Origin of the sequence: Flavobacterium suncheonense GH29-5 = DSM 17707, from assembly GCF_000430025.1 — a bacterium.
In the GTDB taxonomy this organism is placed as follows: domain Bacteria; phylum Bacteroidota; class Bacteroidia; order Flavobacteriales; family Flavobacteriaceae; genus Flavobacterium; species Flavobacterium suncheonense.
Map to the genome: position 1 here is coordinate 115,344 of NZ_KE387020.1, position 49,087 is coordinate 164,430.

Consider the following 49,087-nt stretch of genomic DNA (forward strand, 5'->3'; position numbering starts at 1 on the left):
CGCCTGAATGATGAATTAACACAACGATTAGTTGCTGTGAGTACTGATGGTGCCAATGTTTTTACCGATGTTGTCGATCCGGGTATCGTGAATATTTACGAACCATATAAAATTCAGACGCCCGGAAAATTCACCGGAAGTTTGGCTTATATTTTTGGCAAAAACGGTTTAATCAGTTTTGATTATGCGATTAAGGATTACAGCAATACGCAGTTCCGACCAAAAAGAGAAAGTCTTTTCAGGGATTTAAATGCTGTAATGGCTGACGAACTTACCACCGCCAACGAATACCGCATTGGTGCGGAATACAAAATCAAACAAGCCAGCTTGCGCGCCGGTTACCGCTTTGAAGAAAGCCCATACAAAAACGGAAAAACCGTTGGCGATTTAACCGGTTATACAGCAGGTTTAGGCTACAACTTTAAAGGTTCCCGTTTGGATTTAGCTTATTCGTTCTCGAAACGCGACTCAGAATTGCCGTTTATGTCTTCCGGGATGACGGATGCCGCTAAAATAAGTTCTAAAAACAACAACATATTGCTATCGTACACGATTGATTTTTAATCTTAGCGTATGTTTCAAGACAAACCGTTCCGCAAGGAGCGGTTTTTTTTATGCCTGAACGTTTGCCTCTAGCCCCGACAGCAGTGGCATCCTTTTACTTTTTGACTAAAAAAAGGAAAAGATAAAACGGATGGCGGGACCAAACCCTTAAAAAATTCCCAAACGATGGTGCTCCTAATTATAAAAAGCGTAATTTTGCGCACTTTCTTAAAATAAGTTTCGTAAAGATATGAGAACCAAGTCGTTAAAGAAAAACAAAATTAATGTAATCACCCTGGGATGTTCCAAAAACACCTATGACAGTGAAGTATTGATGGGACAGCTGAAAGCCAATGGCAAAGAGGTAGTTCACGAGCAGGAAGGCAACATCGTGGTGATTAACACTTGTGGTTTTATCGACAACGCCAAAGAGGAATCGGTGAATACGATTTTGGAATATGCCGATAAAAAAGAACAGGGCTTAGTGGACAAAGTTTTCGTAACCGGCTGTTTGAGCGAGCGTTACCGTCCGGACTTAGAGAAAGAAATCCCGAACGTAGACCAATATTTCGGCACTACGGAATTGCCTTTATTATTAAAAGCTTTAGGCGCAGATTACAAACACGAGTTGATCGGTGAGCGTTTGACGACGACTCCGAAAAACTATGCCTATTTAAAAATATCGGAAGGTTGCGACCGTCCGTGCAGTTTTTGTGCGATTCCTTTGATGCGCGGGAAACACGTTTCGACACCGATTGAAAATCTGGTAATTGAAGCGGAAAAATTAGCGAAAAACGGCGTGAAAGAATTAATTCTTATCGCTCAGGATTTAACCTATTACGGTTTAGACTTATACAAAAAGAGAAATTTAGCCGAGCTTTTGGAAGCTTTGGTAAAAGTGGAAGGCATCGAGTGGATTCGATTGCATTATGCTTTCCCTACCGGTTTTCCGATGGAAGTATTGGAACTGATGAAGCGCGAGCCGAAAATCTGTAATTATATCGACATTCCGTTACAACATATTGCCGATAACGTATTGAAATCAATGCGTCGTGGCACAACATACGAGAAGACTACGAAGTTGTTGAAAGAATTCCGTGCTGCGGTTCCGGAAATGGCGATCCGTACGACTTTGATTGTGGGGTATCCAGGTGAAACGGAAGAAGATTTCCAGATCCTGAAAAACTGGGTGGAAGAAATGCGTTTCGAGCGTTTGGGCTGTTTTACCTATTCGCACGAAGAAAACACACACGCCTACAGTTTAGTGGATGATGTACCGGAGGAAGTGAAACAAGCACGTGCTGCTGAAATCATGGACATTCAGGCGCAGATTTCCTGGGATTTGAATCAGGAGAAAATCGGACAGACTTTTAAATGTATCATCGACCGCAAAGAAGGACAATATTTTATCGGAAGAACCGAATTTGACAGCCCGGATGTGGACAACGAAGTATTGATTGACGCTTCCAAATTCTACTTAAAAACCGGTGATTTTGTAAATGTTTCGATTATCGATGCCACCGAATTTGACTTGTACGGTGAGCCGGTTTAATACTTTTCGACAGTAATCAGAACAGAAATCCTTACTTTTCAGTGAGGATTTTTTTTATTTCCAACACCATTTAACCTCGTAACACTGCTTTTTTATTAGTAACTTTAAGTGTGAAATTTTAAAATTCAGTAGTATGATAACCAAGCATCCCATTTATCAGGACTTTCCTGAATATGCAGACAAAATTAAAGACTTGTATCACCACAATGATGAATTTCAGGTTTTATTGCATTCCTACACGGAGTTAGATGACAAAATTTATAAAATTGAAACCGATCAGGAACTTGCAATGGATGATGAGTTGTCGCAGCTGAGAAAGGACCGCGTGTTTTTGAAGGACATGATTTACAATTATCTGCAACAGAATTAAAAATAAAAACCGCCTTTTTAGGCGGTTTTTTTGTATTAAAATTATAAAGGAATATTTCCGTGTTTGCGTTTCGGCGTATCCACCACTTTGTTTTCCAGCATTTTGAACGCTTTGATCAGTTTTCGGCGCGTGTCCTGTGGGAAGATGACCTCATCGATAAAACCGCGTTGCGCCGCTCGGTACGGGTTGGCGAATTTCTCGGCGTATTCCGCTTCTTTTTCTAATAATTTGGCTGCAGGATCGGCTGCTTCGGCAATTTCTTTTTTGAAGATGATTTCAGAAGCACCTTTGGCTCCCATAACCGCGATTTCTGCTCCCGGCCACGCGAAGTTCATATCCGCTCCGATGTGTTTCGAGTTCATTACGTCGTATGCGCCACCGTAGGCTTTTCGGGTAATTACCGTTACTTTCGGAACAGTAGCCTCACTCAATGCGTACAATAATTTTGCACCGTGAACAATAATTCCGTTCCATTCCTGATCCGTTCCCGGTAAAAAGCCCGGTACGTCTACCAATACCAGTAACGGAATGTTGAACGCATCGCAAAAACGGGTAAAACGTGCCGCTTTAATCGAACTGTTCACGTCCAAACACCCGGCTAAGAACATTGGATTGTTTGCCACTACTCCTACGCTTTTTCCGCCGATTCTTGCAAAACCAACAATGATGTTTTCCGCATAATTTTTATGGATTTCGAAGAATGTTTCCTCATCAATAATGGCGTTAACCACCTCGTGCATGTCGTACGGTTTGTTTGGATTGTCCGGAACAATGTTGTTTAACTGCTCGCGTAGTTCCTCTCCCAATTCATAAGGCAAATCTTCAACGGTTTCGGTATTGTTTTGCGGAATGTAGCTCAGCAAACGTTTTACGTCTTCCAGACATTCCACATCGTTGGCAGAAGTCGTGTGTGCCACTCCTGATTTTGTAGAGTGTGTTGATGCTCCACCCAATTCTTCGGAAGTTACTTCTTCGTTGGTTACCGTTTTCACCACGTTCGGACCGGTTACGAACATATAAGACGTATTTTCCACCATCATCGTAAAATCGGTCATGGCCGGAGAATAAACCGCTCCACCGGCACAAGGTCCCATAATGGCTGAAATTTGGGGAATTACTCCGGAAGCCTGAACGTTTCGGAAGAAAATATCCGCATAACCTCCCAAAGAGCGAACCCCTTCCTGAATACGGGCACCACCGGAATCGTTCAAACCAATCATTGGAGCACCAACTTTCAGCGCCATATCCATTACTTTACAGATTTTTTCGGCGTGGGTTTCGGATAAAGCACCTCCAAAAACGGTAAAATCCTGAGCGAAAGCATACACCAATCGGCCGTTAACCGTTCCGTAACCGGTGATTACACCGTCGCCTAAATAATGTTCTTTATCCATGCCGAAATCTTTGGTTCGGTGGGTGACGAATGCACCGATTTCCTCGAACGAACCTTCGTCAAAGAAATATTCGATGCGCTCACGTGCCGTTAATTTCTTTTTGGCGTGCTGGGTGGCAATTCTTTTTTCACCGCCTCCTAACTTGGATTCGGCGATTTTATGATTTAATATGTCAAATTTATTTGATTCCATGATTTAATTTTTAGTATACAGTTTAATAGTAGGCCGTTTTCAGTATTCCGTTTGCAGTGTGTATCATCAATCTCACTTCTCACTTCTCACTTTTAGACTATAAATGTGTTGGTACGCGTAAGATTTTCTGATCGGTTAAATACTGTTTCAGAGCCACATAAGCCGCTACTTCTGCTTCTTTGTCCATTTGGGCTTTCAATACTTCACTGTCGTAATATTTTTTTACGAAATGTGTATCGAAATTTCCGGAACGGAAGGCTTCATGCTCCATGACAAACGTTCCGAACGGCAACGTGGTATGAACACCTTCAATCTTGTATGCTTTAATGGCTTCAATCATTTTCTGGATAGCTTCTTCTCGGGTTTTTCCGTAGGTAATCAGTTTGGAAAGCATCGGGTCGTAATAAATCGGCACTTCCATTCCCTCTTCAAAACCGTCGTCTACGCGGATGCCTTCGCCTTGCGGTACCTGGTAAACGTCCAATTTTCCGACATTCGGAAGGAAATCGTTCAGCGGATCTTCGCAGTACACACGCAATTCCATCGCATGACCGTTGATGTGCAAATCTTCCTGCCTGATGTTTAACGCTTCGCCACGAGCCACACGGATTTGCATTTCCACCAAGTCCATACCGGTAATCATTTCGGTTACAGGGTGTTCTACCTGCAAACGCGTATTCATCTCCAAAAAGTAGAAGTTTTTGTTTTCATCCAAAAGGAATTCCACGGTTCCGGCGCCTAAATAATCGCACGATTGGGCAACTTTCACAGCGGCTTCTCCCATCGCTTTACGGATTTCCGGTGTTAAAACTGCAGATGGTGCTTCTTCCACCACTTTTTGGTGACGACGCTGAATCGAACATTCTCTTTCAAACAAATACAGAATATTGCCGTGGCTGTCTGCCATGACCTGTATTTCGATGTGACGCGGTGAGGCCACATATTTTTCGATAAAAACAGAACCGTCTCCGAAAGCGGAAACTGCTTCACTGATGGCACGGTTCATTTGCGATTCGAATTCGGCTTCGTTTTCTACCACGCGCATTCCTTTTCCGCCACCGCCGGCAGAAGCTTTAATCAGGATAGGAAAACCGATTTGTTTCGCTACTTGTTTCGCTTCTTCAATATCGGTAATGGCTTTGTCTACACCGGGAACCATTGGAATATCATAGGCTTTTACCGCATCTTTGGCCGCTAATTTGCTTCCCATGATGTGGATGGCTTTGGATTTTGGTCCGATGAAGGTGATGTTATTTTTCTCGGCTAATTCGGCGAAATCAGCATTTTCACTCAGGAAACCGTAACCCGGATGGATGCCGTCTACGTTTAAGGATTTTGCTACTTCGATAATTTTATCGCCTAACAAATACGACTGATTGGATGGGGCTTCCCCGATACAAACCGCTTCGTCGGCAAATTTAACATGCGGTGCATTTCTGTCGGCAACGGAATATACGGCTACGGTTTTGATTCCCATCTTGCGGGCCGTTTTCATGACGCGTAGGGCAATTTCCCCACGGTTAGCTACTAATATTTTCTTCATGATTATTCGAATTCGATTAACAATTGACCTTTGTCTACGGCCTGGTCTTTAGAAACTGCAATAGACTTGATAACACCGTCTCTTGGAGAAAGGAAACTGTTTTCCATTTTCATCGCGCCTAAAATCAGAATCGGGTCGTTTTCTTTGACTTCTTGCCCTACTTCCACATTGATTTCCAGGATTAAGCCCGGCATTGGCGCTTTGATGGAATTGACTTGTTTGGTCGCTCCCACCGCAAAACCCATTTCCTTGATAAGCTGGTCTAACGGATTGGCAATATCTACTGCATAATCGGTATTGTTGATTCGCACCGTGTATTTTTTGGCGTTGAAATCTGCTTCTACAATTTCGGCATGATACGGGAGGTTGTCTTTTAAGATGTGGTACTTCGCATTTCCTAAAGCCAAAGCATCAAAGGAGTTTGCATCATTTTCTGATGCTTCCACGGTAAGGGTTTTGTTTACCGTGATTTTATAAGTTGCACTCATTTAGGTTACATTTTAGTGGCTGTAAATTTAAACAATTAATTGAAACTTCTTTTTAACATTTATTGCGGATTTTCCGCAACCCTTCTTCATTTTCAGTACTTAATATTGCTTTATCAAATCAGAAAGCTATGATACCAGAAAGTTTATCCATTATTGAACGTCAGATTCTGACCAATCAATACCGTATCCTTTCCAAATTGGAGAGCGACAATCCGGACCATGAGACAAAAATCGAAATTTTGGAAAATGGTTTTACCGAGCAATATTATGAAGTATTTGATGTAAGTACTGAAGAAATTTCACTTGAGATTTGCGAAGAAACCACACAGATACTCAATATGTACCGACGCATAAACAACTGCCTGAAGTCGCTTTCCAAGACCGAAAAAGAATCGCTCAACCTCAACGCCTTAGCTTTTGAAGGTTTTGGAGCCAACGGCCACTTTCACAGCCAATATATGACCTTCATGATGGAGAAAATGGATTTATGGCGCGAGTACCGTACTTTGAATCTGGAAGAGAAAAGCAAAAATGCCTTATTCAAATATCGCAAGATGCTAAATTACCAGAATTATCTCCTTGAAAATGACCAGTACCACCTGACCCGAACCGATTTAATTAAACTCCTTTCGATTCTGGAAAAGGAATCGGTATCTGCCTAAAATATATACACGCCATCCAGTTTTTAATAGTAATTTGAATTTGGGAAAAAATCCGGTTAAGCCGGATTTTTTTTATGCTATGCTTCCTCAAAATATTTTTTAATGAGAAAGAGTATTTTCGACTTATCCAAAGGCTTTGACATATAATCGTTAAAACCAATTTCCTTAATCTTTTCAATCTCTTCGGAAAAGGAATACGAGGTTTGGGCAATTATCGGAATCCCGGCATTGAATTCCCGGATGCGCTGAAAGGCTTCGTAACCGTTTAAATTCGGCATTTTTATATCCATGAACACCAAATCCACTTCATCGTTTTCTTTGCAGATTTGTACGGCTTCCCATCCGTCTTTTGCCCGAAGAACCGTGAAACCGTGCATTTTCAGGAGTTTTTCCAACAAAATGAAGTTGATATTATCGTCTTCGGCCACCAGTATGATTTTCTCGTTTCCGACATTTACCGGAACCGTAACTTTTGCGGCGGGTTTGTCTGTGTTTTCAGTTTCATCGTATTGCAACGGTATATAAACTGTAAAAGTCGTCCCTACTCCGCTCTGCGATTCGAAACGGATTTTTCCGCCAAGCATTTCCACATAAGCTTTTGAAATGGCCAGTCCTAATCCCAAACCTTCATTGGCTGAAATTCCTTTGGCATTGATTTTACTAAACCGTTTAAAAACGCTCTTCTGAAATTCGTCGGGAATTCCTATACCGGAATCTTTTACCCTGAAAACAATCCGCTTATCGGGTTCGTCGATGTTGTATTCCAAAAGAACGTATCCTTCTTCCGTAAACTTAAAGGCATTGTTTAACAGGTTGGTGATGATTTCCTGCAGTTTTGTTCCGTCGGTTAAAATATTCTTTGAGGGTTTATTGTCTGGTGCTATTACCTTAAATTCAACCTTATTATTCTTATGAATAATGCTGTAAGAAGTGTGGATGGTTTTAACCAATTCCTCCAAATCAACAGGATAGATGTTCGGTTTTACGATATTGGAATCAATTTTGGACATTTCCACCAAATCGTCGATGATGTCGATCAGGTTCCGTCCGCTTTGTTTGATAATACTAATGAATTCTTTTTTCTCTTCTTCGCTTATATCCGGATTGGAAAGCAAATCGGTAAAACCAAGAATGGCATTCATCGGGGTTCGGATTTCATGCGATAAGTTCATCAGGAAGGCAGATTTTAACTTGTCGCTCTCTTCCGCCCTGCTTTTAGCGATGGCCAATTGTTTGGTTTTCTCCTGATTTTCTTCAAACAGTTTCCCGATATACCGGAATTCTCCTTTAATTTTTTTTAAGGACGCAATGGCTGTCGGATCTCCGTTTACCAATATTTTCTTGATAAAACTGATGGGCAACCTCGACCACTGATTGGCGTAATAATAGTAGATAAGCCACGACAGGATAAGCGCTAAAGCCGTAATCAGCAGGATTCTTTTGGTAATGGAAAAATCGATATCGTAAGCGCGTTTGAAATACAAATTTGAAACAACGGTTCCGTTATGGTCTTTCAGGGGAATAATGGTAAAAACCGTTTTTTTAGCCGTTTCTTTTCCCGTGTAGAATTTAATTTTTGAGCTGGAAATTTCTTCCATGGCTGTAAAATATTCCGAATCTAAAAGGCGGGCCATAAAGAAATAACCGGAAGGTTTGGTTTTGTTTTTAAACGGATCGTCGGAGGGATGTATGGTTGCGCCGTACACTTCCACTACTCCTTCGGGAATTTTCAGGTAGAATTTAACCATTTTTTTTTCGTCTAACTTTTGAAAAATACTTTTGGGGATAAATTCCTTTGTCTGAATTTTTAAGGTGGAAACTTTCGTAATAAACTCGCCGTCAACAGTGTACGCGCAAAGGTATTCAACTTTATAGGTATCAATAATGTTGGCGACAGAAGTATTGAACCATTTAACATCTCTGGTTTTGGTAAAATCCACGAATTCATCCCAATAGGTCACATCGGCCAGAACGGAAGCATAAGGCTCTGAATTCAGTTTCAGCAACGAATTTATTTCATTCGTATACAACGCTTTGCTGGATTTGAAAATTTCCTTCTCCTGAATTCGGGTATAAAAATAAAGTGACAACACTAATAGCAGCAGGCCAAACGTTACAAGTGAAAGCAGGGCAATCACTTTAGAAAAGGTGGAAATTCTGTAACGAGTAAAGATAGATTTCACTGTTTTGCCTTTCATACGCCAATGTTAACCGGCATGATTTCCTATAAATTTAACAACTTATTCGTAAAACAAACAATAAATCTATACTTATTTTAAAAAAAAATCTGTTTTTAACTGTTTTTTTTAGAACAAAAGCAATCCGTTTTGCCTTAATTTTTCAATGGGTTTGGAAAACCAGAACAGTTCAAAATCTTCCAGATTGGAATTTTCGTAATCGGTTTTTATATCTTGAAAGGTAAGTTTCCTGTCGTTCTGAACCGCTATTTTGGACAAAAGCTGCAACAGCCAGAAACCTCTTTCTTTATCGGTTACGATTTCAAAAGCCTCCTGTTTTCCGTGAAACGTGAACTGCATCATTTCCCACGAATTTCCTTTTTTGCTTTTGGTAAACGTTTCCACATAAGGAAGTGAGCCAATCCAGACGATTTTCGCATTCGGTTTCGTCGCAAAAGAATTCGTTTCCTGTAAACAGTTGTAAATGAAATCCCGCGCCACTTTTGTTCTTGGGATTTTAAAGTCGAACCAGTCCTGCAACGGATAATCAAAACAGATGCCGTGCATATAGTTCAAGAGCGATTTCTTCAGCCCGAAACTGAATTTATCGTGATTGATGCCGGTTTTGTCTTTAAACTGCACATCGTTATTGGCAAAAGTGATGTCGTTCCGTTCGGGAATTACGCCAAACTCTTCCGGGAACATTCCTACCGGACTGTGTGCTGTCATCGCAAACTGATGCCAAAATCCGGACTGCAAAATCCCTAATTCAAACATCTGACGCACCATTTCCAGACTGTCTACGGTTTCCTGAATGGTTTGTGTCGGATAACCGTACATTAAATAAGCGTGCACCATGATGCCGGCTTCGGTGAAATTTCGGGTTACTTTGGCAACTTGTTCTACGGTTACACCTTTTTTAATTAAATTCAGTAATCGGTCAGAAGCAACTTCCAAACCTCCGGAAACCGCGATACAACCAGACGCTTTGAGCAAAACGCACAAATCAGCCGTAAAACTCTTCTCAAAACGGATGTTCGTCCACCAGGTAACCGTTAAATTCCGTCGCAGAATTTCCAAAGCGACTTCCCGCATTAACGCAGGCGGTGCAGCTTCGTCCACAAAATGGAAACCATTGTGACCGGTTTGCGCAATGAGTTCTTCCATCCGATCGACCAATGTCTTGGCGGCAATCGGCTCGTAAATTTTGATGTAATCCAGTGAAATATCACAGAACGTACATTTGCCCCAATAACAGCCATGTGCCATCGTTAGTTTGTTCCAACGCCCGTCGCTCCACAAACTGTGCATCGGGTTGGCAATTTCGATTACGGAGATATAATTTTCTAGTGGTAAATCGGTGTAATCCGGCGTTCCTACTTCGCTTTGCTTGTAATCGTGACGCAGTGTATTGTTTTTGTAAACCACTTTTTCATCTTCAAGAAGAAAGGTCCGCTTAAATTCGTGATGCTCCGGATGATTTACATGGTTGTGCAACAGTTCGACCGGTAATTCGCCGTCGTCTAACGTGATAAAATCGAAAAACTCAAAAACTCTTTGGTCTTTTACTTCGCGCAATTCCGTATTCGGAAAACCGCCTCCCATCGAGACTTTTAGATTTGGATAATGGGCTCTGATAAATTGCGCACAGCGAAAGGCGCTGTAAAGATTCCCAGGAAACGGAACGGAAAAGCAGACTAATTTCGGTTGAACCTCCTTCAGTTTTCGCTCCAATATTTTCAGTGTGATAGCATCAATATAAGTAGGCTCCGATTGCAGATAATCGTACAATTCATCAAACGAATTGGCGCTTCTGCCCAAGCGTTCGGCGTATCGGCTGAATCCGAAATTTTCGTCGATACATTCTACGATAAAATCGGATAAATCTTCTAAATACAAAGTCGCTAAATGCTTCGCTTTGTCCTGCAAACCCATTGAACCGAACGCCCAGTCCAATTCTTCGAGTTGTGCGAAACGGGACGCTTCGGGTAAAAAACCGTCCAGACAAATCTGTCTTGCCAACGTTGGATTTTTACCTTGCAGAAACGCAATAACCGAATCAATGGTTTTGACATATTCGTTCTCAAGGGCAAAAATGCGTTGGGCATTCTCCGAAAAATCGCTTTTACAAGTTTCTGATTGCCTGAAGATCTGCATTAAACCTTCTTTGGAAAACAATTCCAGAATCACTTCGATACCCAAATCCATCTGAAAGGATGAAATGTTTTTGGTATTCAGAAACCCTTTCAAATAGGCGGTTGCCGGATACGGAGTATTCAGTTGGGTGAACGGTGGCGTGATTAGAAGAATGTCTTGCAAAACTTTATGATTTAACTGCAAAAGTAAGCCGAAAAATTAAAATTCATAACCCTTTGTTAAACCGATTTTCGCTACCTTTATTTTTGTTAATTTAGCAGAAACAAAGAATAATTATGCCATCAGACTGTATCAGCTACCAGAATTCCGGATATTTTTCAAAGCTTATTGTTGATTATTTGAATCAGGAGCCTAAAGTACAGTCGTTTTACCATCGGTTTCCCACTTTGGAGAATTTTAAGCTGCAGATGAACGAAAAGGCGGCTAATTTTCGAGCGGAAAACAGAACAGTCTTGGTTGCTGCATTAAAAAAGCAATACAAAGGTTTCCAGATTTCCGAAGCAACACAACAGAACCTTTCGCTTTTGGAAAACGCAAAAACGTTTACGATTACCACCGGACATCAGCTGAATCTGTTCACCGGGCCACTGTATTTTCTGTATAAGATTGTATCGGCCATCAATCTGGCGAAACAGTTGAAAACCGCATACCCGGACTGTAATTTCGTGCCTATCTATTGGATGGCCACTGAAGATCACGATTTTGAAGAAATTAACTATTTCTATTTCAGAAACAAAAAAATTCATTGGAACCGCGAGAGTTTCGGGCCGGTGGGACGGCTTTCCACAGAAGGTTTAGAAGACGTTTTCGCCGTATTTTCCAAAGAACTGGGTGCCGGAACTAATGCGGAAACCCTGCGCCATTTGTTCCGAAAAGCGTATCTGGAGCATTCTAATTTAGCCGATGCCACGCGGTTTATCGCCAACGAATTGTTCCAAAAAGAAGGTTTGGTGATTGTGGATGGTGATGATTCGGATCTGAAACAACTTTTTGTTCCTTATGTAAAAGAGGAATTGTCACAGCAAACTTCCTATCAAAAGGTTTCCGAAACCATTAAGCAGTTGAACGATTATACGATTCAGGTGAAACCTCGGGAAATTAATCTGTTCTATATTGAAAATAACCTCCGGGAGCGCATCATTTTCGAAAACAACACCTATAAAATCAACAATACCGCTCGTGTGTTTTCTCAAGCTGAAATAATAGCCGAAGTTGAAAATCATCCGGAGAAATTCAGTCCGAACGTAATTTTACGCCCTTTGTATCAGGAAATCATTTTGCCTAATTTGTGCTATATCGGCGGCGGCGGTGAAATTGCTTATTGGCTGGAGCTGAAATCGAATTTTGAAGCTTTCAATGTTACTTTCCCTGTACTTCTGGTTCGGAATTCGGTATTGCTGGCCTATCAGAAACAGGCGGATAAAGCAGATGCGCTGTCCTTGACGTGGTCGGATTTGTTTTCAAAACAAGCGAACCTGATCAATAAAAAAACAAAGGAATTATCCGAATTCAACCTTGATTTTTCCGAACAGAAACAATTTTTACGCGAACAGTTTGAAAAGCTGAACGCCATTGCTGCCCAAACGGACGCTTCTTTTTCGGGCGCAGTAAAAGCTCAGGAAGCCAAACAGCTCAAAGGATTGGAAAATCTTGAAAAGCGCTTGCTGAAAGCCGAGAAAAAAATGCATCAGGAACGTTTGGAACGAATGGTAAAACTTCAAAACGAATTGTTCCCGAACCAGTCACTTCAGGAGCGAAAAAACAATTTTTCGGAATTTTATCTTACTGAAGGTGAGGGTTTAACCACAAAATTGTTTGAAAAATTAAATCCATTATCTTCAGAGTTTAGTATAATTTACTTACAATAACGTATTTATAATTTCTTTTTTCTGCATTTCGTCGATATTTTTATGCATTTCGTCTAACATTTTTCTTTTGAAATTAAGTTGACACCAAAAAAATGTTATTTTCGCAACAGAAATTCAATAAAAAGTTATAATTATCAATATGAAGAAAAATTACGCAATGCTTGGTTTAGGTGCTTTGGCACTTTTTTTATGCTCTTTTTATCAGCTTTCCAACACAAAACCTAAGATGGTTATGGTAGAAGGCGGTACTGTAAAAATGACTCCTCGTGAAAATGCTATTGATCCCAAAACAAAAAAGAAAATCGTATACGATGTAACAGTATCTTCCTTTGAAATGGCTCAATATGAGGTTACGGTAGCAGATTGGAAAGCCTATACAAGTGCTAATAAAATTGAAATGCCCAACAGACCGGTTTGGGGATGGAAAGATGAATTTCCAATCACTAACATTACATGGGTACAGGCTGTTGACTACTGCAACTGGCTTAGCAAAGTAAACAACCTGAAACCGGCTTACAGCAAAAAAGGAGACAAATATGTTTGCGATTTTACAGCAGACGGTTATCGTTTACCAACCGATGCAGAATGGGAATATGCAGCCAAAGGCGGACAGAAATCTAAAAACTTTACGTATTCCGGCGGTAACGATTTAGAACTGATTGCCTGGTATGCGACAAACAGTGAAAAAGCGCCAAAAGAAATCGGTACAAAATTAGCCAATGAATTAGGCTTGTACGATATGAGCGGAAACGTTTGGGAATGGTGTTGGGATTACTACAGCCCTATTTATCATAAAGTAGAAAAGAGAGAGAATCCAACTGGCCCGGACAGAGGTGAAAAACGTTGTGTTAGAGGCGGTTCTTGGGACAGCAGCAAACTGGACTACTTAAACCCTGCGAAAAACCAATTGAACTGGAACCCTAAATCTACAAATGAGTTTTTTGGTTTCCGCGTAGTTCGCACTGTAAAATAATTTTCTGTTAAGTAAGTTGTTTTTCAGTAAGAAAGCAGTACTTTTGCGCCAAATTTAAAAATACAGAAATGGCAACTAACAGAACATTTACAATGATTAAGCCCGATGCGGTTGAAAAAGGACACATCGGAGGAATTTTAAATATGATTACTGAAGCCGGTTTCAGAATCGTTTCTATGAAATTGACGCAATTAACTGTTGCAGATGCTCAGAAATTTTACGCGGTACACAGTGAAAGACCGTTCTTCGGAGAATTGGTGGAATTCATGACCAGAGGTCCGATTGTGGCGGCTATCCTTGAAAAAGAAAATGCAGTGGAAGATTTCAGAACTTTAATCGGGGCAACCAATCCTGCTGAAGCGGCTGAAGGAACTATCCGTAAAAAATATGCAACTTCTATCGGTGAGAACGCTGTTCACGGTTCTGATTCTGATGAGAATGCTGCTATCGAAAGTGCTTTCCACTTTGCAGGAAGAGAGCAGTTCTAATTCGAAAAAAACGTTTGTGATTTTACAAACCTGAAAATAAAAAATCCCGATTCGTCTGAATCGGGATTTTTATTTAAACTAAACCTACCTTATTTAATTAATCAGGCCAATAAAAACAGGAAGACTAATGGGAAAATAATTCCGGCCAATGCCAGTTTCCAACCTCTTCTTTTAAAAGTGTGTTTACCAGCCTTAATCATCATGGCCCCGGTAACGGCTATTGTGATTAAAGACAATCCAAAAATATCCGAATAATAAATCCACCAATTGGAATTGTTTTTGTGCAGTTTCATCGTCTGACTGATAAAAGGCGTTTTCTTAAACGACACGATTTCGCCTTTTCCCGTTTTCAGGTCTATTTCAACATCGGTGTTTTCGTAAGAGATCCGCAAGTCTCCTTTTTTAATGCCGTGACGACGAAATTTGTCTTTCACACCTAATTCCTTTCCTAAGTTTTCAGCAAATTTTTCGTTAATCGCGTCTTCCGAAGGCAATTGAACGGTTACCGATTTCGTTTCGACAGTGTATTTTTCCGGATGCCAGCTTTCTCTGTGGTTCATCAGAATCCCTGAAAAAGCGAAAGAAATAATTAAACCTAAATAGAAATACCCAAAATCACGGTGGATGGATCGAATGTTTTTGTCTCTTTTCTTCATTTTAATTAAAATTTATACTTCAAGGTTGTCATAAACTGACGGGGTGCAATCGGGTTGATACTGTAGTTTTCGTGAACCGTATAGTTTAACTCGTTGGTGATGTTTGACAATCGGCACAAGACAGAAAATTGTTTCCATTCGTAACCTGCAGAAACATCGATTGTAGCATACCCCTTAACCGGGATTTCACGATCGCGGAATTCCACCATATTAGTCGTAGTGTTGTAGAAATAATCATTATTCCATCCGCCAATTCGGTCTCCGATATAGTTAGCAATACTTCCGAAAGAAAGTCCTTTTAATCTTCCGTTTGGAACGGTATAGAAGAAACTTGCATTCGCTGTATGTTGCGGCGTTCTGGCTACGCGATCTCCTTTAACAAAACTTCCCGGTATCCCTTCTCCCAAAACTTTTGTAAAACGCATGTCATTATAACTGTATCCCACTAAAACACTTAATCCCTCAATAGGTTTTACTGTAACATCCAATTCAACTCCTTTACTGGTTGTCTCTCCGGAAAGTATTTTTTTGGTGGTGTCGGTATTGTTCGGCGTTCCGTCTGCTAAGAATGGCGCCATCTGGGCAAAATTACTATTAATAATCTGATACAAGGTAACATTGGTTGTTAAAACTCCATTCCAGAAATCTTTCTTCACCCCTACTTCATACTGATCTATAATTGAAGCTTCTAATGTACTGCCGTAAATATCCGTTCCTGTATTAGGCGTAAAAGAGTTCGCATAACTTGCGAATAACGACATATTTTTAAACGGCTGGTAAACAATTCCTACTTTAGGAGAAAAAGCACGGTCTAGACGTTTTGGGTCTTTTTGCACATCCGGATCGTTTTCCGGACCAAAAGCAGCATCTTCATAAGTAGATGCCTGAGCTTCCTGCCAAGACCAACGAATACCGGCTAAAACCTTAATTTTATCTGTAAACGAAATCAAATCCTGTGCATAAGCTCCGAATCGGTTGGTTTCAGTTTTTACAATTTTTGTATTTCTGGATCCCGGAATATCGTATTCCATTTCATAGGTTGACGGATCAAAAATATTTACGGTATTTCCCGGAGTCAAATCATAGTTTGCTCTGTCAAAAGCATACGTATAGGCTTGGGTAAAACTGTAATCCCAATCCACCCCGGTTGATAACTGATGTTTAATACCACCTGTTTTGAAGATTCCCTGGAAATTAAACTGCTGTCCGGCAATTAAATCTGTGTTTTTATTTTTTCCCAATGGTCTTTTGAAATTACCAAGTGCATCGGGCTGGATGCGTTCCGTACCTTCCGATTTTCGGGTGTAGTCCTGAAAGGAACTGTTTGAACTAAATCTCCAGTTTTTACTGATTTTATGATTTACCTGAGCGTTAACCGTTGCCTGAGTAGTCAAACCGTTAGACCATTTTGCTCCTAAATAGGTGTCTCTTGGGATATCAACAATCTTTTTTCCGATAACACCTGTTCCGAAATCCGGTGTCCAGTTATCTTTTAAATAATCTCCTTGCAACACGATATCGGTTCTTGTTCCAACCTTGAAAAGTAATGACGGATTTACATAAATACGCTCTCTTTCAACCACATCTCTAAAACTTTGTGCTTTTTCATAAGATCCTACAAAACGGTATGCAATGGATTTATTCAGAGGACCGTAGAAATCTACAATCGGTTTGTAATAATCATAACTCCCTGTCTGGAAGGAGATACTTCCCCCTTTGGTAAAAGAAGGCGTTTTCGTTACCATATTGATGATACCTCCCGGAGCCACATTGCCAAATAACAAAGCAGAACTGCCTTTCAAGGCTTCAACCTGCTGTAAAGAAGCTACTTCCGGCATGGATCCTGAGTTAATACGGAAACCGTTTTTAAACATATTGTTGGCACTCATATCGTAACCGCGGGACCAGAAAGATTCCTGAGCACCGCCACGGGCTGAGCCTACATACACACCATTAACATTTTTAACGACATCACTTAAGCGTATCGTTTGCTGTTGTTCTAAAATTTTACTGTTGATCACCTGAATACTCTGTGGTAAATCTATGGGCTTGATTCCCCCTTTTCCGGTAGCTAATGATTTGGTGATTACGCTGCCCGATATAATCACTTCGGATATTTCATTGGCAATTTCATTAAGGTAAACTTTTGGCATTACCGTTACACCTTGCGGCTTCACATTGACAACAACGGAAGAAGAAGTATAACCTACATGGGATAACACTAAAGTAAGTTTTCCGGGTTTCACATTTGAGACTGTGAATTCTCCCTTAACATTTGTAGTAACGTTAAAACCGCCTTCTGAGGATGTAATTGATACGTTTTCGATTGGGGTTTCATTAGTGGTAACAACGGTTCCTTTAATTGTTCCAGTGTTTTGGGCATTTACTTTTATTGCAAAAAAAAGAACAGCAAATAAAAAAAAGATTGGGCTTTTCATTTCGAATTAAGCTTATTTAGATTAATTTTAATTTGACACAAAACTAATCAAGTCGAAAACAAAAAACAAGCTTATTTAGAATAAATAAAAATAAAATTTGTAATCATTTAAGAACCAATTCTTTAACTACATCTTTTCGCAATTCCTCATTAATCATTTTAATGATTTTTTCTTTTCCGTAGCTCAATTCTTCCCGCAAGACCGCTGAAGAAAGAGCCACATAAAGCGTATTTCCCTTTAAAAGCACTTCTGTAGTATAATTATTGACGCCAGGGCCCATGAGATTTTTCCATGCTTCGGCCACATTAATTTTATCCATGCCGCCTTCGAGCTTATTCTCCTGAATAAACTGTTGCAACAAACTGCCGATTGGTTTTTCCTCACTGAATCTTTTCGCCATTATTTCAAGCTGAATTGGATTGCTCTTTTGTAATAATACGTGATATCCTGTTCGTTTTTCACGACCAGTTTATCGTCTGAAAGTTCCAGAATTTCTTCCTTCCATTGGGCATACGGCGTATTATAATGCACCAATACTTCTCCGTCTTTCTGTTCCAGTTGAATATTTTCAGCCAAATCATTCATCAGGTATTTTCCGTCGAGTTGCGGCATTACTTTTTTCCGGAATCCTTTTTTGTTGTCAACCTTAAAAAAATCTATGGTGGTATTAACGGTGTACTCTTTTTTGGATCCATCCGGCATTTCAGCTTTTTCAATTTCCCAGTAGCCGTTTAATTTTGACAGTTCCTGCTCACTGATTTCCTTTTTACAGGCAAGGCTGATGATTCCCAACAAAAAAACTACTGCTATTTTTTTCATATTTACGATCCGGTTTAGTTTCACAAAGGTACTCTGAAAATCCAAGTCTAAAAAATAAACCAGTAAAACTGTTTCGTTTTTTTAATGTCGATCCAAAAACATCTCATTTTGAAAAGTTTGACGAGGAACATAGACAAAAAAAGGCACTATTGAATAGCACCTTTTTGTTTAAAATTATATAAACTCCTATTTGAAGAACGAATCCACAAATTCGTATTTGTTGAACACCTGCAAATCTTCAATCCCTTCGCCTACTCCGATGTATTTTACCGGAATCTGGAACTGATCGGAAATTCCGATGACTACGCCGCCTTTTGCGGTTCCGTCGAGTTTTGTAACGGCTAAACACGAAACTTCGGTAGCTGCGGTAAACTGTTTGGCCTGCTCGAAGGCATTCTGACCAGTTGAACCGTCTAATACCAGTAACACATCGTGCGGTGCGTCTTCCACCACTTTCTGCATGACGCGTTTTACTTTGGTAAGTTCGTTCATTAAACCGACTTTATTATGCAAACGTCCTGCTGTATCGATAATCACCACATCGGCATTTTGTGCTACTGCGGATTGCAACGTATCGAAAGCAACCGAAGCCGGATCGCTGCCCATCTGCTGACGAACGATTGGCACGCCTACTCGGTCAGCCCAGATTTGCAACTGGTCGATGGCTGCAGCACGGAAGGTATCCGCAGCACCAAGCACTACATTTTTACCTGATTTTTTGAATTGGTACGCCAATTTTCCAATCGTAGTGGTTTTCCCGACACCGTTAACCCCAACCACCATAATTACATACGGTTTTTTGTTGGCCGGTATTTCGAATTCGGTGGCTTCTCCGGAATTGGTTTCCGATAAAAGACCGGCGATTTCCTCGCGTAGAATTTTGTTCAGTTCGTCGGTTCCTAAGTATTTGTCCCGGGAAACGCGTTCTTCGATGCGCTCGATAATTTTTAAGGTCGTATTTACCCCAACATCGGATGATACTAAAACTTCTTCCAGATTATCCAGTACATCGTCGTCTACTCTTGACTTTCCGGCAACCGCTTTGGTTAGTTTTGACAAAAATGAGGAACTTGATTTTTCAAGTCCTTTGTCTAAGGTTTCTTTCTTTTCAGAAGAAAATATTTTTTTAAAAAAGCTCATTCTTTAAAGTATGACTTATGGTTTAGACGTTAAAAAGAAGCCTAAAGTTTTTTTTTAGCCCTGATGGGAGCGGCATCCTTTTTTTGGTGGCTGAGGCTTTCGAAGTCACCAAAAAAAGATACAGCGGACAGCAGGAATTACGTATAAAAAACGCCTGCAGTTTGGCTTCAAATCACAGCAAACCGAAACAAGATTCAGATTGCATCTCAAAAATATAAATTTTTTATGAGGTGCTGCCCTCCCTTAGGCTAAATATTAGCACAAAAAAAAATATATAAAAAATAAAAAAGCTACTTCCGAATGAAAGTAGCTTTCCTATATCTTGTATAACGGAATTATTTCTTGCTTAAGAATGCATCCACTTCTTCCGGTGCCATAACTGCCTCAACAAAAGTATAAGCTCCTGTTTTTGGAGATTTTACCATCTTGATTGCTTTGGTTAACCTTTTTGAAGCTGTCTGTAAAGTTGCTACGGTTTTCTTTGCCATGACTCTTTATGTTTTATCCGAAATTTTTATTGCTAAAAACTCCTAATTATTTAATCTCTTTATGAACAGTTACTCGCTTCAAAATCGGATTAAATTTTTTAATCTCTAATCTGTCTGGAGTATTTTTTTTATTTTTCGTAGTAATGTAACGAGATGTTCCCGGAACACCAGAAGCTTTGTGCTCAGTACATTCTAAAATAACCTGGATTCTATTACCTTTCTTTGCCATCTTTGATATATATTATTAGGTGACGAATTATTTTACCAATCCGTTAGCTTTAGCTTCTTTCAAAACCGCAGCAATACCGTTTTTATTAATAGTTTTCAATGCAGATGTAGAAATTCTTAAAGTTACCCATCTGTCTTCTTCAGGAATGTAGAAACGTTTCTTAACTAAGTTTACACTAAATTTTCTTTTAGTTTTGTTCATAGCGTGAGAAACATTGTTTCCAACCATTGCTCTCTTACCTGTAAGTTCACAAACTCTTGACATTATACTTATCTTTATATTCGTTATTCAAAATCAGGGTGCAAAGTAACAAAAAAGAAACCTAATACACAAACTATTCTGATTAGTTTTTTAAAATTTCTTTGTAAATTTTTTCCAGTGCCTTTGTTACCGCCCTGTCGATGACTTTTTCACGGGGTTGCCCAAAGTTAAATTCCTCTGTGTAAACACCGTTTGGAGTCGCCAATGCAATCACTACGGTTCCCACTTCCGCATCGGCATCGCCTTTATTTGGACCTGCGTTTCCGGTAGTTGCCAGAGCATAATCGGTTTGCATTAGTTTCTGAACACCTAAAGCCATTGCTTCGGCTACCTCAACGCTTACAACAGAATGCCTATCAATCAGTTCTTGAGCAACACCTAAGATATTTACTTTTGTTTCCGAGGCATAACTCACCACGCTCCCTTTAAAGTAGTTGGACGAACCCGACACCGATGTTATGGTCGCTGCTATCTTTCCGCCCGTACAACTTTCTGCGGTGGACAAAGTCAGGCCTTTTTCCTTAAGCAATTTTCCTAAAACGACTTCAAGAGTTTCCCCGTCATCAAAACCCACTATGGCTTCTCCGATGATTTGATGCAGCTTTTCAACTTGTTTATCCAATTCTATTTGAAGCTGCTTTTCATCGTTCCCGCGTGCCGATAATCGCAAACGCACTTGTCCCGGACTGGGCAGATAGGCTAATTTTACAAAATCAGGTAAATTGTCTTCCCAGCTTTCGATTTGTTCTGCCAGCAGACTTTCACCAATGCCATAAGTACGAATGGTTTTGTGAAGAATATAAGGACGATTGAATTTGGCAATCAGTCGCGGAATGACTTCGTTTTCCACAAGATATTTCATCTCATACGGAACACCAGGAAGGGAAATAAAAACCGTATTTTCTTTTTCCATCCACATACCCGGCGCGGTTCCTACTTTATTAAAAAGCACTTGGGCTTTCGACGGAACTAAAGCCTGATCTTTGTTGATTTGCGTAATCGGACGTTTGAAAAAACCTTCTATCAATTGGGTAACATGCGCTAAAACGGCTTCATCATAAACCAATTCATCACCCAAATATTCACACAAGGTTTTTTTGGTAATATCGTCTTTTGTCGGCCCGAGTCCGCCGGTTATAATAACAACATCAAAGGTATTTTGAAGTGAAGAAAGCGTTTTTAAAATATGCTGCTTATCGTCTGAAATGGACAGCATCTCAAAAACTCCAATCCCTATTTTATCGAAAGATTTTGCTATAAAGGAGGAATTGGTGTCGACTATTTGCCCGATAAGGATTTCGTCGCCAATGGTAACAATGGCTGCTTTCATGAGGTTTTCGGTAATATTAACTAATTATCAAGGGTTTACAAAAGCTCCAACAACTTTTAAAACCATAGTCAATATTATGAAAAGAAGCGCAAATTTCAAATAAAGATTAACCATTTTTCGCTCTTCGGAAAAACCATTGGCTGCTATAACTTCGGAGTCTAAAACATATTGCCTATCTGCCAGAATCCGGTACACCGAGGCACTGTCTTTATCTAAGATATAAAAGAGGACATTTTCATCAAAAAGAAGTCCTTTTCTTTTGTCGGCATAATAAGCTATCCCATTTTGAGACAACTCATTTTCGAACGACATAACATCTCTGACAGGAACATGCAATTTAAAATGTCTGTCAAATTTAACTCTGATGGTATTAGGCATACGGTAAAGTTTACAAGTTGTAATCTTTCTTCACCTCTTTTAAAGCATTGTCCACATGCTCCTTAAGGCTCTTAAAGATCTCTTTTATTTCTTTTTTCTTTCCTTGCGATTTAGTCCATTCCATAATCTGAAGATTTTCTTCATAGGCTAAATCCATTCCCAATAGATCTAAAGTAGGTTTAATTTTATGTGAGGAGGCGTAGGTTTTGGAATAGTCTTTCTCTGCTATTCCTTCTTTTATGGATTTCATTTCCAAAGGAACTTCTTCCACAAAAAGAGTAATAACTTGTTGTGCAAATTCCGTATCGTTATCCGATATCTCGTAGACTTTTGATAAGTTGTAATGTAATGCCATTTACTTTACCTGAATTCTAAAAAGTTGTTGTCCTTCAATATAACCTTCCAAAACGTCATTCGGTTGCACTTTTGCCACTCCGGCAGGTGTTCCGGTAAAAATAATATCACCAGTTCTTAGGGTAAAAAATTGAGAAACATACGCTATAATTTCATCAATTTTCCACAACATCTGACTCGTATTTCCACGCTGAACAACCTTTCCGTTGTTGGTCAATTCAAAGTTAATATTTTCAAGGGAACTGAAATTTTTTTTCGATAAAAAGTCACTTATTATCGCTGAACCGTCAAATGCTTTTGCTTTTTCCCAAGGCAAGCCTTTGCTTTTTAATTCAGACTGCAGATCTCTCGCGGTAAAATCAATCCCCAATCCGATTTCGTCATAATATTTGTGCGCGAACTTCGAATTGATATATTTTCCCACTTTGTTGATCTTTACCAGAATTTCCACTTCATGATGCACGTCATTGGTAAATTCCGGAATCACAAACGGAAATTGTTTCGGTAAAATCGCCGTGTCCGGTTTCATAAAGATTACCGGTTCGGAAGGGCGTTCGTTGTTGAGTTCTGAAATATGGTCGGCATAATTGCGGCCGATACAGATGATTTTCATTTTTCTTAGCTTTTAGCTATTAGCTTTCAGCAAGTATAACCTTCACCTTGAAACACTATCAATGGCTAATGGCTAACAGCTAATAGCTAATTACTGTTTTGTATTTAACTTTCTCAATTTGATTGCCGTTAAGACTTTTTTGGTGTACAACGGAAAGTCGGCATTTTGAATCCAGCCGAAATACCCCGGTTCTTTCTCCAAAACCTCATCCACCAAGGCGCCTTTGTGTTTCCCGAAGGTGAAAATTTCCTGTCCTTCATTGTTTAAGGCAATAAATCCGGCAAAATCCACCGATTTTTTTCGGGTTGTAAATTCCGAAAGCACTTTCATATCGTTCTCCAGTTCAGGATAACGTTCTAATTGCGCTTTTAGTATTTCGTAGGTTGCCATGGTATCGGCTTCGGCGCTGTGGGCATTGTCTAACGATTGTCCGCAGTAGAATTTATAGGCGGCACTTAAGGTTCGTTCTTCCATTTTGTGGAAAATTGTCTGCACGTCTACGGAAACGCGGTTTTTCATGTCGAAATCCACTCCGGCACGCAACAATTCTTCTGCCAGGAGCGGAATATCAAAGCGGTCGGAATTGAAACCCGCCAAATCAGAATCCTTAATCATGTTGTGAATCTGCGGAGCCAACTCTTTAAAAGTAGGTTCGTTCGCCACTTTTTCGTTAGTGATTCCGTGAACCGCCGTTGCCTGAGCCGGAATGGGAATGGTTGGGTTTACCAGCCACGTTTTACTTTCTTTGTTTCCGTTGGGATATACTTTAACTATTGCGATTTCCACGATTCTGTCTTTGCCGATATCGATTCCGGTGGTTTCCAGATCGAAAAAACAGATGGGACGGTTGAGTTTTAATTCCATTCTTATTTAATATGTTCTACAAATATAATAGAACACACATCATTTTAAAAGAAAAGCATAGAGATTAACACCCCTTATTAAAATGAAATTTACTTAATCAGTTTAATATTTGTTACGGTTCTCCCTGAAGTTATTTTTAAAACATACAACCCGTCTGACAATGTTGGCGGCAACTGCAAATGTTCGGAATGCAAACCTGCAAGGCAACTTTTCTGATGCAACAGGTTTGAAACCAGCCTTCCATTACCATCATACAAATCCACAGACAGTACTTCAGACTGATTCAAATTAAAGTAAAGATGCAGTCTTTCCCTTATCGGATTAGGATAAACCATAAAACCATTGTTTTTTACTTCGAATTCACTACCTGACAACGCAGAAGCAGCATTAAAACGAAACAACGCCGATTGCGGATGAGTAGACATCACATCAGGGCCATAAGTAAGCCCAACCATTATTTTTCCGTTTGGCAATTTGCGTGCCTGAACATCGCCCGCAGCCATTAACATTGAATTGGTAATTATGCCATTTTGCCCGAAACCAATATCTATACTGCCGTTAGGGAGCAATTGCGTAATTCCTAATTCATGAGTAGTTCGCGGTACGGGATCTGTAACCTGTATCGGATTGCGAAACCCAATTAGTATTTTCCCATCGGATTGCAATTCCAAGGAACTTTCCGGAAATGGACGAATTATTACGCCTGCTGTTCCAAAACTTGCATCGAAATTTCCGTTTCGGTCAACTCGTATTATTTTATAAACATTATGAGGATAATAATTTTCGTCATAATATCCTGAATCTACAGAGCACAAAATCTTACCATCCTGATAGATATTAATACTTTTTACGATATTTTTTATATCATAATTAAAGTTGAGAATACCATCTGTATTGAAACTCGAGTCCAGCGTGCCATTCTGATTAAATCTCGCAATAAAACCTTGCGTAGGGCTTACAAAAGTCGAATTATCTCCTAAACTACCCGACAACAGCAGTCTGCCTTCATTATCCAATTCCAAGTCTGTTACAGTTATTGTACCTAACAAAGCTGTCAAATCTAAAAAACCATTGTTCGCGAATGTTAAGTCAAGTGTGCCATTGCTATTATAACAAAGAAGTTTTCTTTCATTGGTAACTCCATTGATAACTTGCTGAACTACAAAAAATTTACCGGCGCTCTTCACCAGAAATTCATTTGCAGAATCCGGAAGAATAACGACTCCCTGATTACCAAATGACAAATCTAAACTACCATCCGAATTATATTGCACCAAAAAAGATTGCGAAAATCCTGATCCTGAAGAATAGATAATACCACAACCTAAAATTTTAGCATCTTCAAGAATGCGCACGCATCTAAAATCGGGTTTGCCCGGAAATTCATTGATGATTCTTCCGTTTGTTCCAAAAGCAGTGTCATAGGCACCGTTGGCCATAAAACGATCTATGTAGTATTTCCAGAATCCACCATGATTAAAATAAGAACCTGCTACAATTGTTTTCCCATCCGGTTGAAGCAAAAGTGCATTTATCTGAGACTCATAGCCATTAAAATCTAAGAGCACTTTACCATCCTCACCAAATTGAGAATCCAGGTACTCATTTTGAGCCATTGTCGAATTGTTATACAAAAACAAGGCAGTAAGGAAAAAAAAAGTAACTCTATTCATACCCTATCTATTTGACAACCACTAATTTACAAATAAATACATTGCATAATTCACATTTAACAGCATAAAAAAAAGACCTCATTTTGAGGTCTTTTTAAATATATTATGCATTGTATTAAATATCTCTGTTGATATCCCAAGCTTCCAGATAATCCGCCACGCGTTTTACGAAGCTTCCTCCTAAAGCACCGTCTACCACTCTGTGGTCGTACGAGTGCGATAAGAACATTTTCTGACGGATACCGATGAAATCACCTTCCGGGGTTTCGATAACCGCAGGCACTTTGCGGATAGCTCCTAACGCTAAGATTCCCACTTGCGGCTGGTTGATAATCGGTGTTCCGAAAACTGAACCGAAAGTACCCACGTTGGTAACCGTATAAGTTCCACCTTGCGTATCGTCTGGTTTTAACTTACCTGCTTTTGCTCTGTTTCCTAAATCGTTAACCGCCTTGGCCATACCCACCAAGTTCAACTGGTCTGCATTTTTGATTACCGGTACGATTAGGTTCCCGTTTGGTAAAGCTGCTGCCATACCTAAGTTGATATTTTTGCGTTTGATGATATACTCACCATCCACGGAAATGTTCATTCCAGGGAAATCTTTCAGGGCTTTGGCTACCGCTTCCATGAAGATTGGTGTGAAGGTTAACTTCTCTCCTTCTCTCTTTTCGAATGCGTTTTTCACTTTGTCTCTCCATTTCACGATGTTGGTTACATCCACTTCGATAAACGACTGTACGTGTGCCGAAGTCTGTACCGATTCCACCATGTATTTGGAAATCAGCTTGCGCATTCTGTCCATTTCCACGATTTCATCGCCACCGTTTACAGATACCGGAGCCGGAGCTGTTGCCGGAGCAGCCGCAACGGGCTGGTTTCCTCTGTTTTTGATATAGTTAAGAATGTCTTCTTTGTTCACACGGCCGTCTTTTCCGGAACCCTGAATGGATTCTAATTCCGCAAGAGAAATACCTTCTTCTTTAGCAATGTTTTTCACCAATGGCGAGAAGAATTTTTCTGATGCTGAAAAATCTGCCGGAGCGGCCACTGCTTTCGCTGCTTCAACAGTTTTGACCACTTCTGCAACCGGAGCCGCTACTGCTTCTGCCTTTGGTGCTTCTGCTGCTACGGCACCGCCTTCGGTTTCGATAATGGCAATGGTTTGCCCGACCTGTACCACATCATCGGTATTGAAAAGAATTTCCACAAGGGTTCCTGCCACTTCAGAAGGCACTTCACTGTCTACTTTGTCGGTAGCAATTTCCAGTACTGCTTCGTCCATTTCAATTCGGTCTCCAACTTTTTTCAACCAGTTGGTTACAGTTGCTTCTGCAACGCTTTCTCCCATTTTGGGCAATTTCAATTCAAACTTTGCCATATCTTTAAACTAAAGTTGTTTTTTCGTGTTTGGTTTGCAAAATTACTAATTATTTCGATTTATAATTTCACAATATGTATTTTTTTACGCGATTTCAATGATTTCACCTCTGTCGTTACTATTGTTGCTTCCTATGAAGAAGAAACTGCTTTCCGGAATGATTTTAAAGGTAAAACCCTTGTTTTTAAACCGTTCCAGAAAAGCGATTATTGCTTTAAATGTAACATTATTGTTATCCAGCAGGATTTCCAAATGTTTTTCGGGTGATTTTGCCTGCGAAAATAACAGATTTTCATCAATATCAGCAAGGCGGGTAATCTTTTTTTGCAGTTGGTTTTCCAATTTGTTTTTCAGCGTTTCATCCGAAGAAATCAAAACATATTCCGAAACATCATAAACCACTTGTTTTTGTTGGTTTTTCTTCAGTAACGCAAAGGCAAAAGCACCCATTCGCATCAATACATCAAAAACAAACGAACCGCCAAAATGTTTTTTGTAGAAAAACTGCATGGCTTCCCGAAATCGCTTCATATAAGTTCCGTCACGCACCGTACTTTCTCCTTTATAATGTATCACGGAAGTTTCATGGAAATAATAGTTCGATTTTCCCGATTTTAAAACCAGATAACTCAGATCAATATCGTCGGAATACATGAAACAGTTTTCGTCGAAACCGCCCACTTGAAGGTACAAATCGCGCTTCATTATCATAAAAGCCCCGACAAGGATGTCGACTTTACCTGTTTCGTTTTCAGATAAATGCTGAGCGTAATATTTATTGAAAAGTGAAGACTTCGGAAAGAGTTTATACAACCCGAAGATTTTGGTAAACGCCACCCAAGGTGTCGGAACACCACGTTTGCATTCCGGAAGGAAGTTACCGGTTCCGTCCATCAGTTTGCAACCGACAATCCCTAAATCCGTTTTGGATTCGGCAAACCGTAGTATTTTTTCAAAAGTATCTTCGGCTACAACCGTGTCCGGATTTAAAATACAGAGATATTTCCCTTTCGCTTCGGCTACTCCTATATTATTGCCTTTCGGAAAACCCAGATTGGCTTTGTTTTCGATGAGTTTTACGTTGGGAAAACGTTGTTTCATCATCGCGCAACTGCCATCTGTTGAAAAATTATCCACGACAATAATTTCGCTGTCGATGTTTTCCAATGCCTTTTGAACACTTAGAACACATTGCTCCAGAAAATAACGGACGTTGTAGTTGAGGATGATTACCGAGAGTTGCATTTTTCAAAGATATAGGTTACGCTGCAAAGTTGCAACGGTTCAAAGTAACAAAGTTTATAACCTTATTAATGCTGCCAATCCGGTCACTTAAAAAAGTGTTTCTATTTCCACACTGCCCTTGTGACTTTTATTTGAAACTATTTTTTTAGTCACAAAAACTGTGACTTTTTTCTAAAAACAAAAAATTAGTCACAAAAAGCGTGACTTATTTGTAAAAATATTTTTTTAGTCACAAAACCAAAAAGATCCAGCCTGTTCACCCAACAGCATAAAAAGATTGTTTCGTTACCTGCAATGCCCTACTTTTGCAAAGTTCTGTTGTACACCAACTCATACCTTAAACCTCATAATTCAACAAAGTGAATTACTTATCAGTCGAAAATATATCCAAGTCCTACGGCGAACGCGTGTTGTTTGAAAACCTTTCGTTTGGCATCAACAAAGACCAGAAGATTGCTTTCGTAGCCAAAAACGGGACCGGAAAAACTTCCATTTTACGTATCATCACCGGGGAGGATACGCCGGACAACGGTCAGATTGTAATGCGCAAAGACATCAAAATGGCGTTTTTGTCGCAGGAACCGAATCTTCAGAGTGAGCTAACCATCGAGGAAAGTATTTTCGCTTCCGACAACGACATTTTAAAAGTGATCGAACAATACGAAAAAGCGCTGGAAAACCCGGCGGATGAAGAAGCGTATCAGAAAGCGTTCGACAACATGGACCGTCACAACGCCTGGGATTTTGAAACCCAGTACAAGCAAATTCTCTTCAAATTAAAACTGGAAGACTTAAAACTGAAGGTTAAAAATTTATCCGGAGGACAGAAAAAACGTCTGGCTTTGGCCATCATCCTGATTAACAAACCCGATTTACTGATTCTGGACGAGCCTACCAACCACCTGGATCTGGAAATGATCGAATGGCTGGAAAATTATTTTGCCAAAGAAAACATTACGTTGTTCATGGTAACGCACGACCGTTTCTTTCTGGAGCGCGTCTGCAATGAAATCATCGAATTAGACAACGGAAAATTATACCAATACAAAGGCAATTACTCCTATTATTTAGCGAAGAAAGAAGAACGGATTGCTTCGGAAAACGCCAGTATCGACAAGGCTCAAAACCTTTTCGTGAAAGAGCTGGAATGGATGCGCCGTCAGCCGAAAGCCCGAACCACCAAATCCAAATCGCGTCAGGATGATTTTTACGTCATTAAGGAAAAAGCGATGAGCCGCCGCAAAGAAAATGTGGTGGAACTGGAGATCAATATGGAACGCATGGGAAGTAAAATTATCGAACTTCACAAGGTTTCCAAAAAATTCAGCGACCGCGTAATCCTGAACGGGTTTGACTATACGTTCAACAAAGGCGAGCGCATCGGAATTATCGGCAAAAACGGTACGGGAAAATCTACGTTTCTTAACATTTTAACGCAAACCATCCAACCGGACAACGGAAAAGTGGTGATCGGGGAAACCATAAAAGTAGGCTACTACACCCAGGCCGGAATTAATCCGAAACCGGAGCAGAAAGTAATCGACATCATTAAAGAATACGGCGAATACATTCCGCTTACCAAAGGACGCACCATTTCGGCAGGCGCTTTACTGGAACGCTTTCTTTTTGACCGCAAAAAACAACACGATTATGTGGAAAAACTAAGCGGTGGCGAATTAAAACGCCTGTATTTGTGTACGGTTTTGATTCAGAATCCGAATTTTTTAATTCTGGACGAACCTACGAATGACCTTGATATCGTTACGCTCAATGTGTTGGAAAGTTTTCTTTTGGATTATCCCGGTTGTCTTTTGGTGGTGAGCCACGACCGTTATTTCATGGACAAGATTGTAGACCATTTGTTTGTATTCCGCGGCAACGGTGTGATTGAGGATTTCCCGGGGAATTATTCCGATTGGCGTACGTATGAAGATTCTGCCGAACCCGAAAAAGACGAAACGCCGAAAGAAAAATCGAACTGGAAAGAAAAACAGGTCAAGCAAGGCTTAACGTTTCAGGAGCAGAAAGAATTCCAGAAAATCGAACGCGAAATAAAGGATCTGGAAGCCGAAAAAGCTAAAATAGAAACTTTATTCTCAGAAGGAAAAGTAGCCGATAACGACATCGAAAGCAAAGCCAACGAATTGCAGAAAGTAATTGAAACATTAGAGCAAAAAGAAGAACGCTGGTTTGAATTATCGGCTAAAATGGAAGAATAATTTAGTGGTCGTAAAACCGATTTACAATTTCAAAATAAATTACAGCCGCGAATTTCACAAATTAGCACAAATTAATTCGTGGAAATTCGTGTAATTAGTGGCAAAATGATACATATTATCACCTCATACTTCAAATTCCTCTGGCACTCCAAAAACCAACACGGAGTGCATTCGCCGTTTGTGTATTCTTTGGTGACGAAATGCTTTTACGATAAAAAAACAAAACCGCAATACAAACTTCTTAAAGCTTACCGGAACGAACTTCTGAAAAACAAAAACACGATTGAAGTAACCGATTTCGGAGCCGGTTCTCGGGTTTTCAAATCCAACACCAGACCAATTGCAAAAATTGCAGCCACGGCAGGAATTACTCCGAAACGAGCGGAATTATTGTACCGAATTGTGAATTATTTTCAGCCGGAAACTGTTTTGGAAATCGGAACTTCGTTAGGATTGGCCACCTCTGCCCTTTCCCTTGGTAATCCGAAAGCTAAAATCACCACATTGGAAGGTTGTCCGGAAACATCCGGCGTGGCTCAAAAACAATTTCAACAATTCAATTTCAACAATATTGAAGCTGTAGTAACGGAATTTAAAGACTATTTCTCAAAAACTGCGACTGGAAACTGCGACTGGAAACTAATCTACTTCGATGGCAACCACTCCAAAGAAGCTACGCTTGAATATTTTGAGTTGCTCTTACCCACCATCACTAACGACACCGTTTGGATTTTCGACGACATTCACTGGTCGGAAGGCATGGACGAAGCTTGGGAAATCATTAAAAATCATCCGAAAGTAACCGTAACCATCGACACCTTTCAATGGGGCTTGGTTTTCTTCCGTTACGAGCAGGAAAAAGAGCATTTTGTCATCCGTATTTAGGTTTTTAGTACCTTTGCTGTGTTAAAACAACGCAAATGGACGTCGATAAAATCTTCGAGAACAATCGCAACTGGATTGCACAAAAACTTCAGGTGGACGAACACTATTTCACCAATTTATCCAAAGGACAAACTCCGGAATTTTTATACATTGGTTGTTCCGACAGCCGTGTCAGCGCAGAAGAGCTCATGGGTGTAGCGCCCGGTCAGGTTTTCGTGCACCGCAACATCGCCAATATGGTTCCGAATACGGATCTGAATTCGATGTCGGTCATCAATTACGCGGTGGAACATTTAAAAGTGAATCACATCGTGGTTTGTGGTCATTACGGCTGCGGCGGCGTGAAAGCGGCGATGCAGCAATCGGATTTGGGTATTTTGAACCCGTGGCTGCGCAACATCCGTGACGTTTACCGCCTTCACAAAAAAGAACTGAATGCCATTACAGATGAAGAACAACGCTACCGCAGATTAGCGGAACTAAACGTTCAGGAACAATGCATCAACATCATCAAAACGGCTGAAGTTCAAAAAGCCAATACAGAACGGAATCTGAAAGTTTACGGTTGGATTTTCGATATTCACAGCGGAAAACTAATCGATCTGAACATTGATTTCAATGAAATTATCAACGGAATCCGGGAAATCTACAAGATAACGTCTTAAGCCGGTAAAAGCCTGAATTTTAACAAACATATAACACCATTTAAAAATCATAACCAATTAAAAATCAATAACTTTACAATGAGTTACGGCCCATCGGCAGATGAGCAATAGCTCATCGCACATCATACTTTTTTTTAAGATTCCCCGCTTTAAATGAGTGGGGAGTTTTATTTTCGGGTGTAACGAACCGTAAAAAATTTCTACTTATTGTCATATCAAAATACGTTTTTGTATTTTTAAATCCGAAAAACAAACCGTAATGTCACAACCCATAATCAACATTAAAGGAATTACCCGTGATTTCCCTCTTGGAAATGAAATCGTTTACGTTTTAAAAGGAATCGATTTACAAATCAACAAAGGCGAATATGTAGCCCTAATGGGGCCATCCGGTTCGGGAAAATCAACTTTGATGAACATTTTGGGCTGCTTGGACACGCCTACTTCCGGTTCCTACATCCTTAATGGTAAAGACGTTAGCAAAATGGAAGACGACGAACTGGCCGAAATCCGCAACAAAGAAATCGGGTTTGTGTTCCAGACCTTCAACCTGATGCCGAGAACCACCGCTTTAGACAATGTAGCTTTACCGATGATTTACGCCGGACACAACAAAGAAAGCCGCGACAAACGCGCCACCACAGTACTTACACAAGTTGGATTGGCCGACCGTATGGACCACAAACCCAACCAGCTTTCGGGAGGTCAGCGTCAGCGTGTGGCCGTTGCCAGAGCTTTGGTAAACCATCCGTCCATTATCCTTGCCGATGAGCCAACCGGAAACCTGGACAGTAAAACCTCTGTGGAAATCATGAACCTTTTCGACGAAATTCACGCCAACGGCAACACCGTAATTCTGGTAACCCACGAGGAAGACATTGCCCGACACGCACACCGCATCATCCGTTTGAAAGACGGCATGATCGAGAGTGACAATCCGAACCGATAGCAGATTGCAGTGTTCAGTATTCAGTGCGCAGTTTGCAACAAAAAAAACACAAGTTTCAACGCCCAAATATTCACAATCAAGATCCTGTTTACTGATTACTGCCAACTTTAAAAGGGAGCGAATGGTTCCGGCTTATCAGTAAACCCTGTTCCCGCCATCCGCTGTATCCGCCAAAGGCGGGATGCCACTACTGTCGGGGCTAAGAAGGAATTGTATGGAATATTTGCAAACTTCTCAAAAACCTCTGTACCTTAGCCAGATATTTTTTTATTCTGATTTCTGATTTCTGATTTCTGATTTCTAAATTCTAAATTTCAAATGAAAGTCTATACCAAAACCGGCGATAAAGGAACCACGGCCCTGTTTGGCGGCACCCGCGTTCCGAAACACCATATCCGCATCGAAAGTTACGGCACTGTTGACGAATTGAACTCGTACATCGGGTTAATCCGCGATCAGGACATTAATCCGTTATACAAAAACGTTTTAATTGAAGTACAGGACCGTCTTTTTACCGTTGGCGCCATTTTAGCCACACCACCGGAGAAAGAAATCCTTAAAAACGGTCAGCAACGCTTAAACATCAACCGCATTTCTCCGGAAGATGTTACCTTTCTGGAAAACGAAATCGACACTATGGACAGTGCTTTACCGCCCATGACGCACTTTGTTTTGCCAGGCGGTCATACTACCGTGTCATATTGTCATATTGCACGCTGTGTATGCCGTCGTGCCGAGCGTTTAGCCACACACCTGAACGAAATTGAGGTCATAGACGAGCTGGTTTTAACCTATCTGAACCGACTTTCTGACTACCTTTTCGTCTTGGCACGGAAGTTGTCGTTGGACCTGCACGCCGATGAAGTGAAATGGATTCCGCGTAAACAGTAAACAGTGTTCAGTAAGCAGTGTTCAGAAGTTTGCAACAATCAGTTTTCTGATTACTAAATACCGGCCACTGACTACTAAAAAAACGACGTTCTTAACTTTTTTTAAAATAAAACGAATTTTACTTGATTTTTTCAGTATAAAATTTATTTTTGCATAAAACTATAAAATCGATATCAAGATGTATTGGACATTAGAATTAGCATCTTATTTAAGCGATGCTCCGTGGCCAGCCACAAAGGACGAGCTTATCGACTATGCGATTAGAACCGGAGCTCCTTTAGAAGTTGTGGAAAACCTGCAGTCTATTGAAGACGAAGGAGAAATCTACGAATCAATGGAAGAGATTTGGCCGGACTATCCAACCGACGAAGATTATCTTTGGAACGAGGATGAGTATTAAAAAAATAAAACCACAACGAAAAAGTCTCAAACGAGGCTTTTTTTTTGTGTAAATTTGCAAACATTTACAGTATATAAACCAACAGAATTATGAGTTTCATAAACAGCATATTAAAAGCCTTTGTGGGAGACAAATCCCAAAAAGACGTAAAAGCAATTCAACCGATTATTACAAAGATAAAATCTTTTGAAGGTGCTTTAGCTGCTCTTTCCAACGATGAACTAAGAGCCAAAACAACTTTCTTCAAAGAACAGATTAAAAATGCAAGAGCCGAGAAAGACGCAAAAATCGAAGCGTTAAAACAGGAAGTTGAAACCACCGACAACATCGACAAAAGAGAAGATTTGTATGCGGCCATCGATGCTTTGGAAAAAGAAGCCTATGAAATCTCAGAAAAAGTCTTAAACGACATTTTACCGGAAGCTTTTGCCGTGGTAAAAGAAACCGCCCGTCGTTTTAAAGAAAACAGCCAGATTACGGTTACGGCTACCCCTAAAGATCGCGAATTATCCGCTACTAAATCCTATATCACCATCGACGGAGACAACGCGGTTTGGGCCAACTCCTGGGATGCTGCCGGAAAAGCCATCACTTGGGACATGATTCACTACGACGTTCAGTTAATTGGTGGTATTGTGCTTCATCAGGGAAAAATTGCTGAGATGCAAACCGGGGAAGGTAAAACCTTAGTAGCCACTTTACCTCTATACTTAAACGCATTAACCGGAAACGGAGTACACCTGGTAACCGTGAACGATTACCTTGCCAAGCGTGACAGTACCTGGAAAGCGCCTTTATTCGAATTCCACGGATTAACCGTAGACTGTATCGACAACCACCAGCCGAATACTTTAGCCCGTCGCAAAGCTTACGAAGCAGACATCACTTATGGAACCAACAACGAATTCGGTTTCGACTACCTGCGCGATAACATGGCACACACGCCAGGCGAATTGGTGCAAAGAAAACACAACTACGCCATCGTCGACGAGGTGGATTCCGTATTGATTGACGATGCCCGTACGCCGTTAATCATCTCCGGACCGGTTCCTCAGGGCGACCGTCACGAATTCACCGAATTAAAACCGAAAATCGAAAACTTATACAATCTTCAGCGTCAGTTGGCCAACGGTTTCTTAACCGAGGCGAAACGTTTAATCCGCGAAGGCAACACCAAAGACGGAGGTTTCCAATTGCTTAGAGCTTACCGTGCTTTACCAAAAAACAAAGCATTGATTAAATTCCTGTCTGAAGAAGGCGTGAAACAAATCCTTCAGAAAACAGAAAACGAATACATGCAGGATAACAACCGCAAAATGCCGCAGGTTGACGAAGCCTTGTATTTCGTAATCGAAGAGAAAAACAATCAGGTGGAATTAACCGATAACGGTATCAAGTTCTTATCTCAGGATACTTCCGATGATTTCTTCATCTTACCGGATATCGGAACGGAAATCGCCAACATCGAAAAACAAAACCTTTCCAAAGAACAGGAAGCCGAAGCCAAAGAAGCTTTATTCCAGGATTTCGGGGTGAAAAGCGAACGTATCCACACTTTAACACAGCTTTTGAAAGCGTATACCCTATTCGAAAAAGATACGGAATACGTAATCATGGACAACAAAATTTTAATCGTAGACGAGCAAACCGGACGTATCATGGACGGACGCCGTTATTCCGACGGATTACACCAGGCGATTGAGGCAAAAGAAAACGTAAAAATCGAAGCAGCTACGCAAACTTTTGCTACGATTACTCTTCAGAACTACTTCCGTATGTACAACAAATTAGGAGGTATGACGGGTACCGCAGTTACGGAAGCCGGCGAGTTCTGGGAAATCTACAAATTGGATGTAGTGGAAATTCCGACCAACCGAGGCATTGCCCGTAAAGATAAAGAAGATTTAATCTACCGTACCGTTCGTGAGAAATTCAACGCGGTGGCGGATGATGTGCAGCAATTGGTAGCAGAAGGCCGTCCGGTGTTAATCGGTACAACTTCGGTTGAAATTTCCGAATTGTTGAGCCGTATGCTTAAAATGAAAGGCATCCAGCACAACGTATTGAACGCGAAATTACACAAACAGGAAGCGCAAATCGTTGCGGAAGCCGGTAAACCGGGCGTGGTAACCATCGCTACGAACATGGCCGGTCGTGGTACCGACATCAAATTGACGGATGAAGTAAAAGCTGCCGGCGGTTTAGCCATCATCGGTACGGAGCGTCACGATTCGCGTCGTGTAGACCGTCAGTTGCGTGGTCGTGCAGGTCGTCAGGGAGATCCGGGAAGTTCACAGTTTTATGTGTCTTTGGAAGACAACCTGATGCGTTTGTTCGGTTCGGAAAGAGTAGCCAAAATCATGGATCGTATGGGAATCAAAGAAGGTGAAGTAATTCAGCACTCGATGATGACCAAATCTATCGAAAGAGCACAGAAAAAAGTAGAAGAAAACAACTTCGGGGTTCGTAAACGTTTGCTGGAATATGATGACGTAATGAACGCACAACGTGAAGTGGTTTACAAACGCCGTCGTCATGCCTTACACGGAGAACGTCTGAAAGTAGACATCGCCAACATGATGTACGATTTGGCCGAACTGATTGCCGAAAACAACAAAGTCGCTAAAGATTTCAAAAACTTTGAGTTTGAGTTAATCCGTAATTTTGCTATCGAATCACCGATTTCCGAAAGCGATTTTAACAAACTTTCCGAAGTGGAAATTGCCGGCAAAGTGTACAAAGCTGCGATGGACACTTACAACGCGAAACAGGAGCGCAATGCTAAAGAGGCTTATGCGGTAATCAAAAACGTATACGAAAACAACAACGGACAGTACGAGCGTATCGTAGTGCCTTTTACAGATGGCATTAAAACGCTGAATGTCGTTACAGATCTTGAAAAAGCGTATACTTCCGAAGGAAAATCGTTATTGGCGGATTTTGAAAAGAACATCACTTTGGCCATTGTAGACGAAGCGTGGAAAAAACACTTACGCAAAATGGACGAGTTAAAACAATCCGTTCAGTTGGCTGTTCACGAGCAAAAAGATCCGTTGCTGATTTATAAATTTGAAGCGTTCCACTTGTTTAAAAACATGCTGGACGGCATCAACAAAGAAGTGATTTCGTTCCTGTTCAAAGGTGATTTACCTTCTCAGAACCCTAACAACATTCAGGAAGCTGAAGAAGTTCCGGTACAGGAAGATTATACGACTTCCAAAGAAGAAGTTTTGAATACCGACGAAATGGCGGCCAGAAACCGTGAAGCGGGACAAATGCAACAGCAACAACAACACCATGTAACGGAAACTGTGGTTCGCGATGCGCCAAAAATCAACCGTAATGACAATGTTACCATTAAACACGTAATGAGCGGAAAATCGGAAACCATGAAGTATAAAAAAGCAGAATCGCTACTAGCTTCAGGTGAATGGATTATCGTAAACGAATAAACTTATCTTGTACTCAAAATAAAATCCCCAACTGACAACCAATTGGGGATTTTTGTATTTTTAACGAAAATCTTTTTTATGAAACTAAAGTCAGTTCTATTTTTTCTGTTCCTGTTTTCAATTAGTAAGGCACAAACCCTTGATGAGTTAAAAGTGGAAACCAAAAAAGTTTATGATGCCAGCTACAACATAGATTTTGATGAAATATTAAATTACTCCTATCCCAAATTATTTGAACTAGTCGATAGAACTCAAATGACACAAGTATTGGAAAGTAATTTTCAAAATCCTGAATTCAGTGTCAGTTTTGTGTATCCTAATCCGGTATTTACGTATTCGGAACTGAAAAAAATTAACCAACAGACTTTTTGTATTGTCCGCTACAACGGTGCCATCCGAATGAAATATGAAAAACCGCTAACCGATCAGCTTGCCAATGGAATGCTTACCACATTCAAGCAACACATGACGGGCAAAAAGGTTACTTTCGAAAAAGAGCGCAACAGTTTTCTGATTGAAGGAGAAAGTGTTATGATTGCCATTTCCGATAACGTAACGCAAAACAAATGGCGTTTTATAAATTATGATGCGGGTCAGCTTGACTTCATCGACAAAATGCTCACCGAAACCGTCCGAAAACAACTTGGACTATAACAACCGTTTCTTTTCGAAGCTTCCAAAGCAACAGATTATAACACAATGACGAACACTATCGTATTTTCTTCTTTTTTTAACGCCGTACACTCCAGTATTGCCGATGGTACTTTTGCTAAACTGACCTTTACCAAAACTATCGGAAAACCGGAATTGCTGAACATTTACGTAAAAACCGCTGTGGAAAACGGCACTTTAAAACTGTCGGTCATTCATAAAATTTACAACGAAGGATTGCAGGAGATTGAGAAAATTATCGAACTGGACGATCTGGAATCCGAATTGACGCCTTACATCAACAATCCGTTTATGTGGGTTTTATTGTTTACTACGGAAGCCGATATCACAATGAAGCTAAATAAAAAACGCATTGCTAACATTAGCGAACAACCGCCTACGTTTAAAAATCCGGATGCTGCTTTAACTGTGTTTAAGAACAAATAAAAAAGGATGTGAGTACTTCACATCCTTTTTTATTGACTTTATAGTGCATCCGGAAAAATCTTGCCCGGATTTAAAATATTGTTCGGATCGAAGACCTTTTTGATGCTCTTCATCAGCTGCAATTGACTGTTGTTGAAGGCGATGTCCATGAAATTTTTCTGCACATACCCTATTCCGTGTTCCCCGGATAAGGTTCCTTTTAGGGAAACGGTCAGTTCGAAGATTTCGCGGATGCCTTTAGGAACTTGCGTTTTCCAGTTATCGTCGGTCATATCGGCTTTGATGATGTTTACGTGCAGGTTGCCGTCTCCCGCGTGCCCGTAACACACGGATTTGAAACCGTATTTGTCACCAATCGTCTTAATCCCTTTTAATAAGGTTGGCAATTCATAACGCGGTACCACAGTATCTTCTTCTTTATACACAGAATTCGATTTTACGGCTTCCGCCACACCGCGACGCATGCGCCATAAGGCATTTTTCTGGTCTTCGGTATCGGCAAAAAGGATTTCATCAATTTCGAACTGTTCGACTACTCCCATTATTTTTTCGGCTTCGAGCATTAAAACATCGGGGTAATTACCGTCTACTTCAATTAATAAATGGGCCTTAATTTCGTCTTTAATAGCTATGTTAACGCCTTCAATGTATTTGATGGCCCAGTCGATGGCATCGCGTTCCATGAATTCCAGAGCGCTTGGGACTACACCTGCCCTGAAGATGGCGGAAACGGCTTCGCAGGCCTGTTCGGCTTTGTAAAACGGCACCAGCATTAAGACATTGTGCGCATTTTTCGGCAAGAGTTTTAAAACGATTTTGGTGATGATGCCCAAAGTCCCTTCACTGCCTACCATTAACTGTGTCAGGTTGTACCCTGTTGAGTTTTTCAAGGTGTTGGCACCGGTCCAGATGATTTCTCCGGTTGGCAATACTACTTCCAGATTCAGGACGTAATCTTTGGTCACGCCATATTTTACAGCTCTTGCTCCACCGGCATTTTCAGCAACATTACCACCGATGAAACAACTGCCGCGACTGCTTGGATCTACCGGGTAAAACAGGCCTTTCTCTAAAAGGGTTTCCTGTAAAACCTGTGTGATTACAGCCGGTTCGGTTACTACCTGAAGATTTCTTTCGTCAATTTCAAGGATGCTATTCAGACGGTCTGTTGACAAACCAATGCCCTGATAAATGCTCAACGCACCGCCGCTTAAACCGGTTCTTCCGCCAATGGGTACAACAGGAATTTTGTATTCGTTCGCCAGTTTCACAATCTGCGAAATCTCTTGTGCAGATGCCGGTTTCACAACAACACTTGGCGGAAACACATAATCTTCTGTTTCGTCGTGACCGTAGTGGTTGCGGGTTTCTTCGTCTGTAAACACGAACGATGCGCCTACGATGGTTTCCAGTTTTTGCAGTATTTCGGGTGTTAGTGGCATGACATGCTATTTTTAAACAAATTTAATAAACTAAACGGGATGACGGAATCAAATGTTTATAAAGATGCTGTTTTCTAGGGCTGAGGAAAGTATTAATGGTATTGAGCATGGTGTATTTGTATAACTGAAATTTTGCAGGCTTGAACATTAAGTTTTATACGACATATACACGACATATACACGACATATACACGACATATATACGACATATATACGACATATATACGACATATATACGACATATATACGACATATATACGCTATATATGGATTAAGTATGAATTGGAAAGGATTAACTGTGTTTTTGTGCTTTGGTTTAGATAATGTTTTAAGGCAGTTTTATTAGATTTGTTTTGACGTTGAATGCACACACAGATTAGACCGGTGCTTTAACCGAACTGGGTGTACTGCTTATCTACGGTGAAACCTCTGAAATTATGAAAGGGAATATTTCCAGAATTATTATTGAACAAAAAAATTACAAAAAAGCTATTAACCTATTTGCCGTCTGAAACTAAAATGAAGCTGACTGATTTAGAAATTAAACACATCCAAAATGATCCGAAAAGGCCTACCCTTATTTTTTTGCACGATTCGTTGGGAAGTATTGCTCTGTGGCGCGATTTCCCCGAAAAATTAGCGGCCCTTACCCAATGTAATCTTCTTATTTACGACCGTTTGGGCTACGGACAATCGCAACCGATGCCGACACACGTAAGAAACAATGATTATGTGGAACTGGAAGCGGATGTGCTAAACCGGATTATAACCGAATATGCGTTAAGCAATGTCATCCTGTTCGGACACAGTGACGGTGGTTCCATTGCGCTTATTGCGGCCAGCAAATATCCCTCAAAAATTAAGGCGATTATCGTGGAAGCGGCGCATATTTTTGTGGAAGACATTACCCTGAAAGGAATCTGTGAAGCAGCTGAAGCCTACGCCACAACTGATTTGCCCGAACGTTTGGCCAAATACCACGGCACTAAAACGGATACCATGGTAAAAGCCTGGACCGAAACCTGGCGCAGTCCTGCATTCCGAAACTGGAATATCGAACATTTCCTGAAAAGCATTACGGCTCCTCTGCTTTTCATTCAGGGTGAAAACGACGAATACGGCACATTGAATCAGGTGAAAAAAACCATTTCACAGGTAAGCGGAAGCGCTGAAAAAGCAGTTATTCCGACTGTCGGACATACCCCACACAAAGAGCAGCCGGACGTAGTTTTGAAAATCGCCGCAACTTTCATCAACAGGCTGATTCGTTAAAACGGTCGCTAATTTGTCTTGCGAAAGACAGGGTAAATTGCCGAAAAATCACTAAATTTAAGGATTGTATAAAGGCTTCTTTTGCTAAATGGATGAATTGAGCAGCCTTACGGTTTTAAATTACCCTTATCTGCAGGCTGATGGTCTTTAAAAAAGGCAACCCAACGACAGGAAAAGACGTACGACAAGCACCGCTGCCATGATCAATACAGACCAAAATCACAAACACACCTACGATGCGCAGGGCCGGATGACGTGTTGCACGCTGGAAGATAAAATTTACAGTAAAGCAGAGGAAAAAGAACGCCATCACCACGACCACGATTACGACCACAGCCACGGCGGAAGCAGTCTAATGAAACTTTTTTTGCCGAGTATCCTTTCTGCGGTGCTATTGCTCGCTACCATCAGTTTGGACCATTTTCTGAAACCCGGATGGTTTACCGGTTGGGTAAAAATTATCGGATATGTAGCAGCTTACCTTCCTGTCGGGATTCCCGTACTTAAAGAAGCGCTTGAAAGCATTCGCAAGGGGGAAATCTTTTCGGAATTCTTTTTAATGGGTATCGCGACCCTCGGAGCTTTTGCCCTTGGTGAATATCCCGAAGGTGTGGCCGTTATGCTGTTTTATGCCGTGGGCGAAGTGTTTCAGACCCTGGCCGTAAAAAGAGCAAAAGCCAACATCAAATCCCTGCTCGACCAACGGCCGGATGAAGTAACGGTTTTGCGCAACAAGCAACCGCAAACGGTAAAAGCGGAAACCGTAGTCATTGGCGAAATCATACAACTAAAGCCCGGAGAGAAATTGGGACTGGACGGGGAACTCTTATCGGAAACGGCTTCGTTTAACACCGCAGCGCTCACCGGCGAAAGCAAGCCCGACACCAAGACAAAAGGTGAAACAGTTTTGGCCGGCATGATTAACCTCAACACGGTTGCTCAGGTAAAAGTTACAACTGCCTATACCGACAGTAAGCTGAGTAAAATCTTAGAGTTGGTACAGAATGCCACGTCCCAGAAAGCTCCGACAGAGTTGTTTATCCGGAAATTTGCCAAAATCTACACCCCGATTGTGGTGGCTTTGGCTGTGGGCATTTGTTTTCTCCCCTACTTTTTTACAACCGATTATCAGTTTGCCGATTGGTTATACCGGGCGCTCATTTTTCTGGTGATTTCCTGCCCCTGTGCGTTGGTGATTTCCATTCCGCTGGGGTATTTCGGCGGAATTGGTGCGGCGAGTAAAAACGGAATTTTGTTTAAAGGCAGTACCTTTTTAGACGTGCTGGCGACTGTTCAGCATGTGGTGATGGACAAAACGGGCACCCTGACCGAAGGCGTTTTTAAGGTGCAGGAAGTGGTGTTTGACCCGGCCTTTATGGAAGTTGAACTGTTGCAAATGGTTGATGCGCTGGAACGTCACAGCAGCCATCCTGTTGCTACCGCCATCCATGAATTTGTCGGGAATACCGGCAATACGATTCCGCTTGAAAATGTGGAAGAAATTGCAGGGCACGGACTGAGAGGCACTGTAAACGGAAAAGAATTGCTGGTCGGGAATTTCAAACTGATGGAACAATTCGGCATTCCGCACCAAAAAGACCTAAAGGATATCGTTTATACCGTTATTGCCGTTGCCTACGACAGCCAATTTGTGGGCTACCTTACCATATCCGACACTATAAAAACAGATGCCAAACTTACCATTGATCGCTTAAAATCCCTGCGGGTAAAACCCACGATGCTGAGTGGCGACAAAACCACGGTGGTTCAATTTGTGGCAAAAACCCTGGGGATTCCAAATGCTTTTGGCGACTGTCTGCCCGAAGACAAGGTGAACAAAGTGAAAGAACTAAAATCACGCCGGGAAAGTGTGGCCTTTGTGGGCGATGGTGTAAATGACGCCCCGGCGGTAGCCCTGAGCGATGTGGGAATTGCGATGGGCGGCTTGGGAAGCGATGCCACTATTGAAACGGCAGACGTGGTCATACAGGACGACAAACCAAGTAAAATTCCGATGGCGATTACCATCAGTAAGCAGACTAAGAAAATTGTCTGGCAAAACATCTCCTTAGCCTTTGCGGTAAAAGGAATTGTGCTGCTTTTGGGCGCAGGCGGATTGGCGACCATGTGGGAAGCGGTTTTTGCAGATGTTGGTGTGGCTTTGCTGGCGATTTTAAACGCTGTCAGAATACAACGAATGCGGTTTTAAAGTGCGATAACGATAAAAAGAAGACTATGAAAAAGGTAATTGCAGCCATCAATATGACGCTTGACGGGTTTTGCGACCATACCGCTGTTATCCCGGACGAAGAAATACATCAGCATTACGCCGACCTGTTGCGAACTGCCGATATCGCTTTATACGGCAGGATAACCTACCAGCTGATGGAATTTTGGCGCACCCTACTGGAAAATCCCACAGGCGATAAAACAATGGACGATTTTGCCGAAGCCATGGACAACACTCCAAAACTTGTTTTTTCCCGCACACTGAAAACCCTGGACTGGAAAAGTGCCAAATTAGCCGAACAGGATCTTGAAAAAGAGGTTCTGACGCTGAAACAGCAATCAGGCAAAGATGTTTTTGTATGCAGCCCCAGCCTGATTGTAGCGCTGACGAAACTCCGTTTAATCGACGAATACCAGCTTTGTGTTCATCCTGTTATCGCCGGAAGCGGTTTGCCGTTATTTAAAGACATCCGCGAAAGGATTGTGCTTAAACTGATTAGAACTAAAACGTTTCGCAGCGGGGCGGTTATTCTTTATTATGAAGGGGAAAGGGGTAGTTCTTAATGGTTGCGCGTTCTCAGACCGGGGGGCTTTGATTGAGGTTTTGTTTTTGTTGTTCATTTTTTTGTATTGATGCTTAAGACGAATGATATTTGTTGTGTTGCGCGGTGGCTGAGGCCCTCGAAGCCACTTCTACTCATGGCAAACTTTTTTGAAAAATCACTAAATTTAGTGATTGTGTGGGTGGTTTTTTATGGGTATGTTTGGGAAGTTTATAAATAAAAAAAGTCCCACCGAAGCAGGACTAAAGATTTTCATCTACGGCATATAGCCTTATTGTGATAAGATTAAAGATTAGAATAATTTTTTCACATTTCAAATGTAACGATAAAAAGGAAATAAAAAAATATATGGCACGAATTTTAGGATTGGATTTAGGAACAAACTCGATTGGATGGGCAATCGTTGATAAAAATGGAACTGAATTTTCATTAGTTGATAAAGGAGTTAGGATATTTTCTGAAGGGGTCAAATCTGAGAAAGGCATTGAAAGCTCACGTGCTGCTGAACGAACCAATTATAGAAGCGCTCGCAAAATAAAATTTAGAAGAAAACTTCGAAAGTATGAGACTTTGAAAGTGCTTTCACAAAATGGGATGTGCCCATTATCAGTAGACGAAGTAAATGGATGGCGTAAATCTGGCTTCAAACAATATCCATTAAATCCGGAGTTTTTAAAATGGTTGCGCACTGATGATAACCAAAACATCAATCCTTATATTTTTAGAGATAGAGCAAGTAGACAGAAAGTTTCATTGTATGAGCTTGGCAGAGCTTTGTATCATATTGCGCAACGAAGAGGCTTTTTAAGTAATAGATTAGATCAATCGGCTGATGGAATTATTGAGCAACACGCACCCAATATTGAAAGTAGAATTGAAGAGGCTCAAACTGTTAATGATTTAATGGTTGAAATTGAAGATTATTTTGACGGATTAGATATACTTGAAAAGAATTCAAAAGATTTAGATGAAGGAGAAAAGAAACTCAAATCTTTATATAATGCTCTTGAAAAGATAATTAAGTCTAATGATTTTGAAAAAGCAAAAGCAGAAGTTATTGCCAGACTAAATAGAAAAGAAGATCAGGGAGCAGTAAAACAAGAGATTGGAGAAATATCAAAAGCCATGAAAGATGGAAATTTTGGTACTTTAGGTCAATACTTCTATAGCTTATACAGTAAAGGTAAAATAAGAAATCATTATACTGCAAGGGAAGAACATTATTTAGCCGAATTTGAAATAATTTGCAAAGCACAAGGAATAACAGAAATTAATGAAAATGAAAAATTACCAGAAAAAAGATATAGCGGTTTAGCAAAAGAATTATATCGAGCAATATTTTTTCAACGTCCCTTAAAATCACAAAAAGGACTAATTGGTAAATGTTCCTTTGAAAAAAATAAAACACGTTGTGCAATCTCACATCCTGATTTTGAGGAATACAGAATGTGGAGTTATTTAAACACTATAAAAATAAAAACACCAGAAGATGAAAAATTACGCTTTCTAACTTTAGCTGAAAAGCAAAGACTAATTCCTAAATTTTTAAGAAAGAAAGACAATTTCAATTTCGAAGATTTGGCTAAAGAACTCATTGTTAAAGGAACAACATTCGAATTTTATAAGTCTTCTAATGCTAAATCAGCACATTATTTATTTAACTATAAACCGAAAGATACTGTTCCGGGCAGTGTTGTTTCAGCTTCACTAAAAAATATTTTTGGTGACGATTGGAATACTAAACAATGGAACTATCAAACTCAAAACTCAAAAGGTGAAACGGTTACAAGAACTGTTTACTACAAAGATATTTGGCATTTGTTATCTGTTTCTACTTCCGATATTTATTTAGAGGAATATGCAAAAAACAAACTTGGCTTAGATGAAAAACGAGCTAAATCATTCAGTAAAATCAGATTAAAAAAAGATTTTGCCAGTTTAAGTTTGAACGCAATTGCTAAAATAACACCTTATTTAAAGCAAGGTTTATTGTATTCTCATGCCGTTTTTATGGCTAATATTGAAAATATTGTAGATGAACACATTTGGAACAATCCTAAAGAACGCTTGTACATCCAAAATAAAATAGCTGAGATTATTGATGATAACACTCTTGAAAACAGTAAATTAGAAATCATAAACGGTTTAATCAAAGAATGTAAAGCCGATAACTGTTATTATTCAAAAGAAGCTGAACATACCTATAAAAATGATTTACAAAAAAAGGTCGCTACTATTTTTAGAAACAATGAAGACCAAGATGATATTGTAGAGGAATTGTTTCCGATTTTCATTATACAATTACAAAAACATGAATATATCCCTATTAAAAGATTAGATGAAAAAGTAATTGAATTCTTGAAAGGAGAAAACGAAGATGGCGAAATCTATTGTAGCAATCAAAATCGTTTGCATAAACTATATCACCCATCAGATATAGAAGTTTTTAAAAAGAAAATCATAAAAGATGAATTTGGAAATGAAAAAGTGGTTTTAGGTAGCCCTTTGATTTCATCCATCAAAAATCCTATGGCTATGCGCGCTTTGCATCAATTGCGAAAAGTGTTGAATACATTAATATTAGAAGGTTTAGTTGATGAGAAGACCAAAGTACATATAGAATTAGCGCGTGAGTTAAACGATGCCAACAAGCGAAAAGCAATACAGGATTTTCAAAAAGAAAATCAAAATAAAAGACAGGATCTTGCTAAACAAATAAAAGAAGATTATAAAGCCCAAACAGGTAAAGATATCGAACCAACAGAGGATGATATTTTGAGATACCAATTATGGGTGGAGCAAAATGGAATGGAAATATACGAACCAACATTAAATGGTGGGGTAAGTAAAAAAATTGGAATTCATCAAATTATTGGCGAAAACCCTGATTACGATATTGAACACACCATACCGAGAAGCATTTCGCAAGATAATTCATTGATGAATAAAACACTTTGCAGCAAACGATTTAACAGAGACATTAAAAAAAATCAAATGCCTATAGAGTTAAATAATTATGAATTGTTACTACCTTATATTGACCACTGGCGTAAAGAAGCAGACAAACTAACTTGGGAAATAGAACAAATCATAAAATCAACGAAAGCCGCTGCTACTAAGGAAGCTAAAGACAAAAAAATACGAAGAAGACATTATTTAACCTTAAAACGTGATTATTTAAAAGGTAAGTATGAACGTTTTGTTTGGAAAGAGGCTAAAGTTGGATTTAAGAATAGTCAGATTCCAGATACCGGAATCATCACCAAATATTCTCGTGCTTATTTGAATTCTTACTTTAACAGAGTAGAAAGTGTTAAGGGTGGAATGGTTGCCGAATTTAGAAAAATCTGGGGGCTACAGCCAAGTTTTATCAAAGACGGTAAAAAATATTATGAGGAAAAAGATCGAAGCAAACATACTCATCATACCATTGACGCTATAACCATAGCCTGTATGACTAAGGACAAATATGATGTGTTAGCAAACGCCTGGACAAAAGAAGATAATGAAAACGGTAATGAAGCAAGAAAACTTTTATCCGAATCAAAACCTTGGCCAACCTTTACAGAAGATTTACAAAAAATAGAAGGAGAAATTTTGGTTTCTCATCATACACCTGATAATGTAAAAAAACAATCCAAAAAGATTGTTCGAGTTAGAGGTAAAAAACAATACATTGCTGAAATCGAAAGGGATATAAACGGTAAAGCTGTTGCCAAAAAAGACGGTAATGGAAAAATCATCTATAAATTAGATTGTAATGGCAAGAAGTTGCCAAGAATCCAACAAGGTGATACTATTCGTGGTTCTTTACACCAAGACAGTATTTATGGAGCTATTAAAAATCCATTAAATACAACGGAAATACGTTATGTAATTCGTAAAGATTTAGAAAGTTTAAAAGCTAATGATATTGAAAATATTGTTGATGAAATCGTTAAAGAAAAAGTAAAACAAGCTATTGCTAACAAAGTGTTATTACTGTCATCCAATACGCAACAAAAAAACAAAATGTCAGGTACAGTTTGGATGAACGAAGAAAAACAAATTCCTATTAATAAGGTGAGGATATATGCCAATTCTGTAAAAAATCCTTTGGAGATTAAAGAACATAGTTTGCTTTCAAAATCTAAGCACGAACATAAGCAAAAAGTGTATGGGGTTAATGGTGAAAATTATGCTATGGCTATTTATGAAGGTCAGGATAAAAAAGGTAATTTAAAAAGAGGATTTGAATTGTTAAACTATATGGATGCAGGTAACTATTATAAATTAAGTAATGATTCTAAAAATCATAATACAATTGTGCCAGCCATTCATTTAAAGTTAGATTTACCGTTAAAATATATAATTAAGAAGGGTGATTTAGTCCTGTTTTACGAGGAAAGTAGAGAAGAATTAAGTGAAGTAGGTGATAAAGAATTTATGAAAAGATTATATAAAGTTATCGGATTTGAGGGAGATGGAAGAATTCAATTCAGACATCATAAAACGGCAATGCAGCAAAGTAGTGCAAATAAAGAAGAATTGACTATTGTCAAATTCATGGCTGATAATAATTTGAAAAATTCTCAAGTAGATTTTGATACTCCAGTGCCATGGTTAAGGTTGAGAGTGTCAAATTGTGATTTTTTATTGAATGATAAAGAATTCAAGATTAATCCGTTAGGTAAAGTTGCAATTTTATAAAATAAATTAAAAGTTCATTGACATAAAGTTTCAAATTCTTAAACAGCTCAAACCACA

At 40.0% G+C, this 49,087-nt stretch carries 42 protein-coding genes (1 of these 42 running past the window's edge); 20 read left to right on the top strand and 22 right to left on the bottom strand.

Going from position 1 to position 49,087, the window contains the following annotated elements; genetic code table 11:
* The 3 genes from G498_RS0110705 to G498_RS0110715 form a co-directional block, all read left to right on the top strand.
* Positions 1-564, top strand: partial view of an OmpP1/FadL family transporter gene (locus G498_RS0110705; protein WP_026981143.1) — the end only. Its footprint begins 996 nt before the window's first position; only the last 564 of its 1,560 coding nucleotides appear in the window; its start codon lies beyond the left edge, outside the window; its stop codon occupies positions 562-564.
* A 229-nt stretch (positions 565-793) separates the two neighbouring features.
* On the top strand, positions 794-2,095 hold the full coding sequence (gene rimO / locus G498_RS0110710) for a 30S ribosomal protein S12 methylthiotransferase RimO (protein ID WP_026981144.1): 1,302 nt from the start codon (positions 794-796) through the stop codon (positions 2,093-2,095).
* A 133-nt stretch (positions 2,096-2,228) separates the two neighbouring features.
* Complete coding sequence (locus tag G498_RS0110715) at positions 2,229-2,465, top strand: YdcH family protein (protein ID WP_026981145.1); 237 nt, start codon at positions 2,229-2,231, stop codon at positions 2,463-2,465.
* 41 nt (positions 2,466-2,506) lie between these two features.
* On the opposite strand, the gene G498_RS0110720 is transcribed toward G498_RS0110715, so the two are convergent.
* The 3 genes from G498_RS0110720 to G498_RS0110730 all read right to left on the bottom strand — a co-directional run bounded on the left by G498_RS0110720 (position 2,507) and on the right by G498_RS0110730 (position 6,082).
* Positions 2,507-4,051 (bottom strand): acyl-CoA carboxylase subunit beta, encoded by a 1,545-nt coding sequence (locus G498_RS0110720; protein WP_026981146.1) that lies wholly within the window; start codon positions 4,049-4,051, stop codon positions 2,507-2,509.
* 97 nt (positions 4,052-4,148) lie between these two features.
* Complete coding sequence (gene accC, locus G498_RS0110725; RefSeq protein ID WP_026981147.1) at positions 4,149-5,594, bottom strand: acetyl-CoA carboxylase biotin carboxylase subunit; 1,446 nt, start codon at positions 5,592-5,594, stop codon at positions 4,149-4,151.
* Positions 5,595-5,596: 2 nt separating this feature from the next.
* Positions 5,597-6,082 carry an acetyl-CoA carboxylase biotin carboxyl carrier protein subunit gene (locus G498_RS0110730; RefSeq protein ID WP_026981148.1) on the bottom strand — a complete coding sequence of 162 codons (486 nt, stop codon included), beginning with the start codon at positions 6,080-6,082 and terminating at the stop codon, positions 5,597-5,599.
* Between the two features lie 128 nt (positions 6,083-6,210).
* Here G498_RS0110730 and G498_RS0110735 point away from each other — a divergent pair, with 128 nt between their 5' ends.
* Complete coding sequence (locus tag G498_RS0110735) at positions 6,211-6,744, top strand: YfbU family protein (protein ID WP_026981149.1); 534 nt, start codon at positions 6,211-6,213, stop codon at positions 6,742-6,744.
* Positions 6,745-6,821: 77 nt separating this feature from the next.
* Here G498_RS0110735 and G498_RS15480 read toward each other — a convergent pair whose 3' ends face one another.
* Entirely contained in the window at positions 6,822-8,942 is a 2,121-nt protein-coding gene (locus G498_RS15480) for an ATP-binding protein (RefSeq protein WP_051269859.1), read from the bottom strand.
* 108 nt (positions 8,943-9,050) lie between these two features.
* Positions 9,051-11,240, bottom strand: coding sequence for a B12-binding domain-containing radical SAM protein (locus tag G498_RS0110745; RefSeq protein WP_026981150.1), 2,190 nt, complete (start codon positions 11,238-11,240; stop codon positions 9,051-9,053).
* 113 nt (positions 11,241-11,353) lie between these two features.
* On the opposite strand from G498_RS0110745, the gene bshC reads away from it, so the two are divergent.
* From bshC to G498_RS0110760, 3 genes are all read left to right on the top strand, one after another.
* Positions 11,354-12,946, top strand: coding sequence for a bacillithiol biosynthesis cysteine-adding enzyme BshC (gene bshC / locus G498_RS0110750; RefSeq protein ID WP_026981151.1), 1,593 nt, complete (start codon positions 11,354-11,356; stop codon positions 12,944-12,946).
* A 139-nt stretch (positions 12,947-13,085) separates the two neighbouring features.
* Positions 13,086-13,919, top strand: coding sequence for a formylglycine-generating enzyme family protein (locus tag G498_RS15485; protein ID WP_051269860.1), 834 nt, complete (start codon positions 13,086-13,088; stop codon positions 13,917-13,919).
* A gap of 68 nt (positions 13,920-13,987) precedes the next feature.
* Positions 13,988-14,407, top strand: a complete 420-nt coding sequence (locus tag G498_RS0110760; RefSeq protein ID WP_026981152.1) for a nucleoside-diphosphate kinase — start codon at positions 13,988-13,990, stop codon at positions 14,405-14,407.
* Between the two features lie 101 nt (positions 14,408-14,508).
* On the opposite strand, the gene G498_RS0110765 is transcribed toward G498_RS0110760, so the two are convergent.
* The 16 genes from G498_RS0110765 to G498_RS0110845 form a co-directional block, all read right to left on the bottom strand.
* Entirely contained in the window at positions 14,509-15,063 is a 555-nt protein-coding gene (locus tag G498_RS0110765; protein ID WP_035744029.1) for a PepSY-associated TM helix domain-containing protein, read from the bottom strand.
* 5 nt (positions 15,064-15,068) lie between these two features.
* Positions 15,069-17,501 (bottom strand): TonB-dependent receptor, encoded by a 2,433-nt coding sequence (locus tag G498_RS0110770; protein WP_026981154.1) that lies wholly within the window; start codon positions 17,499-17,501, stop codon positions 15,069-15,071.
* Between the two features lie 103 nt (positions 17,502-17,604).
* Positions 17,605-17,901 carry a DUF721 domain-containing protein gene (locus G498_RS0110775; RefSeq protein ID WP_026981155.1) on the bottom strand — a complete coding sequence of 99 codons (297 nt, stop codon included), beginning with the start codon at positions 17,899-17,901 and terminating at the stop codon, positions 17,605-17,607.
* Positions 17,901-18,320 carry a lipocalin family protein gene (locus tag G498_RS0110780; protein WP_026981156.1) on the bottom strand — a complete coding sequence of 140 codons (420 nt, stop codon included), beginning with the start codon at positions 18,318-18,320 and terminating at the stop codon, positions 17,901-17,903. Before G498_RS0110780 ends, G498_RS0110775 begins: the two co-directional genes overlap by 1 nt.
* Before the next feature lie 186 nt (positions 18,321-18,506).
* A complete protein-coding gene (ftsY, locus tag G498_RS0110785) occupies positions 18,507-19,460 on the bottom strand; it encodes a signal recognition particle-docking protein FtsY (RefSeq protein WP_026981157.1) in 954 nt (317 codons plus the stop codon).
* Between the two features lie 335 nt (positions 19,461-19,795).
* Positions 19,796-19,948: a DUF4295 domain-containing protein gene (locus G498_RS15635; RefSeq protein ID WP_081694232.1), complete on the bottom strand. Its 153-nt coding sequence runs from the start codon at positions 19,946-19,948 to the stop codon at positions 19,796-19,798.
* Positions 19,949-19,994: 46 nt separating this feature from the next.
* Entirely contained in the window at positions 19,995-20,177 is a 183-nt protein-coding gene (rpmG, locus tag G498_RS0110800) for a 50S ribosomal protein L33 (RefSeq protein WP_026981158.1), read from the bottom strand.
* 27 nt (positions 20,178-20,204) lie between these two features.
* Positions 20,205-20,441, bottom strand: a complete 237-nt coding sequence (rpmB, locus tag G498_RS0110805) for a 50S ribosomal protein L28 (RefSeq protein WP_026981159.1) — start codon at positions 20,439-20,441, stop codon at positions 20,205-20,207.
* A gap of 79 nt (positions 20,442-20,520) precedes the next feature.
* Positions 20,521-21,768 (bottom strand): competence/damage-inducible protein A, encoded by a 1,248-nt coding sequence (locus G498_RS0110810; protein WP_026981160.1) that lies wholly within the window; start codon positions 21,766-21,768, stop codon positions 20,521-20,523.
* A gap of 27 nt (positions 21,769-21,795) precedes the next feature.
* The gene (locus G498_RS0110815; protein WP_026981161.1) at positions 21,796-22,146 is read right to left on the bottom strand and encodes a hypothetical protein; all 351 of its coding nucleotides are present in this window, start codon (positions 22,144-22,146) and stop codon (positions 21,796-21,798) included.
* 10 nt (positions 22,147-22,156) lie between these two features.
* The gene (locus G498_RS0110820) at positions 22,157-22,501 is read right to left on the bottom strand and encodes an Hpt domain-containing protein (protein ID WP_026981162.1); all 345 of its coding nucleotides are present in this window, start codon (positions 22,499-22,501) and stop codon (positions 22,157-22,159) included.
* A complete protein-coding gene (locus G498_RS0110825; protein WP_026981163.1) occupies positions 22,502-23,113 on the bottom strand; it encodes a fumarylacetoacetate hydrolase family protein in 612 nt (203 codons plus the stop codon).
* Positions 23,114-23,203: 90 nt separating this feature from the next.
* The gene (locus tag G498_RS0110830; protein WP_026981164.1) at positions 23,204-23,977 is read right to left on the bottom strand and encodes a 3'-5' exonuclease; all 774 of its coding nucleotides are present in this window, start codon (positions 23,975-23,977) and stop codon (positions 23,204-23,206) included.
* Positions 23,978-24,066: 89 nt separating this feature from the next.
* Complete coding sequence (locus G498_RS0110835; RefSeq protein WP_026981165.1) at positions 24,067-25,650, bottom strand: T9SS type A sorting domain-containing protein; 1,584 nt, start codon at positions 25,648-25,650, stop codon at positions 24,067-24,069.
* A 115-nt stretch (positions 25,651-25,765) separates the two neighbouring features.
* Positions 25,766-27,031, bottom strand: coding sequence for a dihydrolipoamide acetyltransferase family protein (locus tag G498_RS0110840; RefSeq protein WP_026981166.1), 1,266 nt, complete (start codon positions 27,029-27,031; stop codon positions 25,766-25,768).
* 84 nt (positions 27,032-27,115) lie between these two features.
* A complete protein-coding gene (locus tag G498_RS0110845; protein WP_026981167.1) occupies positions 27,116-28,276 on the bottom strand; it encodes a glycosyltransferase family 2 protein in 1,161 nt (386 codons plus the stop codon).
* A gap of 359 nt (positions 28,277-28,635) precedes the next feature.
* Here G498_RS0110845 and G498_RS0110850 point away from each other — a divergent pair, with 359 nt between their 5' ends.
* The 9 genes from G498_RS0110850 (at position 28,636) to G498_RS0110890 (ending at position 38,835) form a co-directional block, all read left to right on the top strand.
* The gene (locus G498_RS0110850) at positions 28,636-30,495 is read left to right on the top strand and encodes an ABC-F family ATP-binding cassette domain-containing protein (protein WP_026981168.1); all 1,860 of its coding nucleotides are present in this window, start codon (positions 28,636-28,638) and stop codon (positions 30,493-30,495) included.
* Positions 30,496-30,600: 105 nt separating this feature from the next.
* Positions 30,601-31,380, top strand: a complete 780-nt coding sequence (locus G498_RS0110855; protein WP_026981169.1) for an O-methyltransferase — start codon at positions 30,601-30,603, stop codon at positions 31,378-31,380.
* 35 nt (positions 31,381-31,415) lie between these two features.
* Positions 31,416-32,045 carry a carbonic anhydrase gene (locus tag G498_RS0110860; protein WP_026981170.1) on the top strand — a complete coding sequence of 210 codons (630 nt, stop codon included), beginning with the start codon at positions 31,416-31,418 and terminating at the stop codon, positions 32,043-32,045.
* A gap of 259 nt (positions 32,046-32,304) precedes the next feature.
* Positions 32,305-32,994, top strand: a complete 690-nt coding sequence (locus G498_RS0110865) for an ABC transporter ATP-binding protein (RefSeq protein ID WP_026981171.1) — start codon at positions 32,305-32,307, stop codon at positions 32,992-32,994.
* Positions 32,995-33,312: 318 nt separating this feature from the next.
* Complete coding sequence (locus G498_RS0110870) at positions 33,313-33,885, top strand: cob(I)yrinic acid a,c-diamide adenosyltransferase (protein WP_026981172.1); 573 nt, start codon at positions 33,313-33,315, stop codon at positions 33,883-33,885.
* A 178-nt stretch (positions 33,886-34,063) separates the two neighbouring features.
* Complete coding sequence (locus tag G498_RS0110875; protein WP_002986941.1) at positions 34,064-34,285, top strand: DUF2795 domain-containing protein; 222 nt, start codon at positions 34,064-34,066, stop codon at positions 34,283-34,285.
* An 89-nt stretch (positions 34,286-34,374) separates the two neighbouring features.
* Positions 34,375-37,737: a preprotein translocase subunit SecA gene (gene secA / locus G498_RS0110880; protein ID WP_026981173.1), complete on the top strand. Its 3,363-nt coding sequence runs from the start codon at positions 34,375-34,377 to the stop codon at positions 37,735-37,737.
* Between the two features lie 78 nt (positions 37,738-37,815).
* On the top strand, positions 37,816-38,391 hold the full coding sequence (locus tag G498_RS0110885; RefSeq protein WP_026981174.1) for a hypothetical protein: 576 nt from the start codon (positions 37,816-37,818) through the stop codon (positions 38,389-38,391).
* A gap of 45 nt (positions 38,392-38,436) precedes the next feature.
* Complete coding sequence (locus tag G498_RS0110890) at positions 38,437-38,835, top strand: hypothetical protein (RefSeq protein ID WP_026981175.1); 399 nt, start codon at positions 38,437-38,439, stop codon at positions 38,833-38,835.
* Positions 38,836-38,873: 38 nt separating this feature from the next.
* Here the strand turns inward: G498_RS0110890 and G498_RS0110895 are convergent, their stop codons facing one another.
* Positions 38,874-40,277 (bottom strand): FAD-binding oxidoreductase, encoded by a 1,404-nt coding sequence (locus G498_RS0110895; protein WP_026981176.1) that lies wholly within the window; start codon positions 40,275-40,277, stop codon positions 38,874-38,876.
* A 519-nt stretch (positions 40,278-40,796) separates the two neighbouring features.
* On the opposite strand from G498_RS0110895, the gene G498_RS0110900 reads away from it, so the two are divergent.
* The 4 genes from G498_RS0110900 to cas9 all read left to right on the top strand — a co-directional run bounded on the left by G498_RS0110900 (position 40,797) and on the right by cas9 (position 49,030).
* The gene (locus G498_RS0110900; protein ID WP_026981177.1) at positions 40,797-41,549 is read left to right on the top strand and encodes an alpha/beta fold hydrolase; all 753 of its coding nucleotides are present in this window, start codon (positions 40,797-40,799) and stop codon (positions 41,547-41,549) included.
* 199 nt (positions 41,550-41,748) lie between these two features.
* Positions 41,749-43,758 carry a heavy metal translocating P-type ATPase gene (locus G498_RS0110905; RefSeq protein ID WP_026981178.1) on the top strand — a complete coding sequence of 670 codons (2,010 nt, stop codon included), beginning with the start codon at positions 41,749-41,751 and terminating at the stop codon, positions 43,756-43,758.
* Positions 43,759-43,784: 26 nt separating this feature from the next.
* Positions 43,785-44,342 (top strand): dihydrofolate reductase family protein, encoded by a 558-nt coding sequence (locus tag G498_RS0110910; RefSeq protein WP_026981179.1) that lies wholly within the window; start codon positions 43,785-43,787, stop codon positions 44,340-44,342.
* Positions 44,343-44,689: 347 nt separating this feature from the next.
* Positions 44,690-49,030 (top strand): type II CRISPR RNA-guided endonuclease Cas9, encoded by a 4,341-nt coding sequence (gene cas9 / locus G498_RS15490; RefSeq protein WP_081694237.1) that lies wholly within the window; start codon positions 44,690-44,692, stop codon positions 49,028-49,030.
* Positions 49,031-49,087: the final 57 nt, after the last annotated feature.

Coding starts and splice junctions, on each gene's coding strand:
- G498_RS0110825 (WP_026981163.1), bottom strand. CDS start 23,113: ATGAAAATCATCTGTATCGGCCGCAATTATGCCGACCATATTTCAGAA.
- G498_RS0110895 (WP_026981176.1), bottom strand. CDS start 40,277: ATGCCACTAACACCCGAAATACTGCAAAAACTGGAAACCATCGTAGGC.
- G498_RS0110870 (WP_026981172.1), top strand. CDS start 33,313: ATGAAAGTCTATACCAAAACCGGCGATAAAGGAACCACGGCCCTGTTT.
- rimO (WP_026981144.1), top strand. CDS start 794: ATGAGAACCAAGTCGTTAAAGAAAAACAAAATTAATGTAATCACCCTG.
- G498_RS0110910 (WP_026981179.1), top strand. CDS start 43,785: ATGAAAAAGGTAATTGCAGCCATCAATATGACGCTTGACGGGTTTTGC.
- ftsY (WP_026981157.1), bottom strand. CDS start 19,460: ATGAGCTTTTTTAAAAAAATATTTTCTTCTGAAAAGAAAGAAACCTTA.
- accC (WP_026981147.1), bottom strand. CDS start 5,594: ATGAAGAAAATATTAGTAGCTAACCGTGGGGAAATTGCCCTACGCGTC.
- G498_RS15480 (WP_051269859.1), bottom strand. CDS start 8,942: ATGAAAGGCAAAACAGTGAAATCTATCTTTACTCGTTACAGAATTTCC.
- G498_RS0110845 (WP_026981167.1), bottom strand. CDS start 28,276: ATGCAACTCTCGGTAATCATCCTCAACTACAACGTCCGTTATTTTCTG.
- G498_RS0110770 (WP_026981154.1), bottom strand. CDS start 17,501: ATGAAAAGCCCAATCTTTTTTTTATTTGCTGTTCTTTTTTTTGCAATA.
- G498_RS0110765 (WP_035744029.1), bottom strand. CDS start 15,063: ATGAAGAAAAGAGACAAAAACATTCGATCCATCCACCGTGATTTTGGG.
- G498_RS0110820 (WP_026981162.1), bottom strand. CDS start 22,501: ATGGCATTACATTACAACTTATCAAAAGTCTACGAGATATCGGATAAC.
- cas9 (WP_081694237.1), top strand. CDS start 44,690: ATGGCACGAATTTTAGGATTGGATTTAGGAACAAACTCGATTGGATGG.
- rpmG (WP_026981158.1), bottom strand. CDS start 20,177: ATGGCAAAGAAAGGTAATAGAATCCAGGTTATTTTAGAATGTACTGAG.
- bshC (WP_026981151.1), top strand. CDS start 11,354: ATGCCATCAGACTGTATCAGCTACCAGAATTCCGGATATTTTTCAAAG.
- G498_RS0110865 (WP_026981171.1), top strand. CDS start 32,305: ATGTCACAACCCATAATCAACATTAAAGGAATTACCCGTGATTTCCCT.
- G498_RS0110875 (WP_002986941.1), top strand. CDS start 34,064: ATGTATTGGACATTAGAATTAGCATCTTATTTAAGCGATGCTCCGTGG.
- G498_RS0110715 (WP_026981145.1), top strand. CDS start 2,229: ATGATAACCAAGCATCCCATTTATCAGGACTTTCCTGAATATGCAGAC.
- G498_RS0110860 (WP_026981170.1), top strand. CDS start 31,416: ATGGACGTCGATAAAATCTTCGAGAACAATCGCAACTGGATTGCACAA.
- G498_RS0110815 (WP_026981161.1), bottom strand. CDS start 22,146: ATGCCTAATACCATCAGAGTTAAATTTGACAGACATTTTAAATTGCAT.
- G498_RS0110760 (WP_026981152.1), top strand. CDS start 13,988: ATGGCAACTAACAGAACATTTACAATGATTAAGCCCGATGCGGTTGAA.
- G498_RS0110855 (WP_026981169.1), top strand. CDS start 30,601: ATGATACATATTATCACCTCATACTTCAAATTCCTCTGGCACTCCAAA.
- G498_RS15635 (WP_081694232.1), bottom strand. CDS start 19,948: ATGGCAAAGAAAACCGTAGCAACTTTACAGACAGCTTCAAAAAGGTTA.
- G498_RS0110810 (WP_026981160.1), bottom strand. CDS start 21,768: ATGAAAGCAGCCATTGTTACCATTGGCGACGAAATCCTTATCGGGCAA.
- G498_RS0110905 (WP_026981178.1), top strand. CDS start 41,749: ATGATCAATACAGACCAAAATCACAAACACACCTACGATGCGCAGGGC.
- G498_RS0110720 (WP_026981146.1), bottom strand. CDS start 4,051: ATGGAATCAAATAAATTTGACATATTAAATCATAAAATCGCCGAATCC.
- G498_RS15485 (WP_051269860.1), top strand. CDS start 13,086: ATGAAGAAAAATTACGCAATGCTTGGTTTAGGTGCTTTGGCACTTTTT.
- secA (WP_026981173.1), top strand. CDS start 34,375: ATGAGTTTCATAAACAGCATATTAAAAGCCTTTGTGGGAGACAAATCC.
- G498_RS0110730 (WP_026981148.1), bottom strand. CDS start 6,082: ATGAGTGCAACTTATAAAATCACGGTAAACAAAACCCTTACCGTGGAA.
- G498_RS0110835 (WP_026981165.1), bottom strand. CDS start 25,650: ATGAATAGAGTTACTTTTTTTTTCCTTACTGCCTTGTTTTTGTATAAC.
- rpmB (WP_026981159.1), bottom strand. CDS start 20,441: ATGTCAAGAGTTTGTGAACTTACAGGTAAGAGAGCAATGGTTGGAAAC.
- G498_RS0110840 (WP_026981166.1), bottom strand. CDS start 27,031: ATGGCAAAGTTTGAATTGAAATTGCCCAAAATGGGAGAAAGCGTTGCA.
- G498_RS0110735 (WP_026981149.1), top strand. CDS start 6,211: ATGATACCAGAAAGTTTATCCATTATTGAACGTCAGATTCTGACCAAT.
- G498_RS0110885 (WP_026981174.1), top strand. CDS start 37,816: ATGAAACTAAAGTCAGTTCTATTTTTTCTGTTCCTGTTTTCAATTAGT.
- G498_RS0110830 (WP_026981164.1), bottom strand. CDS start 23,977: ATGGAATTAAAACTCAACCGTCCCATCTGTTTTTTCGATCTGGAAACC.
- G498_RS0110900 (WP_026981177.1), top strand. CDS start 40,797: ATGAAGCTGACTGATTTAGAAATTAAACACATCCAAAATGATCCGAAA.
- G498_RS0110780 (WP_026981156.1), bottom strand. CDS start 18,320: ATGAAAAAAATAGCAGTAGTTTTTTTGTTGGGAATCATCAGCCTTGCC.
- G498_RS0110890 (WP_026981175.1), top strand. CDS start 38,437: ATGACGAACACTATCGTATTTTCTTCTTTTTTTAACGCCGTACACTCC.
- G498_RS0110775 (WP_026981155.1), bottom strand. CDS start 17,901: ATGGCGAAAAGATTCAGTGAGGAAAAACCAATCGGCAGTTTGTTGCAA.